This is a genomic window from uncultured Bifidobacterium sp. (assembly GCF_959020155.1).
In the GTDB taxonomy this organism is placed as follows: domain Bacteria; phylum Actinomycetota; class Actinomycetes; order Actinomycetales; family Bifidobacteriaceae; genus Bifidobacterium.
Window position 1 is genome coordinate 1 of sequence record NZ_CAUERC010000011.1, and the last position, 48,768, is coordinate 48,768.

The following is a 48,768-nucleotide window of genomic DNA, read 5'->3' on the forward strand; positions in this document are numbered from 1 at the left end:
GTGATCTTGGGATTGTGTGCCCTTATGAAAGCGCGCCGCCGACTCCTCTCGGAACAGGTGACGTGCTTCCGGACGACGATGTCCATTACGATCACGGCAGATCGATAGCCGACAATATCGTCACGCTGGTTCAGCTAGTTCGAATTGCAGGTGGCGGACGGTGCCCAAGACGAAAGATTCTCGTCCGTCGTTCGGCCGCCGTCGTTGGCCGTGATGATACTGGAGACCATGAAGCTCAGGCGGCGGCAGCCAAGGGCGAAGTCGAGAAAGAGGTGACGGCGTGACACTTGAACAGAGGTCAGATAGCGCGGCGGCGGAGCGGTGCCGAGCATGAGCGACGATCAACGGCCGCAGGCGATCGAAGTGCGCGGGGCGCGCGTGCATAACCTGAAGAACATCGACATCGACATTCCGCTGGGCGAACTGGTGGGCGTGGCCGGCGTCTCCGGTTCGGGAAAGAGCTCGCTGGCGCTCGGCGTGCTGTATGCGGAAGGTTCGCGGCGCTACTTGGAGGCGCTGTCCACGTACACGCGACGCCGCCTGACCCAGGCCAGTCGCGCCCAGGTGGACGAAGTGCTGCACGTGCCGGCCGCGCTGGCCCTGCACCAGCGGCCCACGGTGCCTGGCATCCGTTCGACGTTCGGCACGATGACCGAATTGCTCAACAGCCTGCGACTCCTGTTCTCCCGCGTCGCCTCGCACGTGTGCCCGCATTGCGGGGCGCGCAACGAGTCGACGCTGAACGTGGCGGCCGGACTGCCCATCACCTGTGCTGGCTGCGGCAAGGAATTCCACGCGCCCGGCGCCGAATCGCTCGCTTTCAACTCGGCCGGCGCCTGCCCGACCTGCTCCGGCACCGGCATCGTGCGCGAAGTAAACCGCGCGGCCCTGGTCCCGGACGAGTCGAAAAGCATCGACGACGGCGCGGTGCTGCCATGGGGTTCGCTCATGTGGGACCTCATGAAACAGGTGTGCGGCGCGATGGGCGTGCGCACCAACGTGCCGTTCAACGAACTCACACCCGAAGAACGCGACATCGTATTCAACGGGCCGGCCGTCAAAAAGCATATTCTTTACAAGCCGAAGAAAGGCGACGATTTCGCCGAACTCGATTTCACCTACTTCAACGCCGTATACACGGTGGAGAACGCGCTCGCCAAAGCCAAGGACGAGAAAGGTCTGAAGCGCGTGGCTCGATTTCTCAAGGAGGGACCATGCGCCGACTGTGGCGGCACACGGCTGAGCGCCGCAGCCCGGGCCCCGCATGTGCGCGGGCTGAACCTGGCCGAAGCCAGCGCGATGACCTTGGATGCGGCGGTGGATTGGGTGCGCGGCGTGCCGGAATCTCTGTCCGCCGACATGCGGCCGATGGCCACCAACATCTGCGAATCATTCCTGGACGTGGCCCGCCGACTGTTGGATCTGGGCCTCGGCTATCTGGCGCTTGACCGCGCCGGTGCCACGCTTTCAACCGGTGAACGCCAGCGTGTGCAGCTCGCCCGTGCCGTGCGCAACCGCACCACCGGCGTGCTGTATGTGCTCGACGAGCCGTCCATTGGCCTGCACCCCTCGAACGTGGATGGGCTGCTCGGCGTGATGCATGACTTGGTGGCGGACGGCAATTCCGTGGTGGTCGTGGACCATGACGTGCGTGTACTCAAAGCGTGTGACCATCTTATCGAAATGGGGCCGGTTGCCGGTGCCGAAGGAGGGCATGTGATCGCGCAAGGGACGGTCGGCGAGGTGGCGGCGAATCCAAGTAGTCGTATTGCGCCGTTCTTGGCCGATAATGTGAGCGCGCGCATCCGTGAGCGCGTGGCGGAACCGCAGGTGTTCGACCTTGGCCGCATCCGCATGACAACCAGCCAGTTGCATACGGTCAAGCCGCTGGACGTTGATATTCCGCGCGGCCGGCTCGTGGCGGTGACAGGCGTCTCCGGCTCCGGTAAAACCACGATGGTGCTCGAATCGCTGATTCCCGCGCTCAAAGCGCAGGCGGCGGGGGAGCGGTTGCCGGAACATGTGCGTGAACTTGAGGCCGAGGGCATCCATCGTGCGAATCTCATCGACGCCACGCCGATTGGCGCAAACGTACGCTCCACCGTGGCCACCTATGCCGATATTCACGACGAATTGCGCCGCGCCTTCGCCCGCACGGACGGCGCCAAGGCGGGCGGCTGGAAGGCTGGCGATTTCTCATACAACACCGGCCGACTGCGTTGCCCCACATGCGACGGCACCGGTTCAATCTCGCTCGATGTGCAGTTCCTGCCGGACGTGACCATCGAATGCCCGGATTGTGGAGGCTCCCGCTATGCGTCCGAAGCCGACGCGATTCGGCGTGCGGTTAAAGCGGCTAAGGGCAAAGCGGCGAAGATGAAGGTCCCGGATAAACGCAAAGCTGCCAAGGAAAAATTGAGTGAGGCGACGGATCAGGGTGGCGGCAACATTTCCCTGAGCCTGCCTCAACTCATGGCAATGAGCGTGGACCAGGCGCTGTCCGTGACCGGCGACCTCAAGAAGGTTCACGCACGTCTGACCACCCTGCACGACTTGGGCCTCGGCTACTTGACGCTCGGCGAACCGACGCCGGCGCTTTCGGGCGGCGAAGCCCAGCGGCTGAAACTCGCCAGTGAAATGGGCAAGGCCCAATCGGACGCGGTATTCGTGTTCGATGAGCCGACCATCGGTCTGCACCCGTTCGACGTGCGCGTGCTGCTGGGCGTGTTCGACCGGCTCGTGGCGAGCGGCGCAACAGTCGTGGTCATCGAACATGACCTTGACGTGATCGCCAATGCGGACTGGATCATCGACATGGGTCCGGGCGGTGGCGAAAGCGGCGGACGCATCGTCGCCACCGGAACGCCGGAACAAATCGCGGCCAATCCGAACAGCATCACCGGGCGGTATCTGCGCTGACTCGTATGGCGGTAACGCGCCTTTGCATAGGACCCTGCGCGAGTAGGATAGCCGTCCATGGTGCAGATTCATGGCATTAGACGCGCAAGCGCGGACGCGAAATATCGGCAGATGACCGGGCAGCCGGTCAAGCCGCTGATTCTCAAACTGTGTTTGCCGGCCGTCATCTCCAACTTGGTGACCACCGCCTACAATCTCACGGACACGTTCTTTATTGGTCAGCTCGGCACCGCGCAGTCCGGTGCCATCGGCATCGCGTTCTCCATCATGACCGTGATGCAGGCGCTCGGCTTCTTCTTTGGCAACGGCGCGGGCAACTCGATGAGCCGCGAACTCGGCAAACAGAACAATGAGCGCGCCTCCCGACTACTGGCCGTGGGCTTCGCGGGTGCGGTGCTCTCTGGTTTGGTGATTGCCACAATCGGATTGCTGACCCTGCGGCCGCTGGTCGTCATGCTGGGATCGACCTCGACAATCGCCCCATACGCCGTGCAATACCTGACGCCGTTGTTGGTCGCCGCACCCTGTGTATGCGGTTCGTTCGCACTCAACGGACTGCTGCGATACCAAGGGCAATCGACGTTCGGCATGATCGGGCTGGTTTCGGGCGCATTGCTGAATTTCCTGCTCGCGCCGTTGTTTATCTTCGTGCTGCACCTCGGAATTTTTGGTGCCGGCCTGGCCACCGCCATCTGCCAGACGGTGAGCTTCACGATTCTGACCACAATGAGCCGCAAATTCGGCGTGATGAAACTGTCCCTGCGCAATTGCAGGCCGGATGTGCTGCTCATGCGCGAAGTGGCCGGCGGTGGCCTGCCCTCGCTGATCCGCCAAGGCGCCGGTTCGATTTCCGTGACCTGCGTGAACATTGCCGCCAATCCGTTCGGCGATGCGGCCATCGCCGGCATGGCCATTGTGATGCGCATTATGTTGGGCGCCAACTCGGTGATCGTCGGCCTCGGCCAAGGTTTCCAACCGGTGTGCGGCTACAACTACGGTGCCGGCCTGTTCGCGCGCGTCAAAGAAGGGTACTGGTTCTGCGTGCGGCTCGCCACCTGCGTGCTCGTGGTGTTGGCGGTGTTGCTGTGGGTGTTCGCACCGCAACTGGTCGAGATCTTCCGCTCCGACCCGGCCGTGGTGGCGGTGGGCGTGGCCGCGCTGCACATCCAATGCTGCACGGTGATTCTCAACGGCTTCAACATGATGGGCAATATGATGACCCAGACCATGGGCCGCACCGGCATCGCCTCGTTCCTGGCCCTGTGCCGGCAAGGCCTGTTCCTGGCGCCAATCGTGCTGATTCTGCCGATGATGTTCGGCGTGCTCGGCGTGGAAATGGCGCAATCGGTGTCCGACGTGCTGACATTCCTAGTCACTATCCCGTTCATGCGGCGAATCCTGCATGAATTGCGGTGAATGGTAGATGGCAACTATGAATAATCGAAGTGCAAAGCGGGTGCCGGGCGTTCCTTCTCCCGCGTATATCGAATCGCTGTACCGCACCATGGCTGCCGCCCTTGGCCCGACCGGATGGTGGCCGGCTGAAACCACATTCGAGATTATGGTGGGCGCGGTGCTGACGCAGAATACGGCGTGGGGCAATGTGAATCGTTCGCTTGCGGCGTTGAACGCGGAGGGTGTGCTCGAACCCCATAAGCTGGCGATTATGGGGCCAGCGCATCTGCAGGAACTTATTCGCCCGTCCGGCTTTTATGTCAACAAATCCAAGACGGTACAGTCACTGAGCCGATGGTATGTGGAGCGTTGCGGAGCCTCGCCTGAGGGCGCGGCAGATATTCCCGACGCCGAATTGCGGACCGAATTGCTCGGATTATTCGGTATCGGGGGCGAAACGGCCGACGACCTGATGCTATATGTGTTTTCGCGCCGCACATTCGTGGCCGATACTTATGCTCGCCGACTATTCGCCTTCCTTGGATTTGATGCGCCAGCCGGCTATCTGGCATTCCACAAGGCCTATTCGCCCGTGGTGCTGGATGCGAGCCTCAGCGTCAAGGATTTGCAGGAATTCCATGGGCTCATTGACGAGTTCGGCAAGGCCTACCGCGATGACGCGGCCAAAAGCGAGTCCTTTTTGGGTGGATGGAGGGCTTGACTGCACGGCGAATCGTTCTCAATAAGAAAAGTGTGAGGCCCGCACGGTGCCAATCGCACATCTGAATCCTTGACTGGCTGCGCTCGATGCTGGGTGTCGAAAACGAGTCTGTGACAGAATAGTTCGACCGACGCAATCGCCAAAACGCCGAACAGGAGCCAATGATGACCGAAGACAAGCCGATCGCCAAGCCGATTATCGATGATGCGACGCGCGAGAAAATGGCGCTTATGTTCTCTGGCGAGGTCTACCTGCCGGATGATGTGGACGGCTTTTTTGATCTGCAGGCCGCCCAGCGTGATCTCCAGCTCGAACTCAACGCCACGCCGCTGACCAACCCGAAGCGCCGTACCGAACTCATGCAGGCGTTCTTCGGCGCGGCGGGGGAGGGTCTGTACCTCGAATGCCCGGTGTATGCGAACTGGGGCTGCAATACTTATTGGGGCGAGCGCTGTTACGCCAACTTCAACCTGACGCTGGTGGACGATGGTGAGATCTTCATCGGATCCCACACCATGATCGGCCCCAACGTCACGCTTGTAGCCACCGGCCATCCCGTGCGTCCGGACCTGCGCTATCAGGGTGCCCAGTATTCGTTGCCCGTCCACATCGGCGAGAACGTCTGGATCGGCGCGAATGTCACCGTGCTGCCCGGGGTCACCATCGGGGACAACGCGGTCATTGGCGCCAACTCGCTGGTCACCAAGGACATCCCCGCCAACACGGTCGCCTATGGCAGCCCGTGCAAGGTAATTCGCGAAATCAACGAACGCGACGACGTCTACTACTGGCGCGACCGCCAATTCAGTGAGCGTTTTAAGCTCAAAGAGCAGTAGCGCGAAAGCTCACTCCCACACGTCGAGCTTGCGATTTTTGTAGAAATACTCGCGGTCCTTGTCGCCGATTTCACGCACGACCTCGCAGGGCGCGCCGTAGGTGACGGAGTTGGCGGGGATGGAATGTGTCACGACCGAACCGGCGCCAATCACGCAATTGTCGCCGATGGTCACTCCCGGCAGAATCGACACGTTCGCGCCGACCCACACGTTGCGCCCGCTGATCACCGGAATGCAATACGTGTAATGGTGCTCGCGCAGCACCGGCAACACGGGGTGGCCGGCGGCGCATTAGCACGGGGAACGGTTGAACGAGAAGTGGATTGGCATGTGATGGTATCGAACATACTGATGCGTGTGCCGCCGAGCCTGTCCAGATGGCTGCCTATATGAACCAGTGACAGAAAAGCACGGGAACGCGAGCGAGAGGAGTGTGCATGGGGCAGTTCGGCGTCATGATTGGCCAGTTAGTCGGATTTCTGATCATGCTGATGGTCGGGTATGGATGTGTGAGGCTTCGATTCTACGGTCAGACGGCGTTGGACGGCATGTGCTCGTTGCTGCTCAACGTGCTCATCCCCGTGCTCGTGTTCTCGAACGCCGTCGACGGCGCGGACCGCGCGCAGCTTGCCTCTAACTGGGGCGTGATGCTGCTGACCGCCGTGATGTACGCGCTGCTCATCCTGGTGTTCTGGCTGGTCGCCGAACTGTTGCGGCTCAAAGGTTCGCGTAGCCATGTATTTCAGGCGTCGCTTATTTTCGGCAACGCCGGATTCATCGGCATTCCGTTGATTATGGCACTTTGGCCGCAGAACGGCGCGATTTACGTGGCGCTGATGTCGATCATCGACCAGACGCTGCTCTGGACGTACGGCGTATGGCTGTGCGAGCCGGTCGACGAAACGACTGGCGGCAACGCGATTGGCGCGCGAGGTGCGGTCGTGAACGGTTCGGTGAACGGCGCCGGTTCGGTGGGCAATGCTGGTTCGGCGAGCAATGCCGCAAACGGTGGTTCTCCGGCCATCGTCCGCCCCTCGCCAGGCACCCGCGTCCTCGGCCTGCTTAAACGATTCGTCAATCCCGCCTTCGTCGGCGTGATGCTCGCCCTGATTCTGATTCTGCTCGGCGTCAAGGTGCCGGACATCATCCTGAAGCCGCTGCACACCATCGGCAATATGGCCACGCCGATGTCGCTAATCTACTTAGGCGGCCTGTTCGCACTGACCAAGTGGTGGGGCGTCCTCAAACGCTACGAACTCTATGCTGGCCTAGCCGCCAAGATGATCGCATTCCCGCTCGCCTTCTACGCGCTACTGACCGCGCTGACCGGCGCATTGCCGCAACTGCCGATCACCCATGACATGGTGCTGATGATTACGGTCATCGCCGGACTGCCGACCATGACCACCATTGCCATGTTCACCGGTCGCAAGAACAACATGCCCGAGTATGCGGTCGGCTTCGTGCTCGTAAGCACGCTGTTCTCGCTGGCCTCCCTGACGATTGTGTCGGCAGTTGTGTTCTGAATTGTCCCCTTCGACGAAAAGAATGCCGGGGCCTCCGGCGCTTGGAATTTCATCGACGCCGCCAACGACTCCAATCCGAGGCGGCCGTGCCGTATTTCAAGGAGATATTCGATTACGCGCGCACGCTCGATCCGCAGCATCGCCCGCTGACCTACACCAATCTGCTGATGGCCGCCGGAGGCAAAGACAAGTGCCATCAGTTCGCGGATGTCATCTGCCTGAACCGGTATTACGGCTGGTATGTGCAAGATGGGTATCAGCTCATCGGAGCCAAGAAGGCCTTCATCAACGAGATGAACCAATGGATGAACACCGAACCCAACAAGCCGTTTCTGTTCACCGAATACGGTGCGGACACCGATGCCGGTGTGCACAAGCTGCCGAGCATGCAATGGAGTGAAGAGTACCAATGCGAGTACCTCACCATGCAGCACGAAGTGTTCGACATGTTCGAGGCAGTGGTGGGCGAGCAGGTATGGAACCTCTGCGACTTCCAAACCGGTGAAGGTATCATGCGCGTCGACGGCAACAAGAAGGACGTCTTCACTCGCGACCGTCAGCCCAAAGCCGCCGCCTATGTACTCAAGGAGCGTTGGGAGACTAAGTAGCGGCCCGCCCCTGGAATATTCCAGGAGCAACACACATCGCATAACACACAACGCAACATACAAAAAAGAACCTCGTGAAACGAATTTCACGAGGTTCTTTCTAGTTACGCTGAATGACTCCCATTAGACTCCCACGAGGGAAGAGCAATGGGAATTCCAACGTGGCTAAGCTCTCAAACTCAGATGTGGAAGTAGAGCTCGTACTCGAGCGGGGTCGGGGCCAGGCGAGCCTGGTCGATCTCGTCGCGCTTGAGGCCAATCCAGGTCTCGATCAGGTCGTCGGTGAACACGTCGCCGGCGGTGAGGAAGTCGTGGTCCTCTTCCAGGGCGTCCATAGCCTCGGCCAGGGAGCTTGGCACCTGCTTGATGCCAGCGTGCTCTTCCGGCGGCAGCTCGTAGAGATCCTTGTCGACCGGCTCCGGAGGCTCGATGTGGTTCAGGATGCCGTCCAGGCCAGCCATCAGCTGAGCGGAGAAGGCCAGGAACGGGTTGCAGGACGGATCCGGAGCGCGGAACTCGATGCGCTTGGCGGCCGGGGAGGTGCCGGCCAGCGGAATACGGATGGCGGCAGAACGGTTACGAGCGGAGTACACCAGGTTGACCGGAGCCTCGAAGCCCGGGACCAGACGGTGGTAGGAGTTCAGGGACGGGTTGGTGAAGGCCAGCACGGAGGAGGAGTGCTTGATCAGACCGCCGATGTACCAGCGAGCCAGATCGGACAGACCAGCGTAGCCCTTCTCGTCGTAGAACAGCGGCTTGCCGTCCTTCCACAGGGACTGGTGGCAGTGCATACCAGTGCCGTTGTCGTCGGCGATCGGCTTCGGCATGAAGGTCGCAGCCTTGCCGGCCAGAGCGGCGGTCTCGTGGACGACGTACTTGTACTTCATCAGGTCATCGCCTGCGTGCTGCAGGGTGTTGAAGCGGTAGTTGATCTCCTGCTGGCCAGCGCCGGCGACCTCGTGGTGGGAACGCTCGAGGATCAGGCCGACCTTCTGCAGGTTGGCGACCATATCGTCGCGCAGATCCTGGGTGTGGTCAATCGGCGGAACCGGGAAGTAGCCCTTCTTGACGCGATTCTTGAAACCGATGTTCGGGGTGCCGTCTTCCTCAACGTCAACGCCGGAGTTCCACGGAGCTTCGATGGAGTCGACCTCGTAGAAGGAGCGCTGCATGCTGTTCTCGAAGCGCACCTTGTCGAAGATGAAGAACTCGGCTTCCGGAGCGAAGGAAGCGGTGTCGGCGATGCCGGTGGACTTCAGGTAAGCCTCGGCCTTGCCGGCAACCTGACGCGGGTCGCGGGAGTACGGCTCGTCGGTCAGCGGGTCGACGATGGAGAAGGCCACGTCAAGGGTCTTGTGCTTGCGGAACGGGTCAATGAAAGCGGTCTCAACGTCCGGGACCAGCTTCATGTCGGACTCGTTGATGGCTTGGAAGCCCTGAACGGAGGAACCATCGAACGGCATGCCGTCGGTGAAAGCGTCCTTCAGGAATTCGCTAGCCGGCACGGTGAAGTGCTGCTGAACGCCGATAAGATCGGTGAAACGGACGGAGACATACTCGATGCCTTCCTTGTTGATAAGGGCCTCGGCGTCTTCCTTGGACTTGAGTTCGGTCACGGGACCGCTCCTTTCGTATGAAATATAACGGTATCCATCGTAAAATCGCGCGTTTCGCCGGCTCGAAACTTGGGTTACGAGAATGTTTCGTGACTGTGGCCGACAATCGCGCAGGCGCGTTATTTCAACGAAACATCATTACAGAATGGAAACGGAGGCTATCGGGGGAGTGGGTAGAGGTGTCCGCAACGTGGACAGTGGATATTGACAGGTGACGTAGGTGGATGTATGTGGACGCGATTATGAGACATATGACGAAGCCCCGGAACCGATTGAACGGATTCCGGGGCTTCTGTGCGATTTGGTGGTGTGCTGCCGATCAGCGACCGCGCATCGCGCGGCGGGAGATCTTCTGCGGGTGGTTCGGGTCCATGCCCTTGGGGATGGCATAACCCTTCTTGGCCTGCAGCGTGCGCAGACGATCGTTCAGCGTTTCCATCTCGGCCTTGGTCAGCAGGAAGCGACGACGCGGATGAATCTTGGCGATCAGTGCGTTCTTGTGGTTCGTGGGCTCATAGCTCTTGGACTTGGTCACCGTGCTACGCAGCTTGTCCAGTGGCACCTGCTTGGGGCCGTGGCCCACGGAGATGCGGTACACCGGAATGGAGGAGCCGGCGGTGACGCCCTTGATATCGTGTTCCTGACGATCCATCGCCTTCATGATGCGACCGTATTCGCCTTCGCCGATCAGGTAGATGCCGTTCATCGAAGTGCCGCGCCAGATGGCATCCTTGGTCTTCGGGTCGATCCACACCGGTTCCTGCGGGAAGTTAAAGCCGGCTTTCTGCATGTTGCTCAGCACGCCGATGGCGGCACCAGGCTTGCCGTCAATCTGCTTGTAGCCGACTGCATCCGCGCGGCGGGTGAGCATCATGGTGGCCAGTAGCATGCCGAGCATGATGGCGGTGATCATGGTGAAGATCCAGGTCAGCCAGGTCCACTTGGCAATCAGACCGATGATGATCATCACGACTACAGGCAGCAGGAAAGCACCGGCCTCAAGCCACGGCAGGGCCTTGTCTTCCTTAGCCGTGTACTTGTAGATCTGGATGATCTGCTTGATTGTGCTCTGCTTCTTCGGCTTCGCGTCCTTTTCCGCCATCACTTCTTCCTTTGTTGGGACGAAACACACTAGGCAACATCTTATCAGGTGCGCTGGTCCGAACTTGTTTGTGCTGGTTGGTCTCAGCGTGTGTGTAACGGCCGTCCGTCGGCCTTGAGCAGCGCCTCGCCGAGCGTTTCACTGAACGTGGGATGCGGGTGAACGAGGCGGGCTGCGTCGGCGAGCGGCATATGGTTGCCGACCAGCTGTTCGGCTTCGGCGATGATGTCGGAGGCCATCTGGGAGACCATGTGCACGCCGAGCACGCGCGGGGTGTCCGGGTTGGCCGCGTCGCAGCCGGAGACGATGGTCAGTGAACCGGCCGTGCCGCTCATCAGCATGCGCGCGTTCGCCAGCATCGGATAGTTGGTCTCCTTGATTTCAATGAGATCCTCTCTCGCCTGCGCCTGTTCGACGGTGAGCCCGACCGACGCCGCTTCGGGGAAGGAGAACACGATTTGCGGCACGGTGGCTTCGTCCACCGGCTTGGGATTGAGTCCGGCGATGGTCTCCGCGATGACGATGCCTTGCTCAAAAGCACGATGCGCCAGCGCGTGACCGGCCGTCACATCGCCCACCGCCCATACGCCCGGTTTGTCGGTGCGGCCGTACGCATCCGTGGCGACATGTCCGTGGTCGTCAATCGTCACGCCCCATGCTGGGTCGGTGATCGGGTCACGCCCGATGGCGACAAGGGCGATTTCGCCCCAGACGCTTTGTTCGCCGTCCTGGCCTTCGCACGTGTAGTGCACGGTGGCACCAAGGTTCGCGCCGGTGTCCACATGGGTGACGCTGGCGCGGGTGATGATGTTCACGCCATGACGTTTGAGCTCACGGGTCAGCGTGGTGCCGGCTCTCCGGTCCCAGGCTGAGAGCACACGGTCCTTGCGAATCAGCAAGGTCACCTTCGAACCGGCGGCGTTCCACATCGAGGCGAATTCAAGGGCGATGGCCCCGGCGCCGATAATCACCGCCGACGAGGGAAATTCGTTGACTTCCAGCGCCTGTGTGGAGTCGATGAGGGCGCCGGCGAACGGGTTGCCGGGCAATGGGCGTGGCTTGGCACCGGTGGCGATGACGATGTTCGTGGCCGTGAGGTCCATCGTGGGGCCGCTGGGCTCGGGGACATCGGCCTTGTGATAGGTGAGGATGTCGCTTTGGTCGGGGGAAGGGACGAGGTGGACGATGTGGTTGGAAGTTGCTGGAGCGGTCTCATCCGCATGGAACGCGGCATTGGCTCGGAACACGGTGATGCCGCGATGGGCAAGCAGTCCGGCCAGTCCTCCCACCATCGTCTTGACCACGCGCAGGCGATAGTCGCGCAGCGTGCCGAAGTCGATGCCATTCACCGAGGCGTTGACGCCGAGCTCGGCCGCACGGTGCACGGTGTCGATGGTGTGGGTGGCGGTGATGAGCGCCTTGGAGGGGATGCAGCCACGGTTGAGACAGGTGCCGCCCACGGTGGCGTCACGCTCGATGAGTGCCACTTTCATGCCGAGTTCGGCGGCGCGCAGGGCTGTGGAATAGCCGCCGGGGCCGGCCCCGATGATGACCAGATCAAACTGTTCGCTCATGATTGCCTCCTTGGTGCATATAAGTATGGCTCCCATGCTAGGGAGCCATATGTGGCTATCGCCGCCACTTCGCCTAAAAACAGTCCACTGGACTGTTTTCTTTACGGCTCAGCCCCTCAACGAGGGGAGCCAGAGTATATATGGACAATCAGTCCGCCGGCCAGTGACCGCGCTTCGGGTAACGCGGCTTGGGAAGCCTCCAACGACGCATCTGAATCGAACGGCTCCAAGCGTAGGAGAAGGAGCGGGAGCCCTTGGACACGGACTGTTCGCCGTACTTGGCGATGAGCTTGGCCTTGAGCTTGCGCCACATCAGCCATACGTCGATGATCACGGCAATCAGGTAACCGTACATAAGCGCCATCATGATGATGGAAGCCCACTGGTTCTGCATCAAAGAAGTGACGAACATGGAGACGATCAGAATCGCGAAGGCCACCGGGATGAACCATTCGCCAAGGTTGAAACGGGCATCCACATAATCACGGATGTAGATACGCCAAGGCAGGCGTTCCGCCTTGGGCATGTGGTTGATATCGCCCTTCTGCATCGCCTCGTACTCGGCGTTCTCCTTCTCACGCAGACGGGCTTTGGCGGCCTTGGCGCTGGCCTTGCGGTCCACCGGAACCAGCGGACGGATACCGGCGGCCTGAGCCTGCTTCATCTTCGGGGTAGGACGGCCTTTTTTCTCAGAAGGATCGGCGGTCTTCTTCGGGGCCTGCTCAACGGGAACTTGGGCCTCTTCTTTTTTCCTAAACGGATTCCATGTCATGCTTTGAGGTTACGGTGACGTTCAGACACTTGTATACTGGCGCAGCCATTGCAATGACGCCGCTTACACACATATAAAGGAGGACCATCATGGCAACGCTCACCGCTGACGAGATTCGTTCGCGCGTCGAAACCGATTGGAACCGCATCGTCAAGGTGCTGGCCGAAAAGGTTGCGCTGCAGTCGATTTCCGCCAAGGGCATCACCGCCGAACATATGAAGCGCTCCGCTGAATTCGTGGCAGACGAACTGCGCCTCGTGGGTGTGGATGCCAAGGTGGTCCAGGCTTCCAATGCCGACGGCACTCCGGGCGCATGGGAGGTCATCGGCTCGCATATCGTTTCTCCGGACGCCCCCACCGTGCTGCTCTACGCCCATCACGACGTGCAGCCTGTTCCGGACCCGGCCGAGTGGAACACCGACCCGTTCGTGGCCACCGAAATCGACGGCCGTCTTTACGGCCGTGGCTCCGCCGATGACGGCGGCGGCATCGCCATCCACTCCGGTGCGCTGAAGGCTTTGGGCGACGACCTCAACGTCAATATCAAAGTGTTCATCGAAGGCGAAGAGGAGATGGGCTCGCCAAGCTTCATTCCCTTCATCGAGGCTCACCGCGACGAATTCGCCGCCGACGTGATTATCGTGGCCGATTCCGGCAACTGGTCGGCGGACATTCCTTCTTTGACCACCTCGCTGCGCGGCAACACCTGCGTGGACGTGACCGTGCAGGGCCTTGAGCACCCGGTGCACTCCGGTCAGTACGGCGGCCCGATTCTCGACTCCAATACGTTGGCCGCCATGCTCATCGCTTCCATGTACGACGAGAACGGCGATCTGGCCGTGCCCGGCGTGGCCGCGGAAGAGCCAATCGGCGGTTTGCAACGCGACCTTGACGAAACCACCGTGCGCGAGGATTCTGGCGTGGTGGCCGGTTACGAGTTCGCCGGCACCGGTTCGCTGGCCTCACGCCTGTGGACCAAGCCGTCCGTGACCGTGATCGGCTTCGACGCCCACCCGGTCGAGGGATCCTTCAACGTGATCGCCCCGGAGACCCGCTTCCGTCTGTCGCTGCGCACCGCGCCCACCCAGCGCCCTGAAGAAGCGCAGGAAGCACTGGCTGCATTCCTCGAATCCCACGCGCCGTTCGGCGCCAAGGTCACTGTCGAACGCGGCGAAAACGGCATGGGCTGGGCCATGGACCCGACCGCCGTGGCCACCAAAGACGCGCTGGAAGCCATGACCGAGGCCTTCGGCGTTGAGCCCATCAACAAGGGCGAGGGCGGCTCCATTCCGTTCATCCCCGAACTGCAGCGCATTTTCCCCAACGCTCAGGTGCTGGTCACCGGCCCCGAAGACCCGAAGGCCAACGCCCACAGCCCCAATGAGTCCATCTCCCTGCCCGGCCTCAAGAACAACGTGATCACCGAGGCTTTGCTGCTGGACAAGCTCGGCAAGTAACCGAACCGCATCGGTAATGGTGGCGAGCTGCCGTCAGGTAGGTCACGGATGTGGCTATTGCCTTTGACGGCGGCTTGCTTTATAGTCGGGGAGTTGACACGGGAGCTGCCGTTAGGCGGCTGAGAGGAGATTCATAGTCTCGACCGATGGAACGTGACCGGATAATGCCGGCGCACGGAAATGTCGCTCTTACCCACCCGTGCCTGAACCAACCTGCGCGTGGCCACGAACATGTGCATCATGTGCGTACATATATCCATGTATGTTCGGCCTGCGTACGAGCAGAAGAAAGGCACATTCATGACTGAAGCTGTGGCCAAAGCCAATTACAAGTGGCGCGTCGTCGATATCGTCGTCGCCGCAATCATCGCCGTCGCATCCGGCGTCATTTTCTGGGGCTGGGACATTGTCTGCTCCGCCCCGCTGGCCCTGTTTGAAGGCGTGACCCCCGGTTTCGAGGGTCTGCTCAACGGATTCTGGCTGTTCGCCGGCCCGCTCGCTGCAATCATTGTGCGCAAGCCCGGTGCCGCACTGTTTGCCGAAACCCTCGCCGCCTTCCTTGAGCTTACGCTGGGCAACCAGTGGGGCGTCGGCGGCTCGCTGATCGTCGGCATCATCCAGGGTCTGGGTGCCGAAATTGCCTTCGCCGTCTTCGCTTGGAAGAAGTGGAACATCGGCACCACCATCCTGTCCGGTGCGCTCGCCGGCGTGGGCTGCTGGGCCTACTACTGGGCCACCAACCCGGGCTGGAACGGCCTGCGCGTCACTTGGTATCTGGTGGGCTCCATCATCTCCGGCGTCGTGATCGCCGGCGTGGTGGTCTGGTACTTGTCTCGTGCGCTCGCCGTCACCGGTGCTCTGGAGCGTTTTGAATCCGGCCGCAGCAAGGCGCGCGTCTGATGCAGATTAATCCGGCTGCGGTAGAGGCCAGCGGCTGGGGATGGCGGCACGCCACGCGTAAGGACTTCGCGTTGCGTGCCGTCGATTTCACCATCCGGCCAGGTGAACGTGTGTTGCTGCTCGGTGCTTCGGGCGCGGGCAAAAGCACGATGATGGCCGGTCTCGCAGGCGTACTTGGCGGCGATGAGGAAGGCGAGCAGGAGGGCTCGCTCACCATCGATGGCGTCGATGCGCGCGAGGCGCGAGGTCGCGTGGGACTGGTGCTTCAGGACCCGGACTCGCAGATCATTCTTGAACGACTGGGCGATGACGCGGCCTTCGGCTGCGAAAACCTCAACGTGCCGCGCGAGGAGATTTGGCAGCGAGTGCGCGAATCATTGGATATGGTGGGACTCGGCGGACTCGAACTGGATCGGTCCACCCGCCATCTGTCCGGCGGTCAGCGTCAACGTCTCGCGTTGGCCGGCGTGCTGGCTATGAAGCCCGGTCTGCTGTTGTTGGACGAACCGACCGCCAACCTCGATCCCGAAGGCGTGGTCGAAGTGCATGACGCGGTCAAAAAGGTCATCGAGGCCACCGGACAGACCATGGTTGTGGTCGAACATCATATCGATGTATGGCTCGATCTGGTCGATCGCGTGATTGTGCTCGGCCGACCCGATGCAAGTTCGCCCACGGGTGCGGTCATTGCCGACGGCAAGCCGGACGAGGTGTTCGCCGAGATGGGCGACGTGTTGGCCGCCGGTGGCGCGTGGGTGCCGGGCCGTGCGATTCCCGATTACTCACCGAAGCAGGAGTCTGCGCACGATGCGCCGGTGCTCAGCACCGAGAACTTAAGCTTTGGCCGTGGGGCCGCTCTTGGCGTTGGTATCAATCTGGATTTTTATCCCGGCGAAGTAACGGCTCTGATGGGTCCGAACGGCGCGGGCAAATCGACCTTGGCCTTGACCTTGGCCGGGCTACTCAAGCCTATCGCCGGCAAGGTGCTCATCGCCGACAACCTCAAGCCCGCGCATGCCGGGCGTGAGCCGATCGACTGGAAAAGCAAGGAACTGCTGGGCCGTATCGGCATGGTGTTCCAGGAGCCCGAACACCAGTTCGCTGCCAACTTTGTGCGTGACGAGGTATCCATCGGCCCCAAGTCGATGGGGCAGAGCCAAGACGAGGCTTATCAGACCGCCGACCGCATGCTTGAGCAGATGAATCTCACGCGCTTCGCCAAAGCCAACCCGTACACCTTGTCTGGCGGGGAGAAGCGGCGACTGTCCGTGGCCTCCATGCTGGCCGCCGCACCCAAAGTGTTGGTGATGGACGAGCCGACATTCGGACAGGATTTCAGTACGTGGAATGAAATGGTCAAGCTGATCGCCGCCATCCGCGACCAAGGCTCGTGCGTGATCATGGTGACGCACGATGAGGCGCTGGTGGATGCGCTGGGCGCACGACGCGTGATGTTCGAGGAGGCGAAGGCATGAGTGACGTGGTAACCGTCAGCCCGCAGGAAACGCGCGTGGAGCCGGTCAAAGCCTCATCGCCCTCATGGTTCATCGCGCGCATCAACGCGGTCAGTCGCATCATCGGTGCGTTGCTGCTGTGCATTCCGATGTTCATCAGTCTGGATGTGGTATCCGCATCCACGGCGCTCGGCATCGAATTCGTGCTGCTGTGGATTGGTGGCGTGGCTCCGTGGACCGTATGCCGTAAGACCTGGCCGGTATGGATCGCCGCCGCCGGCAGTTTTATCTCCGTGTTCCTCTACGGCCGCACCTCGGGCGAGATCCTGTGGCAGGGTGGCTGGATTGTGATCAGCGAGGGGTCCATCAATCTGGCCATCGCCACGGCTATCAGGGTGGCGGCCATTGCCGTACCCGGCGTGATTCTGGCCTTGGGCCTCGATCCCACTGATTTGGCGGACGGTCTGGTTGAGATTCTGCACTTCTCACCGCGATTCGTATACGGCGGATTGGCCGGATTGCGCATGTTTACGCTGCTGCAGGAAGATTGGCGCGCACTCGGCTTGTCCCAGCGTTCGCGCGGCCTTGGTGACGGTAACGCCATCGCCCGTGCTCTCTCCCAAGCGTTCGGACTGCTGGTGCTCTCCATCCGGCGTGCCACCAAACTTGCCACCGCCATGGAAGCGCGCGGCTTCGGCTCCGGCGCCCCACGTTCCCAAGCCCGCATCTCGCGTCTGAAGCCTATCGACTGGATCTTCTACGTCATCTGTCTGGCCGTCCCGCTGGCCTCCATAGGCGTAGCCGTCGGCACCGGGAATTGGCACTTCGCCTTTCAGGGTGTCTGAAAGGCGACAGGCTGGCACAGTGCCTTTCAGGGTGTCTGAAAGGCGACAGATTAGCACAGTGCCTTTCAAGGTGTCTGAACGCCTTATGATGCCCCCGCTGGCGGGGGGCTGTCGGCGTAGCCGACTGGGGTGGTTCCAGCCTCGACCACCCTCAGTCTCGCGACTGACGTAATGACCCGGCAGTAGGGTAGTGGCTATGCCCATCAACGCCCAGATTCTTGATAATCCGAAATCCGACCGCGTGCGCCGCATCGCCGATCTGACCCGCGCCAAAGGCCGCGAACGTTCGGGCCGTTTTCTTATCGAAGGCCCGCAATCCGTGCGCGAGGCCGTCACTTGGCGGCCGGACGTGGTGCAGGACCTGTATGTAGAGGTTTCGCAGGCGCTGGAACATCCGCGTATCATCTCCTCCACGTTGGAGAAGATCGTCGAAACCTCGCAGGATGCCACGATTTATGTGCACTACTGCACCGGCGACGTGATGCGCCGCATCAGTCCGGACGCCCAAGGCATCGCGGCCGTCGGCAATGCCGAGTCCATGCACGCCGGAGCCGATGACGTCGAACTTGGCAAGAACGGTCGGGCCCCGCAGATTGCCGCCTTCTGGCAGGTGCGCGACCCGGGCAACGCCGGCACCGTGATCCGTGCGGCCGATGCGGCCGGCTGCGACGCCGTAATCTTCGTGGACGACTGCGTGGACGTGCTGAACCCCAAGGTCATCCGCTCCACCGCAGGCTCCCTGTTCCATCTGCCGGTACTCGCCATGAGCACCGACGAATTCTTCACCTGGACAGGCGACCATAATATGGACGTCTGGGCCGCCGACGTATACGGCACCGAAGAACGCAAGCCGGAAAGCCTGCCCGCAGTACTGGCGGACAAGGCGGCGGTCGAGGCTCCGAAAGCCGTGCTGTTCGGCAATGAGGCGCGTGGCTTGGAACCGGACATCCTCACGCGCTGCGGCTGCATCGTCTCCATCCCGCTTTATGGCAAGGCCGAATCGCTGAACCTCGGCACCTCGGCCGCGGTGATGCTGATGTCGCTATCTATGTCGGGTCATGTTGAAAGAATGTGAAACCGGTAAAAACGCTGTGAAACGCTGAGAAAACATCAGACGAAAGGGTTCTCGTGGCAGAACAAATGGTGTTCGACGCCGACCAGGTGACCGCTGAGGTTGCCGAGGGCATCGAGAAAATCCAGAACGCCTCCAACCTGGAGGAGCTCAAGGCCATCAAGACAACGTACGCAGGTGCCGATTCGGCGATGACCAAGGCCAGCAAGGCCATTGGCTCCCTGCCCGCCGACCAGAAGAAGGAAGCCGGCAAGCTCATGGGCAAGCTGCGCGCCGACTTCGGCCGCGCCTATGGTCCCAAGGAGGTCGAGCTCAAGGAAGCCGCCGAGAAGGCCGCGCTTGCCGCCGAAACCGTGGATATGACGCTGCCGGTGAGCCGTAAGCCTCTGGGCGCCCGTCACCCGCTGCCTAAGCTGATGGAGGACGTCGAGGACTTCTTCATCTCCATGGGCTGGCAGATCTCCTCCGGCCCGGAAATCGAAGCCGAATGGTACAACTTCGACTCCCTGAATTTCGGCCCGGACCATCCGGCCCGCCAGATGCAGGACACCTTCTACGTCAAGGGCAATCAAGCCAAGGACGCCGCCGGTTTCGTCGGCTCCAACATGGTGGTGCGTACGCAGACCTCCTCCGATCAGGTCCGTGCCCTCCTGACCCGTGGAGTGCCGCTGTACATCGCGTCCCCGGGCCGCGTGTTCCGCACCGATGAGCTGGACGCCACCCATACTCCGGTGTTCCACCAGTGCGAAGCCCTCGCCGTCGACAAGCACCTGACCATGGCCGACCTGAAGGGCGTGCTGGACAAGCTCGCCGTCGCCATGTTCGGCCCTGAAGCCAAGACGCGCCTGCGCCCGAGCTACTTCCCGTTCACTGAGCCGAGCGCCGAACTCGACCTGTGGTTCCCCGACAAGAAGGGCGGCCCCGGCTGGCTCGAGTGGGGCGGCTGCGGCATGGTGAACCCGAACGTGTTGAAGTCCGCCGGCATCGACCCGGACGTCTACACCGGTTTCGCCTTCGGCGTCGGCATGGAGCGCACGCTCCTGCTGCGCAGCGACATCAACGACATGCACGACCTGGTCGAAGGTGACGTGCGTTTCGCCGAACAGTTTGTGATGGGGGAGTGATTCAGCCATGCCTATGATCGATATCGATTGGCTCAAGGACCATGTCGAGGTTCCCGAAGGCCTGACCTACGAACAGCTCGCCAAGGACCTTGTCAAGGTGGGTCTTGAGGAAGAGGAGATTCACTCCTCTCAGGTGACCGGCCCGATTGTGGTCGGCTACGTGGTCGACGCCACCCCCGAACCGCAGAAGAACGGCAAGACCATCAACTGGTGCCACGTGGACTGCGGCGACGAATGGAACGAGACCGACGAAGACGGCAACAAGGTGCCGCGCGGCATCATCTGCGGCGCGCCCAACATGAAGGCCGGCGAAAAGGTCGTCGTCACCCTGCCTGGTGCCGTGCTGCCCGGCGACTTCAAGATCGAACCGCGCAAGACCTACGGCCACATCTCCAACGGCATGTGTGCCTCCGAACGTGAGCTGGGTCTGGGCGACAACCACAATGGCATCATCCTGCTGCGTCAGTACGGCTTCTCCGAGGCTGAATACGAGGCTCTGAAGCCTGGTCAGGACGCCATGCATCTGCTGCACCTCGACCAGCCTCTGCTTGAGATCAACATCACCCCGGACCGTGGCTACACGCTGTCCTACCGTGGCGTGGCCCGCGAATACCACCACTCCACCGGTGCCGTCTACACCGATCCGGCCGTGGCACTCAACGAGAAGGCCCCGGAACCTGCTGACTACCAGCCCGGCACCCCGGTGGACATCGATGTTGAAATCGACGATAACAATCCGATTCACGGCGTGCCCGGTTGCGACCGCTACTACGCGCGCATCGTCAAGGACTTCAACCCCAACGCCCACACGCCCAACTGGATGCGTCGTCGCCTGATCCGCGCCGGTATGCGCTCCATCTCCTTGGCCGTGGACGTGACCAACTACGTGATGCTTGACCTCGGCCAGCCGATGCATGCCTACGACCTCGACAAGCTCGAAGGCCCGATTGTCGTGCGCCGCGCCAACGAGGGTGAGAAACTCACCACCCTGGACGGCAAGGAACATGACCTGAGCGTCGAAGATCTGCTTATCACCGATTCGCCGAACGGCGAACGCGGCTCGCGCATCCTCGGTCTTGCCGGTGTGATGGGCGGCCTGTATGGCGAAGTGACCGCCGACACCAAGAACATTCTTCTGGAGGCCGCGCACTTCGATCAGGTGACCATCGCCCGTTCGGCCCGTCGCCACAAGATTCCATCCGAGGCCTCCCGCCGCTTCGAACGTGGCGTCGACACCGCGCTGCAGCCCGCCGCCACCCAGATGGCCGCCGAGCTCATGGCCAAGTACGGCAACGGCGAGCCCAGCGAACACCCGAACGACGTGAACAACACACCGCGCGCCAAGGTCATCCACTTCAAGGCCTCCGAAGTGGCCCGCGTGGCCGGCCTCGACGTGGACATCAACCGCATCTCCGACATCCTGACCGACATTGGCTGCACGGTGGCCGGCGGCGGCAACGGCGAGTTCGCCGTAACCGCGCCGAGCTGGCGCCCGGACTTGAACGAGCCGTGCGACCTGGTCGAGGAGATTGCCCGACTGGTCGGCTACGACCAGATTCCGATCACCGTGCCGCCGGCACCGGTCGAGGGTCTGGTGGGCCTGACCCCGGACCAGCAGCGTCGCCGTCGCGTGGCGGACGAGCTCGCCGAGTTCGGCATGGTCGAATCGCTGAGCTACCCGTTCGTGGGCGACGACGATTACAAGGCCTTCGGCTTCGACCCGGAAGCCACCAAGAAGGTCAGCGTCGAGATCGCCAACCCACTCTACGGCGACCGTCCGTACCTGCGTCGCGAGATTCTGCCGACCCTGGCCACCACCGTGCAGCGCAACATCCGCCGCGGCATCGAAAACGTGTCCCTGTATGAGCTCGGCCACGTCTACCTGTGGGATCCGAACGCGCCCGCCATCCCGGCACTGCCCGGCGGCGTGCGCCCCACCGACGAACAGCTCGCCGCGCTTGACGCCGGTCTGCCCGAACAGCCCGACCATGTGGCCGGCATCCTGACCGGTCTGGCCGAGGACGATGGCTGGATGGGCGGCAAGCGCCCGGTCGACTGGTCCGACGCCGTCGAGGCCGTGCGCCGCATCGCCGGCCGTATCGGTGCCGCAATCGAACTCGACCAGCCCGCCGCCGACGATGTGCCAGTCCAATGGCACCCCGGCCGCGCCGCCCGCGTCATGGTGGGCGACGTCTTTACCGGCTGGGTTGGTGAACTGCACCCGCGCGTCAACGAGGCGCTCGGCTTCCCGGCCCATTCCGCGGCCTTCGAGCTGAACCTCACCGCGCTGTTCGCCACGCTGACCGGCAAGCCCGTCCAGGCCAAGCCGATCTCCACGTTCCCGCCGGTCAAGCAGGATTTGGCCTTCACCGTGGACGAGACCGTGACCGCAGGCCAGCTTGAGAACGTGATTCGCAAGGCCGTCGGCGCGAACCTCGAATCCATCGAACTGTTCGACGTGTTCACCGGCGAACAGGTGGGCGAGGGCAAGAAGTCCCTGGCCTATGCGGTGGTGTTCCGTTCGCCGAGCAAGACGCTGTCCGCCGAAGACAGCGACGCCATCCGCAAGGCCATCGTGGCTGAGGCCGCCGAAATCGGCGCCCAGCTGCGCGCCTGACCCAACCAATCATCCGAATCGAGGAGCGCCATGAGCCAAGCGGAGCAGGACAAGCCGAAATACGGGCAGTACCAGCAGCCTGAATATGGTGCTATGTCTGGCCAATACGGGCCGAATTACAACCCGTATATTTATGGCGCTCCCGAGCCGGATACCAAGAAGGATTCCGCCGCAGCCGCTGGCGATAACGGTGGCGCGGCACAATCTCAGCAGGCCGGCCAGCCGTATGGTCAGCAGCCGGCGTGGCCCGGCAATCAGCAGGCGGGCGGCTGGCCGTACGCTCAAGGCGGCCAACAGTCCGGTCCGGGCGCATATCCGGGCGGGTACCCGGGCATGCAGGGCCAGCCGTATGGTCAACAGCCGAACGGTCAGCCTCACCAGCCGCATTATTACCACGGCATCGACCTGAACGATCCAAAACAGAACCCACTCTACGGGCACTGGGATTCGTATGCGATCATCTCCTTTATCCTCGCCCTGTTCTTCCCGGTGCCAGTGCTCTCGGCACTGATGGGCGCGGTGGCAATGTGGCGCACGCGCACTTTCCATATGAAGGGCTTCGGTTTGGCCGTGGCCGCCGTGGTAATCAACGTGCTGTACACCATCGCCGTCATCTGGATGGCCTTCAATGGCTATGACGCCATGAGCCTTTACCAGGAAGCCCTCCAGCAACTCACCGGCGGCACCGGCTCCTCCTCCGACTCCATCTCCGCATAAGTAGCGTTCACATACCAACACACCCACTGCATAAATATGCAATAGTCTGCATAATCGCGTATACTCATCCGAAGACACATCAGTGAAAAGAGATGAGTATGGCGAAATATACAGTGGCCGTGGCCGGTGCCACGGGCTATGCCGGCGGTGAAGCGCTGCGCATTCTGGCCGCGCACCCCGACTTCGACATCACCTGCGTGGCAGGCCATTCCTCAGTGGGGGAGTCGATGGCCAAGCACATGCCGCATATTCCCCAACTGGCCAATCTGGTCGTTGAAGATACCACGCCCGAAGTGCTGAACGGGCATGACGTTATCATCCTCGCACTGCCGCACGGTGCTTCGGGCAAGCTCGCCTCGCAGCTCGATCCGAATGCCGTGGTTGTGGATTTGGGCGCCGACCATCGCCTCGAAGAACAGGCCGCTTGGGATGAGTTCTACGGCGGCGATTTCTATGAGCATTGGACCTACGGCATGCCCGAGCTCATCACCGGCAAAGCCGCGGACGGCTCCTACACCCGCCAGCGTGCGGCGCTTCCTGGCACCAAGCGCATCGCAGGTCCTGGCTGCAACGTCACCGCCACCACGCTGGCCCTCCAGCCCGGCATCGCCGAAGGACTGGTTGAATCGCAGGATATCGTGGCCGATCTGGTCGTCGGATACTCGGGTGCCGGCAAGAATCTCAAGCGCACCAACCTGCTTGCCGCCGAGGCCCTGCAATCCGCCCTGCCGTATTCGGTGGGCGGCAAGCACCGCCACATTCCCGAAATCCTGCAGAACTTCGCCCACGCGGCCGGCAAGAGCGCGGCCGAAGCCAGCGAATTCACGCTCGGCTTCACACCGATTCTCGCCCCCATGTCCCGAGGCATCCTCGCCACCGTGTCCGCCCGCATGACGGACAAGGCCAAGACACTGAGCGATGAGGAGATTCGCGCCGTATGGTCCAAGGCCTATGAAGGTCAGGACTTCATGGTGCTGCTGCCCGAGGGCACGCTGCCCGCCACCGGCAACATCATCGGATCCAACGCAGCCCACCTGCAGGTCGTCACCGACCGCAAGGCCGGCCGCATCTACGCTTTTGCCGCCATCGACAACCTCAACCGTGGTACCGCCGGACAAGCGGTCCAATCACTGAACATCGCACTAGGCCTGCCGGAAGACGCGGGCCTGACCAAGATCGGAGTAGCACCGTGAGCGTTACATTTGCACAAGGTTTCTCCGCCGCCGGCGTGGCGGCTGGTATTTCATCCGTCGAAGGCAAGAAGGACTTGGCCCTCGTGGTCAACAACGGCCCGCTCGACGCGGCTGCAGGCGTGTTCACCTCGAACCGTTTCTGTGCCGCCCCGGTGCAGTGGAGCCGTAAGGTCGTCGCCGACGGTCACGTCAAGGCCGTGATTCTGAACTCCGGCGGTGCCAACGCCTGCACCGGCGAGGCCGGTTACGCCCAGTCCGTCGCCACCGCGGAAACGGTCGCCGGGCTCATCGGCGCCGAACCGAATGATGTGGCTGTCTGCTCCACCGGTCTCATCGGTGAACTGCTGCCGTTGGACAACGTGCTGGCTGGTGCCAAGAGTGCCCATGAGGCTCTTGCCGCCACCGCCGAAGCCGGCACCGACGCCTCCCACGCCATCATGACCACCGACACCAAGCCGAAGACGGTCGAACTGACCGGCTCCAACGGCTGGAAGATCGGCGGCATGGTCAAGGGCTCGGGCATGATTGCCCCGCAGCTGGCCACCATGCTGTGCGTCATCACCACCGATGCGGTTGTCTCCGCCGGTCAGATGCAGGCCGCACTCGCTGTGGCTGCCGAACATTCGTTCAACCGCATCGACGTGGACGGCTGCATGTCCACCAACGACACGGTCCTGCTGCTCGCCTCCGGTGCCTCTGGCGTCGAACCGGACAAGGACGAATTCAACAAGCTGGTGCGTGAGGCCTGCGCATCCCTGTCCCGCCAGATCATCGGCGACGGCGAAGGTGCCTCCCACGACATCCGTATCATCGTCACCGGTGCCACCAGCGAAGACGCGGCACTTGCCTGTGGTCGTGCCGTCGCCGCCTCGAACCTGCTCAAGTGCGCCATCTCCGGCAACGATCCGAACTGGGGCCGCATCGTCAGCTCCCTGGGCACTGTGCCACCTGAAGTCGCGCCTTACGATTCGAACAAGGTGACCGTGGACGTCAACGGCGTGCGCATCTGCGAGAACGGCGGTGCCGGCCGCGACCGTAGCGAGGTCGACATGACCCCGCGCGAAGTCCACATTGACATCGACCTGAACACCGGCTCGGACGCCGAGGCCACCGTCTGGACCGACGATCTCACCCACGAATACGTCCACATCAACGCCGACTACGAAAGCTGACAAACAGCCCAGTGGGCTGTTTGTAGCAGCCGGCAGCGATAGCGTCGCCGGCGTCGCAGAAAAGAGAAAAATTGTCTACAGAATTGAAGGGACCTGGGTTCCATTTCGACGTGCACACCGATTTGCGCGCCGATCAGAAGGCAGAAGTGCTTATTGAAGCGCTGCCATGGCTGGAGGAGTTCGCCGGCCAGCGTATCGTCGTCAAATACGGCGGCAATGCCATGGTCGATGACCATCTGAAGCAGTGCTTCGCCGAAGACATGGTCTTTCTGCGTCAGGTGGGTCTGCACCCGATCGTCGTGCACGGCGGCGGCCCGCAGATTTCCCACATGCTCAAGGCCCTCGGCATCAAATCCGAATTCAAGGGCGGCCTGAGGGTCACCACCCCCGAGGCCATGGATGTGGTGCGCATGGTTCTGACCGGCAAGGTTTCACGCGAACTGGTAGGCCTGATCAACGCGCACGGCCCGCTGGCCGTAGGTCTGTCCGGTGAAGACGGCGGCCTGTTCTCGGCCATGCAGCGCAGGCCCATCATCGATGGCAAGTCCACCGATATCGGCCTGGTCGGCGACGTGGTTTCCGTCGATGCTTCGGCAGTCGAGGATCTGGTGGCCGCCGGTCGTATCCCGGTCGTCTCTTCCGTGGCTCCGAACGAAGAAGATGCCACTGAAGTGCTCAACGTGAACGCCGATTCCGCTGCCGCCGCTTTGGCTGCCGCTGTGGGCGCACACAAGCTCGTTATCTTGACCGATGTGGATGGTCTGTACGCCGATTGGCCGGACAAGAATTCTCTGATTGGCCGGATCGGTGTGGAAACCCTGCGCGATATGCTGCCGGACCTGGAATCCGGTATGCGACCCAAGATGGAGGCCTGTGTCAGGGCCATCGACGGTGGCGTGCCCCAAGCCCATATCATCGATGGGCGCAAGCCGCATTCGATTTTGAACGAGATATTCACCTCCGCAGGCATCGGTACCATGGTTATGCCCGATGAAGGACTGGAAATGAGGAGCTCTTATGGCTACTGAGCATGAGGAAAAACTAGGTACGGAAGACAGCAAGTGGCTGGGAGAGTACTCTCAGGTCCACATGAATGTGTTCGGTACGCCGCTGCGCGTCATGGATCACGGCCAAGGTGCCCACATCTGGGATGTTGACGGTAACGAATACCTCGATTTCCTGGCAGGCATCGCCGTCAATTCCCTCGGATATGCCCACCCCAAGTGGGTCAAGGCGGTTGCCGATCAGGCTGCCAAGGTGGCTCATATCAGCAACTATTTTGCGTCCGAGCCGCAAATTGAATTGGCATCAAAACTGGTCAAGCTGGCTGGTGCACCTGAAGGCTCCAAAGTCTACTTCGGCAACTCCGGTGCTGAAGGCAATGAAGCTGCCCTCAAGCTCGCCAAGCTGTATGGACGCACCTTGCCTGGTGCCCTGCCTTCCATCGGCGGCAAGCCCGCACGCATTCTCGCAATGACTCACGGCTTCCATGGCCGTACGATGGGTGCGCTGTCCGCCACGTGGAAACCCGGTATCCGCAAGCCGTATGATCCGCTGGTGCCGAACATCGAATTCGTGCGCGCCGGCGACAAGGTCGCCCTGCACGACGCTTTTGCACAGACCGGTCTCGGTCGCTATGGCAAGGGTCCGGTGGCTGCTGTGATTCTGGAACTTATCCAAGGCGAAGCCGGCGTGCAGCCGTTGGACGCCGATTACGTCAAGTTCGTGCGCGAACTGTGCGATATCAACCACGCGCTGCTTATCATCGATGAAGTACAGACCGGTATCGGACGTACCGGCAAGTGGTTCGCATTCCAGCGTGACGATCTGTCCGGCGGCGTGACGCCGGATATGGTGACTTTCGCCAAGGGTGTGGCAGGCGGATTCCCGATGGGCGGCATGATCGCTTTCGGCGAGAAACTTGCGGCTCTGTTCACTCCTGGTTCCCACGGCTCCACCTTTGCCGGCAATCCGCTGGGTGCGGCTGCGGGACTCGCCACTCTTGACGTGATTGAAGACGAGAATCTGGTGGCCAACGCCGAAGCTCGCGGCGAACAGCTGCGCGATGGCATTATGGCCACCGGTAATCCGCTGTTCGTTTCCGTACGCGGCCGTGGTTTGCTGGACGCCGTCGAGCTCAAGCATCCCTGCTCCCACGCGGTGATGAACTACTGCCTCGAACACGGGCTCATCGTCAACGCGGTGGCTCCCAATGCGCTGCGTTTCGCACCGCCGCTGATTGTAACCGCACAAGACGTGGATCAGGCACTTGCCATCCTCAAGGATGTGCCTACGGACCTGCCCGACGACTGATTTCTCTCTGTCACTGCCGACCCACCGATCCAAGGAGATCATCATGACCCCAGAACTTCGCCACATGCTGCGTGACGACGACCTCAACCATGAGGAACAGAAGCAGGTGCTCGAACTTGCCATCAAGTTCCACCACGACCGCTTCTACAAGCAGCCGTTCGCCGGTCCGCAGGCCGTCGCCGTACTGTTCGACAAGCCATCCACCCGCACCCGTTCCAGCTTCTCCATCGGCGTTGCCGAGCTTGGCGGCTACCCGCTGGTCATCGACAAGTCCGGCTCCCAGCTGGGCCGTGGCGAGCCCGTGGCCGATACCGCTCGTGTGCTCGACCGCATGGCTTACGGCGTGGTGTGGCGCACCTTCGGTCAGGACCGCGTCGAAGAAATGGCCAAGTACTCCACCCATCCGGTGGTCAACGCCCTGACCGATGACTTCCATCCCTGCCAGATTCTCGCCGACTTCCAGACCATCGCCGAGCACCGAGGCGGCGTCGACAACCTGAAGAACCAGACCATCGCCTACCTCGGCGACGCGGCCAACAACATGGCCAACTCCTACCTGCTCGGCGGTGCCGTGGCCGGCATGGACGTGCGCGTGGCCGGCCCCCACGGCTACCTGCCCCGCCCGGACATCGTGGCCGACGCCAAGCGCGTCGCGGCCGAGACCGGCGGCTCCATCCTGGTCACCACCGATGCCAAGGAAGCGGTGCAGGACGCCGACTGCGTGTTCACCGACACCTGGGTCTCCATGGGCGAGGAGGCCGAATACGCCATCCGTTCCAAGCCGTTCTGGGATTACCAGGTCAACACCGAACTTATGGCATTGGCCAAGCCGGATGCACTCTTCCAGCACTGCCTGCCCGCCTACCGCGGCAAGGAAGTCACCGCTGAAGTGATCGACGGCCCGCAGTCCGTGGTGTGGGACGAGGCCGAGAACCGTCTGCACGCACAGAAAGCGTTGCTGACTTGGTTGACCGGCAAGGCCCGTGGAGACGAAAGCCTGCTCGCATGAGTGAAACCGGTCCGTCCCTGCAGCGCCCTGCCACCAGGGCGGCGCGGCTGAGTGCCATAGAACAGGCGCTCGCCACGCATATCATCACCTCGCAATCACAGCTGTCCAAAATCCTTATCGACGAGGGCATTGCGGTGACTCAGGCGACCCTGAGCCGCGATCTTGACGAGATGCATGCGGTGAAGACCCGGCTGAAGGACGGCACGGTGGCCTACACAGTGGGTCGCAGCGTCGTTGCTTCAGAAGGTGAGGATGTAGGGGAGCGCGGTGAGGCACAGATGTCCCGCGTGCTGAACGGACTGGTCACCTCGGTGGCCGCCGCCGGAAATCTGGTTGTGGTGCACACGCCTTCCGGTGCCGCACAATACGTGGCCTCGGTGATTGACAAGCAGCCGATCGAAGGCGTGCTGGGCACCATCGCCGGAGACGACACCGTCATGGTGATTTGCACCAATGACGACACCGCCGTCTCCCGCTCCGACTGGCTGCTAAGCCTCGCCTCCAAATAACCAACACGCCGTGCATAAATATACAGTCCTCTGTATATACTTGCATCAGTTTGTTTTTGAACTTGTAACGAAAGGGAACCAATGGCAGATAACAAGCGCATTGTTCTGGCCTACTCCGGCGGTCTTGACACCTCCGTCGCCATCTCGTACCTGAAGGAGCGCACCGGCAAGGACGTCGTGGCCGTGTCCCTCGACGTCGGTCAGGGCGGCGAAAGCCTCGAGACCATCAAGCAGCGCGCCCTCGCCTGCGGTGCCGTTGAATCCTACGTGGTCGACGCCCGTGACGAGTTCGCCAACGAATATTGCATGAAGGCCCTCAAGGCCAACGCCATGTACGAAGGCGTCTACCCGCTGGTCTCCGCCATCTCCCGTCCGCTGATCTCCAAGCACCTCGTGCGCGCCGCCCACCAGTTCGGTGCCGACACCATCTCCCACGGCTGCACCGGCAAGGGCAACGACCAGGTTCGTTTCGAGGTCTCCATCGCCTCCATCGACCCGACGCTGAAGGCCATCAGCCCGATTCGCGACCTGTCCCTGACCCGCGACGTCGAGATCGCGTTCGCCAAGGAGCACAAGCTGCCGATCACTCAGACCGAGAAGTCCCCGTACTCCATCGACCAGAACGTGTGGGGCCGCGCCATCGAGACCGGCTTCCTTGAGGATCCGTGGAACGGCCCGACCAAGGACTGCTACTCCTACACCGACGACCCGGCCTTCCCGCCGGTCGAAGATGAAGTCGTCGTCGAGTTCAAGGAAGGCGTGCCGGTCAAGATCGACGGACGTGACGTCACTCCGCTGCAGGCCATCGAAGAGATGAACCGCCGCGCCGGAGCCCAGGGCATCGGCCGTATCGACCTTATCGAAGATCGTCTGGTCGGCATCAAGTCCCGCGAGCTATACGAGGCCCCGGGTGCCGTGGCCCTGATCACCGCTCACCAGGAACTCGAGAACTGCTGCCTCGAACGCGAACAGCACCGCATCAAGCGCGACATCGACAAGCGCTGGGGTGAGCTGGTTTACGATGCGCAGTGGTTCTCCCCGGCAACCCAGTCGCTCAATGCCTTCATCGAGGACACCCAGAAGTACGTGTCCGGTGAGATTCGCATGGTCCTGCACGGCGGCCGCGCGGTCGTGACCGGCCGTCGCTCGGATTCGTCGCTGTATGACTACAAGCTGGCCACTTACGACTCCGGCGATACCTTCGACCAGAAGTCCTCCAACGGCTTCATCGACATCTACGGCCTGCCGTCCCGCGTGGCCGCAGCGCGCGACGTCAAGTTCGGCAACGGCATCGAGGTTCCGAAGAACACCGTCGAGTAATTCTTACTCAGTCGCCCCCGCTGCGAGGCTGTCGGCATAGCTGACTGGGAGTGGTCTTTGAAAGGACTGTCCTCAGTCACACTCCATGTGACAGCCCTCGCCAGCGGGGGCAACTGTATGTTTGAACACATTGCTACGCTTAAACACAGCTATTTTCACTTTTCAAGGAGTCTTCATGACTGAGAACAACGAACATCTGGCCCTGTGGGGTGGTCGCTTTACGTCTGGTCCGTCGCCGGAATTGGCCCGACTGTCCAAGTCCACGCAGTTCGACTGGCGCTTGGCCGACGACGACATCGCCGGTTCCCGCGCCCACGCCCGTGCTCTCGGCCGTGCGGGACTCCTGACCGCCGACGAGCTGCAGCGCATGGAGGATGCGCTCGACACGCTCCAGCGCCACGTTGACGATGGCTCCTTCGCCCCCATCGAAGACGATGAGGACGAGGCCACCGCCCTCGAACGCGGTCTGATCGACATTGCCGGCGACGAACTCGGCGGCAAGCTCAGGGCCGGCCGTTCCCGCAACGACCAGATCGCCTGCCTGATTCGCATGTGGTTGCGCCGTCACTCCCGCGTAATCGCCGGACTCCTGCTTGACCTCGTCAACGCCCTGATCGAGCAGAGCGAAAAGGCCGGCCGCACCGTGATGCCGGGCCGCACCCACATGCAGCACGCCCAGCCCGTGCTGCTCGCGCACCAGCTCATGGCCCACGCTTGGCCGCTGATTCGCGACGTGCAGCGACTGATCGACTGGGACAAGCGCATCAACGCCTCTCCGTACGGCTCCGGCGCACTGGCCGGCAACACGCTCGGCCTCGACCCGGAGGCCGTGGCGCGTGAGCTCGGCTTCTCCCGCGTGACCGACAACTCCATCGATGGCACCGCCGCACGTGATCTCGTGGCCGAATTCGCGTTCGTGGCCGCCATGACCGGCGTGGACATCTCCCGCCTGTCCGAGGAGATCATCATCTGGAACACCCAGGAGTTCGCCTTCGTCAAGCTCGACGACGGCTATTCCACCGGCTCCTCCATCATGCCGCAGAAGAAGAACCCGGATATCGCCGAGCTCGCCCGCGGCAAGTCCGGCCGACTCATCGGCGATCTGACCGGCCTACTGGCCGCCCTGAAGGGCCTGCCCACCGCCTACGCTCGCGATCTGCAGGAAGACAAGGAGGCCGTGTTCGACCAGGTCGATACGCTCGAAGTGCTGCTGCCAGCCTTCACCGGCATGGTCAGGACCATGCACTTCGACGGCGACCGCCTGGAAGAGGAAGCTCCGACCGGCTTCGCGCTGGCCACCGACATCGCCGAATGGCTCGTCAAGAACGGTGTGCCGTTCCGCCACGCGCACGAGCTCTCTGGTGCCTGCGTCAAGCTCGCCGAAGGCCGCGGCCAGGAACTGTGGGATCTGACCGACGATGACTTCATCGAGACCTTCGCCGCGTTCCTGCCGGCCGACAAGGCTCCGGGAGTACGCGAAGTGCTCTCCAGCCACGGTTCGGTCGACTCCCGCAACGGCAAGGGCGGCACCGCTTACGGTCGCGTGCGCGAGCAGATCGCCGACGCCAAGGCCGAGGTCGAAGAACTCAAGCTCTTCCCCGCATCCACGTCGGATGGTTCCGCCTACAAAGCCCCCGGCACGTTCTAGTCCCAATGAAGCTCCCTCTGATGAGGGAGCTTCATTTTGCTGTTGTCACTGCAACGGCATACACTGAGAAACCGTAACGAACGGGAGCCGTGAGGCTGAGAGGAAGTCGCCAGACTTCGACCGGGGAACTTGACGCGGGTCATGCCGCCGTAAGGAATCGTTGTCGCAGATTTGCCGGGTTCTCCGATACAGCTTTCATTCCGTTTGCATAATTCAGCCGTGAGACGGTCGTGATGGAGCCAATACATCACAGCGGTCGAACGGTCGCATGATTGGGTTCATGAATGGGCGCACCACATAAGGTACGGTTCGTTTCGTGCACCCTTTTTTACTATCTGAAAGGATATTATGCAGGTCAACGGAGAGCAGGTCACGCTCGAGACGCCGGTCAGCGTCGCCGATTATCTCGAAGCGCACGGATTCCGCGCCGAGCGTGTGGCCATCGAACTCAATGGTGAGATTATCCCGCGCGATAAGCGTGCCGACGCCATGCTCGACGACCAGTGCGTCATGGAAATTGTGCAGTTTGTACAGGGTGGATGAAAGGAAAAGCTATGAGCAATATTAATCCGGTTACTGAAGCATCTGTTGAGGCGACTCCGCTGCCGCCGCAGCCCGCCGTCACCAATCCGGTCGGCACCGCCGCGCCGATTCTCCCGGTGGAAGACAAGCCGCTGAACCTGGGCGGTCACGAGTTCCAGTCGCGATTCATTCTGGGCTCCGGCCGCTACGACCTGAACCTCATCAAGGCCACGGTCGAACATGCAGGCACGCAAATCGTCACCATGGCACTGCGCCGCGCGCAGACCACCGAGAACAGCGTGCTCGACTACATTCCCGAAGGCATTACGCTGCTGCCCAACACCTCCGGTGCGCGCAACGCCGAGGAAGCCGTGCGTATCGCCCGACTGGCACGCGAAGTGTGCCACACCGACTTCGTCAAGGTCGAAATCGAACACGAGACCAAGTACCTCTTGCCGGACAACGCCGAAACCATCCGAGCCACCGAAATGCTGGCCAAGGAAGGCTTCGTGGTCATGCCCTACATGTTCCCGGACCCGATTGCGGCCCGTCAGCTGGAGGAGGCCGGTGCCGCTGCCGTTATGCCGCTCGGTTCGTTGATCGGCTCCAATATGGGCCTGCGCATGCGTGACTTCATCGAAATCATCATCGCCAACGCGCATGTGCCGGTCATCATCGACGCTGGTATCGGCCGTCCGAGCCAGGCCTGCGATGCGATGGAGATGGGTGCGGATGCGGTGATGGCGTACACGGCCGTTGCCTCTGCTGGCAATATCCCGCTGATGGCTGAGGCGTTCAAGCACGCCATCGATGCTGGTCGTGCGGCGTATTTGTCTGGCCTTGGCAAGGTGACCGAGGGACAGGCTGTGCCGTCCAGCCCGACTACAGGGTATTTGCACTGACACTTTTATTAGCTCCCCTCTCTGAGGGGAGCTGGCCGCGTAGCGGACTGAGGGGAGCTGGAAACATGGAGAAAACATGGCATTGACTGATGAACAGGTGGAGCGGTACGCGCGCCATCTGATTTTGAAGGGTGTGGGCGTCAAAGGGCAAAAGCGGTTGCTGGCCTCCAGCGTGCTCATCATCGGAGCGGGCGGTCTTGGTTCTCCGGCCGCCCTGTATCTGGCGGCGGCCGGCGTCGGCCATATCGGACTGGTGGACGGCGATGTGGTGGATATGAGCAATCTGCAACGCCAAATCATCCATACCACCGCACGTGTCGGAGCGCCCAAAGTGGAATCCGCGGCCACAGCCATCCGCGCGCTCAACCCAGATGTGACGGTTGATACCTACTACGAGCTCGTCGACGCGAGCAACATCGCCGGCCTCATCGAACCGTACGATCTGGTGATCGATGCCACCGACAACTTCGCCGCAAAATTCCTCATCAATGACGCCTGCGTGCTGGCCGGCAAGCCGTACATCCATGCCGGCGTGGTCGGATTCGCCGGTCAGGTGATGACCGTCATTCCCGGCGAAGGCCCCTGCTACCGCTGCATCTTCCGCGACATGCCCGCCGCCGGTGAGAATCCGACCTGCAAGGAGGCCGGCGTGCTGGGCGCGGTGGTCGGCGTGTTCGGCAGTCTGGAGGCGACTGAGGCCGTCAAGCTGATTGCCGGCGTGGGGGAGCCGCTCGTGGCTCGTATGCTCACTGTGGATGCCCTGACCATGAACATCCGCCGTGTGCCGTTGCCGAACCATGTGCCCGACTGCCCGGTGTGCGGTGAGCAGCCGACCATTACTGCTATTGATCCGGCCAACTATATTCAGCCGGCCTGCGCGATTTAGAGCTATGTGGCTCCCCTCCTTGAGGGGAGCCAAGATCAGAACGAGAGGGGAAGAACATGCCTATTGCCTTGCATAATGCGGTCGTTGACGATGAGAGCAGTGAATCATCGTACCGCCGCATCACGCCGGCGGAATTTGCCAAGCTCGACCCGAATACGGTCACGCTGCTCGACTTGAGGGAACCAGCCGACTTCGCCGCCCACCCGGTCGAAGGTGCCATCAATGCACCACTCGACCCTCTGGCCCATGTGCTCAAAACCGTGCCCACAGATCGAACTGTCGTAGTCTATTGTGCTCAAGGATGGTGGAGCGAGGAAGTAGCTGAAATCCTTGCCGATCGCGGTTACGATGTAGCAAGCCTAGATGGCGGTTTTCAGGGTTATCTCGACTATCTTGAAACCCACCATGATTAACGGTTCCCGTTGTCGTTCTTTTGGATGAGTGTGCACGGACATACGTGTGCCCTACAATCGGTCACGGTATTACTCGATGGATTCTTGAATATCGTCGGGCAATCGTGATTCACAACAAGGGATTGCACTGAACCAACCCGAACGGAGGGTCGAAACCGTGGGACATCTGCTCACTCGGACGCAGATTCAACGCCTGGTCGCCAAGTACGGCCGTGAGGTCATCGAACACCAGCACATGCAGATCGAACGCTGCTGCTACCAGCACGGCAGTGTCACCACGTTCGAACATTCCGTGCGTGTCGCCTGCCTGGCTGTGTGGATGGCCGACCGCGCACACCTGTGGTACCGCGTCGACCTCAAATCCCTGATTCGCGCGGCCCTCCTGCACGATTACTTCCTGTACGACTGGCACGACTGGGATAACGGCGAACACCAGTGGCATGGCTTCACCCATGGCCACGCCGCCCTGGTCAATGCCCTGAAGGACTTCAAGCTCAACGATATCGAACGCAACAGCATCGAGAACCACATGTTCCCGATGACCCCGGTGCCGCCGCGCTATATCGAAGGCTATCTGGTCACCTTGGCGGACAAATGCTCCGCCACCGCCGAGACCTTCTCGTTCGACCGGTTCAACAAGCGCGCGTTGCCCGCCGCGAAGCCCTACGCCGAGATCGAAGCCCGTCGATGATCACCACACTCGAACATTATTTCCTCTGGTTTCTGTTCTACAGTTTCGTCGGCTGGATGTACGAGTCCATCCTCGTCTCCTGCCAACAGCACCGCTTGGTCAACCGAGGGTTCCTCAACGGCCCGCTGTGCCCGATCTACGGCACCGGCGCGATACTCGGCGTCGCCATTCTCGGCAACGTACGTAACCCGATCATCATCTTCCTGATTTCGATGGTGGGCGCCACGATACTCGAATACACAACCTCATGGGTCATGGAGCAGCTGTTCCACGCCCGCTGGTGGGATTACTCGAACTTCCGCTTCAACCTCCAAGGCCGCGTCTGCCTGCTGGGCGCGTTGATTTTCGGCCTCGGCGGCGTGGGCGTGGTACTTGGTTCGCAGCCATATGTCGAGCGGGTCACGGATATGATTCCGCTACCGATGCTGCATACGCTGGTCACGGTACTGGCCCTGATCACCATCATCGACTTGGCGGTCACGGTTACGGGCATGCTCGAATTCGAGCAGGTGCTCGATTCCGTCTCTCAGGTGGTGCAGGATGTGGCGGCACGCGCCGGTGGCACGTGGCAGTGGGGCTCCAGTGCGGTATCCGACAGGATGCGTGAGCTTTCGCAGGATACGGTTGAGCGTCTGCGCTGGGCCGTCAATGGCGTCATCAACGCACAGCAGAAGCGTATGCTCAAGTCCTTCCCGAAGTTCCAGGTGCCGGATCGTCAGGACATCATCGACTCTTTGCGCGAACTTATGGGCCCGCGCCGCTAGAATAAGGCGTTTTACTGAATCGCGCGGCTCGGCTGGTGTTCGGCACTGTCGCCATGTTCTGCGAAACTTGACTGTGCCCAATTGGGCAGTCTTATTCACAATTCGATAGGGAGAAGCGACAAGCTATGGCTCACGTCACCGACTTCAAGGAAGCGGGTTTCAACACCCTGCTTGAGGAACTGGAATGGCGCGGGTTGATTTCCCAGTCCACGGACCGGGATCGACTCGCAGAAGCACTGAACGGCGAGCCCATCACCTATTATTGTGGCTTCGATCCCACCGCTGCATCGTTGCATATCGGCAACCTCGTGCAGCTCATCAACATGCGTCACCTGCAGCTTGCGGGCCATCATCCGATCGCTTTGGTCGGTGGCGCCACCGGACTCATCGGCGACCCGCGCCAGTCCGGCGAACGTACGCTTAACCCGAAGGACGTGGTGGCCGGCTGGGCCGATCGCCTGAAGAATCAGATCGGCGGCATTCTGGACACCGAAGGCGCGAACGCCGTACGTTTCGTGTCCAATTACGATTGGACCGCCTCGATGACCGTCATCGACTTCCTGCGTGACGTCGGCAAGAACTTCCGTCTGGGCACCATGCTCGCCAAGGACACGGTCGCCCGCCGCCTGAACTCTGAGGAAGGCATCTCCTTCACCGAGTTCAGCTACCAGGTGCTGCAGGGCAACGACTTCCTCCACCTGTTTGACGAATACCATTGCACGCTGGAACTCGGCGGCTCCGACCAGTGGGGCAACCTCACCTCCGGCCTGGACCTGATCCACAAGGTGCGCGGTGTGGACGTCAATGTGTTCACCAGCCCGATCATCACCGATGCTTCCGGCAAGAAGTTCGGCAAGTCCGAGGGCAACGCCGTCTGGCTCGACGCCACGATGCTCAGCCCGTACAAGTTCTACCAGTTCTGGATCAACCGCCCGGACGTGGAGATGGAAAGCCTGCTGAAGGCGTTCACCTTCCTGCCCAAGGCCGAAATCGAACGACTGGTCGAGGAATCCAAGACCAACCCCGGCAAGCGCGAGGCCCAGAAGACCCTTGCCTGGGAGGTCACCAGCTTCGTGCATGGCGAGGCCGCTACCCAGGCTGCCATCGATGCTTCCGGTGCGCTGTTCGGCCGCGGTGGCAACCTCGAAGACATCGACGAGGAAACGCTGGAATCCGTGCTCGACGGTTTCAAGGTGGTCGACGAGAACGGCGAGCACGTCTTCCCCGTCTCCAAGCCCGGCGATCGCGTAATCGACGCCGCCCAGGCTGCCGGACTGTTCAAGTCCGCTTCCGAGGCACGCCGCGCCATCAAGTCCGGTGGCGTGTATCTCAACAACAACCGTATCGAGGATGAGGAGCAGGTGCTGGCCGAAGCCGACTTCCTGGCAGGCCGCTTCGCGCTTATCCGTCGTGGCAAGAAGGCGCTCGGCGCCGTGGAAAACCGTTAATCAACAACGAATTAAGGAAAACAAGTAATGGCAGAAGGTAACGAGCGTTCCGGCAAGTCTTACGGCGGCGGCCATAAGGGGTATGGCGATCGCCGACCGGGCAACCGCGGCGGCAAGGGTTTCAAGCCGCGCGGCAAGGGCGGTTTCAAGCCGCGTCATGATGGTGAGGGTTTCAAGCCGCGTCGCCGTGAGGATGGCGAGGGCTACGCGCCGCGCCGTGACGGTGATGGCGAGGGCCACGGCGGCTACCGCAAGTCGTACGGCAAGTCCGGCGGCTTCCACAAGGGCGGCCGCTCCGGCTTCGGCGGCAAGGGCGGTTACCGCGGCAATGGTCCGCGCCGTGACGGCGAAGGCTTCAAGCCGCGCCGCGAAGGCGGCTACCGTTCCCACGAAGGCGAGAACGGCGAGAATCCGCGCTACCAGCACCGTGATAACGATCGTCGTGATTTCCGCCGCGATGGTGAGCGTCGCAGCTTCCGCCGCAACGACGACCGCCGAGATTTCCGTAGGGACGACCGTCGCGATGGGGACCGTCGTGACTTCCGTCGTGACAATGACCGTCGTGACTTCCGTCGCGATGACCGCAGGGATAACGATCGTCGTGATTTCCGCCGCGATGGTGAGCGTCGCAACTTCCGTCGCGACGACGATCGCCGTGATGGCGACCGCCGCAACTTCCGCAGGGACGACCGCCGCGATGATCGTCGTGACTTCCGCCGTGACGATCGCCGCGACAACAACCGTCGTGACGGCGAATTCCGCGAGTTTTCGCAGGAAGAGAAGCGCCAGTACCGTGAGGAGAAGCGCTCTGAATACATGAGGCGCCCGCGCCGTAACTCCGACGGCACGATGAGCTTCCCCTCGCAGAACCCGTACACCGACCGTCGTCCCGACGAGCCCAAGATGCCCAAGGGCATGGAATGGTCGATGCTGTCCAAGGATGAGCGCGAACGTCTGCGCGGCCTGTCCAAGGAGCACGCGGAGAACATTGGTCTGCACATCCTCGCCGCTTTCGCGCTGGAGGAGAGCGACCCCGAACTTGCCTTGGAGCACGCCAAGTGGGTGGCCCGTCAGGCCTCCCGCATCGACTTCGCCCGCGAGACGCTTGCGTTCGTGGCCTACCGTCAGGGCGACTACAAGCTGGCCCTGCGTGAGTTCCGCACCGCCTACCGTATGAACGGCTTCCTCGACTACCTGCCGTTCATCGCTGACTGCGAGCGTGGCGTCGGAGAGCCGAAGAAGGCCGTGGAACTGGCGCTGTCCGATGAGGGCAAGCAGCTGCATGGCGCTCCCAAGGTCGAGATGTTCCTGGTGTACGCCGGTGCCCTTGGCGATTTGGAGATGTGGGACAAGGCCATTGAAGTGGTTCACACCGTCGGCCGTTCCCAGGGGCTGCCGGGTGAGTACCGCATGCGTGCCGTGCAGGCCGAGCAGTACTTCCTTGAAGAGGCCGGCCGCAGCAAGGAAGCCGAGCAGCTCAACGACCTGCTGGACCGTCTTGAGGACCAGTATGCCGACGAGGAGATTGACGAAAACAGCGACGACGTGGTGATCGATCACGATCTCGAAGACATCACCGACGACTCCGACGTGCTCGAAAAGCTCGGCATCGATCCGGATGAGGCGCAGTACGCCCCGGATCCGGAGCAGGAATACGGCGATGAGGATGACGAGGCTGAAGACGGTGATGCCGAGTCTGATGAGGCCGACGAGACCGAGACCGATTCCGCCAATGACGCCGAGGCTGACGATTCCGCCGAATCCGCCGACTCCGACTCCACCGAACCCGAAACCGAAACCGAAACCGAGGAGTGAACGGCGTAATGACCCGTTTCCTCAAAGGCACCGATCGCCCGCTCGCCGAGGCCTATCAGCTTGCGCTGCTGGACCTCGACGGCGTGGTGTATCGCGGCAAGAATCCGGTCGAATACGCGGCCGATTCCATTCGTGCGGCCGAAGCCGCCGGCATGACCATCGAATACACCACGAACAACTCCTCGCGCTTCCAGCACGTGGTGGCCGACCAGCTCAAGGGCTTCGGCTTGGACGTGGAGCCGTGGCAGGTCATCACCTCTTCGGTGGTGGCCGCCCGTATGGTGGCCAAGGCGTTGCCCGCCGGCGCGCGCGTACAGGTATTGGGCGCCGAGCATTTGCGCGATGAGGTCACCCGCAACGGCCTGACCATCGTGGACGGTCCTCAGGACCGCCCGCAGGCCGTCATTCAGGGCTGGTATCCGGATATGACTTGGCAGATGATGGCCGATGCTGCGTTCGCGGTCGAGGCCGGAGCCACGTATTTCGTGACCAACCGCGACCTAACGATTCCTCGTGAACTGGGCATCGCCCCCGGTTGCGGATCGATGATTCGCGCCGTGATCACGGCCACCGGCGTCGAACCGGTCGCCTCCGCTGGCAAGCCGGAAGCGTACATGTACGATGAGGCCCGCGAACTGAACGCCGCCGAAGGCCACGATTTGGTGCCCAAGGAGGCGTCCATCGCCATTGGCGACCGCCTCGACACCGATATCGAGGCCGGTAACCGCGGCGACTACGATTCGCTGGCGGTGCTGACCGGTGTCACCAACCCGACCGAACTGATGCTGGCTCCGTCACACCTGAGGCCCACATTCATCGCCCCTGATCTGCGTGAACTCGGCGAAGCCCAACCGGAGCCGGTCCGCGATGAGAGCGGTACTTGGGAATGCCGCAAGGCTAGCGCTTGGTTTGAAAACGGCCAGGTACACGTCAGCGACCCCACCAGTATGGACGGCCTGCGCGCCGCCGTATGCGCCGCATGGGAAGCCGCCGACCAAGGCGCACAGCTTAGCGAGGCCACGGTACCGGTGTTCGCCATCGAGGCATAGTCCTATGCCTACGGATAGCGAACATGCGCCGGTCACCGAGCGATACCCCGAACTTGCGGATATCGATGAACAAGACAACGACCGCAAGCTTGAGACCTATCGCAACGTGCTGGAATCCTTACAACACGAGCTTGATAACAGCCGCAGCTAGCAGAGGTGATTCATTCTCCCGCCAGCGGAAGATGACGTGAAGTGCTGGATGGTGGCTCCATGCCGAGCCACCCCGTTGGTGGATGGTGGGCCGAAAGGAAGATATATGACCGAGCAGCATATCGATCCCGCGACTCCACTTGACCGACTTGACATGATGCTCGTGGCTTCGGGACTGGTCGAATCGCGGGCCAAAGCGCAGCGACTCATCAAGGCCGGGCATGTGCGCGTGGACGGCGAGACCATCACCAAGCCATCGTTCATGGTCAAAGCCGGGCACAGCGAACTCGCCGTGGATAAGGGCGACGACTACGTCTCCCGAGGCGCTTACAAACTCTTGGGCGCGTTCGAAACCTTTGCCGGCAATGGCCTTACCGGGCCGGAAGGCTTGGAATGTCTGGATATCGGTGCCTCCACCGGTGGCTTCACCGACGTACTGTTGCGCGGGGGAGCGGCCAAAGTCGTAGCGCTCGACGTTGGGCACGGCCAGCTCGACCCGCGCATCGCCAATGACGAGCACGTCATCGAAATGAGCGGCGTCAACATTCGCGAAGTAGAGGCCGACGACCTGCCTTACCGGCCGGCGATGATCGTTTCCGACGTCTCCTTTATTTCCCTGACCTATGTGATCCCGGTAATCGCGCGCATCGCGGCTCCCGGTGCGCAGATTGTGTTACTGGTCAAACCGCAGTTCGAGGTCGGCCGGGCAGGACTCGGCAAAAACGGCATCGTTGAAGATCCGGCATTGCGGGAGCGGGCATTACACGACGTGGTCGCCTGTGCTGAACAGCACGGACTTGACGTGGTGGCCACTGCCGATAGTCCCATCATCGGCACCCACGGTAATGAGGAATACCTGCTTTACGCTGTTTTGAGATGAATGCGTTGGCAGTCTCCGTTCACCAGCAGCACGCTGGAGGTACGGTCGATGCCTAGTGCGGTGGCACACGTGGCGCTTTCCACCGCACTGCCGTTGCGTAGCATGGCGGAGTCCGCCGTCAAAGTCCGGCATTGCAGATGGTTGGCTTCAACCGTGACGGCTGTGATATGGCGAACCGTGCTGCCATCCTCATACCCATCCATATCAAAACGGGAAAACATCGTACTGCGGAGTGGATGAACTTCCAGAGCCCTGCTGTTGACGTCATGACCCTTCAACACGCCGTTCAAGCGGACTGTCTGACCGCTAATATGACGGGTGCCTAGGGAGCCATTGACGGACAGATTTCCGGAACAAACGATATCGCCGTTGCATCGTAGTTTGCCGGTAAAGGTTATTTCATCGCAAATAATGTCGCCGCCGACTTCGATGTCGCCGCTGCCGCTGATGCTGGATACGCGAATATCACCATCACACCGCACAATGCCACTTTTGATGACCAGTTTGTCCCCTTCTATAACTGAGGCCTCGAGGGTGCTGGTCACAATCATGGTGTGAAAATGCGCGCCATCGGCAAGACGGGAACGTTGGTCCACTCCTATGGTGCCGTAGACTCCTTTGCCTATCAGCGTGCAATTCTGCGTATGCTTGCCCATGATGATAAAACTCCCCTTATTAATATGGACGTACAGCTTTATGGCTTATTGCCACAATAATGAGCGCATCCATGTTGAGGGGGTTATATCGGTCACGATGTGAGCAGATAGGGGGTATAGCGAGCGCAGTTAGGGGGTTAGCCTTGGATGAAGTGGTCGATCTGATCCTGCTTGCCCATGAGGATGAGTTCGTCGTTGCGATGCATGACCAGTTCCTTGGAGCCGTACTGGAACTCCTTGCCTGGGGCCTTGAGGCCCACCACGGTCACGCCGTACTTGTCATGTACTTGTACGTCCTCGATGCTGCGGCCTACCGCGTACAGGGGCGTGTGGACCTTGACGACGGTGTACGGCCCGTCGATTTCGATGTAATCCAGATAATTGCCGGCCACCAGATGGCCCACGCGCTTGCCGGCATCGGTCTCCGCGTTGATGATGTGGCGGGCGCCGATGCGCTGCAGAATGCGCGCATGCTCCTGGGACACGGACTTGGCCCACAGGTCGGAAACGCCGGCGTCCAGCAGGTTGCCGGTGATGATCACCGAAGCCTCGATGCTGTCGCCGATGGCCACGACGGCCGTGTCGAACTGGGAGGCGTCGATCTGCTCGATGGCCAGCACATCGGTCATATCGGCCTGAATGGTGGGCAGATGCGCGGACCAACGGGCCACAAGCTCCGGGTTCTTGTCCACTGCGAGCACATCCTGACCCATCTGGTCGAGGGTGGCGGCCACGGACCCGCCGAAACGGCCCAGTCCGATGACCAGCACGCTTTTGTTGCCGCTCGGTTTTGCTGCCATGATGATGGTCCTCTCTATGTCAGATTGCTGGGCGCCGATTGAATGGCCGATCAGCCAACGATAATGTTTTCCTGCGGATAACGAATAGGTTCGGGAGCCATCGGTCGGCTGATGGAGTAGGCGATGGTCAACGGGCCAAGTCGTCCGACAATCATCTCGGCGGACAGAATAAACAGGCTGGCCGGATTGCCGGCGCTTGCCACGCCCACCGAATAACCACCCAACGAGAAGGCCGAGCAGGCTTCGAACACGGCGTCCACGAACGCGCAGCCGGTGGTGAACATCAGCATCATCGCACCGACCATAACCAACGCAAAGCAGGCCGTGGTCACGGACACGGCGGTCATCTGAATACGGCGGGGGATACGGCGGCGGAACACGGTGACATCGCGATGGCCGGTGAATGCGGCGCGGCAAATCAAGAGAATCACCGCGAACGTGGTGACACGGATGCCGCCAGCGGTGGATGAGGAACCTGCGCCGATGAACATGAGTATGCTCATGAACACCTTGGTCTCATTCGTGACTTCGGGCACCCAGGAAATATCGAAACCGGCGGAGCGGGGCATGACGGCGGCGCTCATCGCACGGCGCATCTTCATGCCGGGGTCATCTGCGGGGAACAGGCCGGTATTGCTCCACTCGACCAGCAGGAACCAAGCCAGTGAGGTGGCCACCAGCACAGCGGTGGTCACCAAAGTGAGTTTGGTGTGCAATGTCCAACGTTTCGGGCTGAGCCGCCGGCGTGCGCACTGCACCAGATTCAGCACCACGGGGAAGCCGAGCGTTCCGATGAATGCACTGATGAGAATCGGCAGCCCCACGCCCCAACGGTTCACATGCAGACCAGTGGCATCCGGCGTGAAACCGGTGTTGTTATAGGCCGACACCGCGTAGAACAGCGCCTGCCACAAGGTACGCCCCATATTGCCATGGTTCACGCGGAACAGGTCGGGCAGCAGCAGCACGAAGGTCAGCACCTCGGCGATGATGGAGGTGCCCAGCACCACGGTGAGCACGCCTTTGACCTCGGAAAGCTTCGTGGTGCCCAGCTCGTTCGCGGTGAGCATACGCTGGGAGACCTTGAGTCTGCGGGAAACGCCAAGAGCCACCATCGAGGCGAAGGTCATGACTCCCAGACCGCCGAACTGGATGGAGAACAGGACGACGACCTGGCCGAACATCGACCAGTATTCGCCGGTGTTCACCACCGGAATGCCGCAGGTGGACAGGGCCGAGACGGCGGTGAAGAACGCGATCGGGAAATTGGTGAAGATGATGTCCGATGTGGAGATCGGCAGCAGCAGCAAACCGGTGACGATGATGATCAGTGCGCCGAAATACACCATGGACAGACGGCCCGGGTGCCTGAGCAGACGGTCGGTGATGCTGATACGTCGAATGCGCTTGGCGGTTTTATCGCTTTTGTCTCGGCTCAGTACATCGGCTGAATACCACCATGACAGTCCCTTCGAGGCCTCCTCATTGGCGGAGGATTCGTCGAAGTCATTGGCCATGGGTCCTCAAGCTCCTCAACTGATACTGCTGTACGGTCATACGGCATGCCATCGCGCTGCGCACGGCACGCGTACGGTGATTGCGCGGCTGTACGCCATTGTATGCCGAAGCCTTACGATAATCGACTCTGTGGAACGTTGCCGGCGACGCGCCACGAAGCAGCATTTTTCGAACACCTGTACGACTGATGACGGTGTCTGCGGTTAGAATAATGAGCAGTGCGACCGAATCGACAGGAGGATGCCATGGCCAAGCGCAACGCGGTGGTGGTGACGCATACCAGGCTCAGGCAGACCGGAACCGTAGTGGCCGAGGCGGTGAGCCAGCTGCGAGTGGCCGGTTTCGAAGTCGCCATCATCGACAACACCGAGGCCCCCGATTTCGGCGTGCAGCCGCCGTGCGTGTCGGACGACACCGAAATCGTCGTGGTCCTGGGCGGCGACGGCACGATACTGCGCGCCGCCGAACTCGTCCACTGCACCCAAGTGCCGATTCTCGGCGTGAACATGGGGCATGTCGGCTTCTTGGCCGAATTCGAAAGCTTCCAGATCGACGAGGCGATCCGCCGGGTCTCCACCCACGACTATTCGATCGACGAACGCATGATCGCCCATGTGGACGTCTGGCTGCCCGGCGCCACCAAGCCCATTGAGGATTGGGCGCTGAACGACATCACACTGGAACGCGCCGACCGGGGCAAGATGGTCGAACTGTCCATCCGCGTGGACGATGTGGAGATGAACTCGTTCGGCGCGGACGGCGTCATCGTCTCCACGCCCACCGGTTCCACCGCCTACGCCTTCTCCGCGGGCGGTCCGGTCATGTGGCCGAACGTCAAGGCCCTGCAGTTGATTCCGTTGGCCGCGCACGCCCTGTTCGCCAGGCCGCTGATCATCGGCTCCGGCTCGACCTTCACCATCGACATTCTGGACGATTCCATGTCCGAAGGCTGGATTTGCTGCGATGGACGCCGTCAGCGCGCCCTGCCGCAGGGTACGCGCGTCATGGTGCGCGAATCGCGCGATACCTTGCGCCTCGCCCGACTCTCCGGCGTGCCGTTCACCAACCGTCTGGTCTCCAAGTTCGATCTGCCCGTGGTCGGTTGGCGCGAGCACGCGCGCAACGAGGCCTCGAGCCAGTCGCTGCATCACGGGCACACGTTCCCGGCGGCCGCGTATGCGGCTGGCGTTGCCGTTGCCGGTGACGCTGGCGTCGCTGGTACCGAGCCCGACAAGCCGGGCGAACGTGACGGCAAGGCAGGATCCTGATGCTCGAAGAACTCGATATCCGCAATCTGGGGCCGATTCGAGAAGCCACCATTGCGCCGGCCGCAGGCATGACCGCCATCACCGGTGAGACCGGTGCCGGCAAATCCATGCTGCTCTCCGCGATCCGACTGGTCTCCGGCGGGGCCGCCGAATCCTCGCGCGTCTCGGCCGGGGCGGACGAGGCTTGGGCCCAGGCGATTTTCGCGCTCTCGGATGATGCCGTCGCATCTGAACATTCCGGCGACACCAACGATGCCGGTTCTGGCGATGCCGACAGTGGGTTCACCGGTGCTGCCGCGGCCGTGGCCAAGGCCCATGACGCGGGCGTCGACCCCGAAGACGGCGAACTGTTCCTTTCCCGCACCGTACGCGCTTCCGGACGTTCGCGGGCTGTGCTCGGCGGCAAGTCCGTACCGCGTTCGGTGCTGGGGGCCATCGCCGGCGAACTGGTTACCATTCATGGCCAGACCGATCAGCTGAAAATCGCGGCCTCCTCACGGCAACGCGAGTTTCTGGACCGGGTGGCCGGAGACGAAGCCGAACTGGCCGCCTACCGCAAGGCGTGGGATGCGCTGGCCGCCATGGATGAGCGGCTGGAACGCCTGCGCTCGCAGGAATCCTCTGCCCGCCAACAGGCCGACTACCTGCGCGAATCCATCGACCGCATCAACCGAATCGACCCGCAGCCGGGGGAGGATGAGGAGCTGAAGGCGCGCCGCGAACGCATCGAAAACGCGGCCGACATCGCTCAAGGCGTGGGTTCGGCGCTGGGCGCGCTGGATGCCTCGCAGGTGGATGTGGACGCCGCCGACGGCGCTTCGGCCGTGGAACTCATCAATCATGCGGTGACCTCGTTGCGCGCGATTCGCGTCGGCGGCACGTTCTCCGAGCAGGCCGATCGGCTTGAATCCATCAATGCCGATTTGGGCGACGTGGTGTTCGCCCTGAGCCAGGAGCTGGGCGACGAAGGCAGCGTGGAGGATCTGGACCAGATCAACGGCCGTATCCACGAGCTTGGCGACCTCGCCCGTCGGTGGGGCCCCACCTTGGCCGACGTGCTCGCTTGGCGGGACAAGGCGGCGTTCGATCTGGAGGATCTGGATGCCTCGCCGGAAAAGGTCGCCGAACTCGAATCCGAACGGCAGACGCTGTACGATGCGGCCCTCGCCGCCGCCGACGTGCTGAGCGCCGCGCGCGTGGCTGCCGCTGCCGACTTGGGTGCGCGCGTCACTGAAGAACTCGGCTCGCTCGCCATGCTGGGCGCCTCCTTGGAAGTGCGCGTCACGCCGCGAGACAAGGCCGATGATCCGCTCGGCCCGTATGGTCGCGACGATATCGCGTTCCTGTTTACGCCGTTCGAGGGGTCGCCGCAGTTGCCGATGGGCAAAAGCGCTTCGGGCGGTGAACTGAGCCGACTGATGCTGGCCTTGGAGCTGGTGGCCGCCGACACGCGCGGCGGTGCCGACCAGACCTTCATCTTCGACGAGGTTGACGCCGGCGTGGGTGGCAAGGCCGCGGTCGAACTGGGCAAACGTCTGGCACGGCTGGCCCGCAGCGCGCAGGTCATCGTCGTCACCCACTTGGCGCAGGTCGCCTCGTGGGCGGACGCGCAGTTCGTGGTCACCAAGGAGCCGTCGGATGCCGATGACGACGATTTGGGCGTGGTCACCACCATCGCCGAAGTCAACGGCGAAACCCGCGTCCACGAAATCGCCCGCATGCTCTCCGGCAGCGAATCCGAAGCCTCCCTGGACCACGCCCGAGAACTCCTATCCGATTCTCGGCTTACGCTCCCGCTGGCGGGAGCTGGCGCCGCAGGCGACTGAGGGTGGTTGAAGAAGATGGAGATTAGCAAATGACCAAGGCCGCCATATTCGACCTCGATGGCACCCTCCTAGACTCCATGGGAGTCTGGGACCAAGTCGACATCGACTTCCTGAACAAGCGCGGAATCGAAGTGCCGCCCGACTACATGACCAAAGTTTCCGCCATGCAATTCCGCCAGATCGCCGAATACACCATCGCACGCTTCGGCCTTACAGACACGCCCGAAGAGCTCATGCAGGAATGGGACGACATGGCCAGCGTCGCCTATTCCACCACGGTCGAAGCCAAACCCGGCGCGCTTGACTATCTGCGCGATCTGAAAGACTCCGGTGTCAAACTGGGTGTCGCCACCTCGCTGCCCCCGCGTCTGCGTGAGCCGGCGCTACGCCACGTCGGCATGTTCGATTTGTTCAACGATATCGTCTCCGTCGATGACGCGAACGACGTCGGCAAGGACCAGCCCGACGTCTACCTGCTCGCCGCCAAGCGCCTGGGTGCTGCACCGGCCGACTGCACAGTGTTCGAAGACCTGCTGGTCGGCATGAAGTCGGCCAAATCAGTCGGCATGAAGGTCTGGGCCATGCACGACGACTCCTCCGCCTCCGACTGGCCCGAAATCTGCCACCTGGCCGACGGTGTCCTCTTCGACTTCCACGACGCCCCGCGCGTGCTGTGATAAAAAAGTTACGCCCCCGCTGGCGGGGCTGTGAACTGCGCCCCGGAAGTTGGACGTGGTTTATTAAGGGTACCTGATTAGGCT

45 protein-coding genes and 2 riboswitches are annotated in these 48,768 nt (G+C 61.8%); of the genes, 37 read left to right on the plus strand and 8 right to left on the minus strand.

Features of this window, described 5'->3' with window-relative positions:
* From Q5H31_RS04365 to Q5H31_RS04385, 5 genes are all read left to right on the plus strand, one after another.
* Window positions 1-284, plus strand: a 284-nt coding sequence (locus Q5H31_RS04365) for a hypothetical protein (protein ID WP_217740750.1), incomplete at its 5' end; no start/stop codon positions are given.
* Window positions 285-330: 46 nt separating this feature from the next.
* Window positions 331-2,919, plus strand: a complete 2,589-nt coding sequence (locus Q5H31_RS04370) for an excinuclease ABC subunit UvrA (protein WP_302457537.1) — start codon at window positions 331-333, stop codon at window positions 2,917-2,919.
* A gap of 57 nt (window positions 2,920-2,976) precedes the next feature.
* On the plus strand, window positions 2,977-4,335 hold the full coding sequence (locus Q5H31_RS04375; protein WP_007051187.1) for an MATE family efflux transporter: 1,359 nt from the start codon (window positions 2,977-2,979) through the stop codon (window positions 4,333-4,335).
* A gap of 16 nt (window positions 4,336-4,351) precedes the next feature.
* Window positions 4,352-5,035, plus strand: coding sequence for an endonuclease III domain-containing protein (locus Q5H31_RS04380; RefSeq protein WP_179106238.1), 684 nt, complete (start codon window positions 4,352-4,354; stop codon window positions 5,033-5,035).
* Window positions 5,036-5,196: 161 nt separating this feature from the next.
* Window positions 5,197-5,871 (plus strand): sugar O-acetyltransferase, encoded by a 675-nt coding sequence (locus tag Q5H31_RS04385; protein ID WP_007053629.1) that lies wholly within the window; start codon window positions 5,197-5,199, stop codon window positions 5,869-5,871.
* 9 nt (window positions 5,872-5,880) lie between these two features.
* Here the strand turns inward: Q5H31_RS04385 and Q5H31_RS04390 are convergent, their stop codons facing one another.
* Window positions 5,881-6,144 carry a DapH/DapD/GlmU-related protein gene (locus tag Q5H31_RS04390; RefSeq protein WP_007051184.1) on the minus strand — a complete coding sequence of 88 codons (264 nt, stop codon included), beginning with the start codon at window positions 6,142-6,144 and terminating at the stop codon, window positions 5,881-5,883.
* Between the two features lie 164 nt (window positions 6,145-6,308).
* Here Q5H31_RS04390 and Q5H31_RS04395 point away from each other — a divergent pair, with 164 nt between their 5' ends.
* Window positions 6,309-7,397 (plus strand): AEC family transporter, encoded by a 1,089-nt coding sequence (locus Q5H31_RS04395; RefSeq protein WP_302457538.1) that lies wholly within the window; start codon window positions 6,309-6,311, stop codon window positions 7,395-7,397.
* An 86-nt stretch (window positions 7,398-7,483) separates the two neighbouring features.
* Window positions 7,484-8,005 (plus strand): glycoside hydrolase family 2 TIM barrel-domain containing protein, encoded by a 522-nt coding sequence (locus Q5H31_RS04400; RefSeq protein ID WP_010080811.1) that lies wholly within the window; start codon window positions 7,484-7,486, stop codon window positions 8,003-8,005.
* A gap of 179 nt (window positions 8,006-8,184) precedes the next feature.
* Here Q5H31_RS04400 and glnA read toward each other — a convergent pair whose 3' ends face one another.
* From glnA to Q5H31_RS04420, 4 genes are all read right to left on the minus strand, one after another.
* The gene (glnA, locus tag Q5H31_RS04405; RefSeq protein WP_101011082.1) at window positions 8,185-9,621 is read right to left on the minus strand and encodes a type I glutamate--ammonia ligase; all 1,437 of its coding nucleotides are present in this window, start codon (window positions 9,619-9,621) and stop codon (window positions 8,185-8,187) included.
* 319 nt (window positions 9,622-9,940) lie between these two features.
* On the minus strand, window positions 9,941-10,723 hold the full coding sequence (locus tag Q5H31_RS04410; protein WP_007053625.1) for a DUF4191 domain-containing protein: 783 nt from the start codon (window positions 10,721-10,723) through the stop codon (window positions 9,941-9,943).
* 83 nt (window positions 10,724-10,806) lie between these two features.
* Window positions 10,807-12,297 carry an NAD(P)/FAD-dependent oxidoreductase gene (locus Q5H31_RS04415; protein ID WP_302457539.1) on the minus strand — a complete coding sequence of 497 codons (1,491 nt, stop codon included), beginning with the start codon at window positions 12,295-12,297 and terminating at the stop codon, window positions 10,807-10,809.
* A gap of 148 nt (window positions 12,298-12,445) precedes the next feature.
* Window positions 12,446-13,069, minus strand: coding sequence for a DUF3043 domain-containing protein (locus Q5H31_RS04420; protein ID WP_007056325.1), 624 nt, complete (start codon window positions 13,067-13,069; stop codon window positions 12,446-12,448).
* Window positions 13,070-13,158: 89 nt separating this feature from the next.
* Between Q5H31_RS04420 and Q5H31_RS04425 the strand changes: the two genes are divergently transcribed.
* The 27 genes from Q5H31_RS04425 to Q5H31_RS04555 all read left to right on the plus strand — a co-directional run bounded on the left by Q5H31_RS04425 (window position 13,159) and on the right by Q5H31_RS04555 (window position 41,939).
* Window positions 13,159-14,526 carry a dipeptidase gene (locus tag Q5H31_RS04425; protein ID WP_007051177.1) on the plus strand — a complete coding sequence of 456 codons (1,368 nt, stop codon included), beginning with the start codon at window positions 13,159-13,161 and terminating at the stop codon, window positions 14,524-14,526.
* A gap of 91 nt (window positions 14,527-14,617) precedes the next feature.
* Window positions 14,618-14,722, plus strand: a riboswitch (TPP riboswitch).
* A 104-nt stretch (window positions 14,723-14,826) separates the two neighbouring features.
* Window positions 14,827-15,426, plus strand: a complete 600-nt coding sequence (locus tag Q5H31_RS04430) for an ECF transporter S component (protein WP_008782764.1) — start codon at window positions 14,827-14,829, stop codon at window positions 15,424-15,426.
* On the plus strand, window positions 15,426-16,901 hold the full coding sequence (locus Q5H31_RS04435) for an ABC transporter ATP-binding protein (RefSeq protein WP_007053620.1): 1,476 nt from the start codon (window positions 15,426-15,428) through the stop codon (window positions 16,899-16,901). The genes Q5H31_RS04430 and Q5H31_RS04435 overlap by 1 nt, the downstream gene beginning before the upstream one ends.
* A complete protein-coding gene (locus Q5H31_RS04440; protein ID WP_007056880.1) occupies window positions 16,898-17,725 on the plus strand; it encodes an energy-coupling factor transporter transmembrane protein EcfT in 828 nt (275 codons plus the stop codon). The genes Q5H31_RS04435 and Q5H31_RS04440 overlap by 4 nt, the downstream gene beginning before the upstream one ends.
* A 196-nt stretch (window positions 17,726-17,921) precedes the next feature.
* Entirely contained in the window at window positions 17,922-18,800 is an 879-nt protein-coding gene (locus Q5H31_RS04445; protein ID WP_302457540.1) for an RNA methyltransferase, read from the plus strand.
* 65 nt (window positions 18,801-18,865) lie between these two features.
* Window positions 18,866-19,921, plus strand: a complete 1,056-nt coding sequence (gene pheS / locus Q5H31_RS04450) for a phenylalanine--tRNA ligase subunit alpha (RefSeq protein ID WP_007053617.1) — start codon at window positions 18,866-18,868, stop codon at window positions 19,919-19,921.
* Window positions 19,922-19,928: 7 nt separating this feature from the next.
* The gene (pheT, locus tag Q5H31_RS04455; protein ID WP_302457541.1) at window positions 19,929-22,538 is read left to right on the plus strand and encodes a phenylalanine--tRNA ligase subunit beta; all 2,610 of its coding nucleotides are present in this window, start codon (window positions 19,929-19,931) and stop codon (window positions 22,536-22,538) included.
* A gap of 30 nt (window positions 22,539-22,568) precedes the next feature.
* On the plus strand, window positions 22,569-23,255 hold the full coding sequence (locus Q5H31_RS04460; protein ID WP_131226526.1) for a hypothetical protein: 687 nt from the start codon (window positions 22,569-22,571) through the stop codon (window positions 23,253-23,255).
* Window positions 23,256-23,353: 98 nt separating this feature from the next.
* Window positions 23,354-24,448 carry an N-acetyl-gamma-glutamyl-phosphate reductase gene (argC, locus tag Q5H31_RS04465; RefSeq protein ID WP_012471942.1) on the plus strand — a complete coding sequence of 365 codons (1,095 nt, stop codon included), beginning with the start codon at window positions 23,354-23,356 and terminating at the stop codon, window positions 24,446-24,448.
* The gene (gene argJ, locus Q5H31_RS04470; RefSeq protein WP_127053085.1) at window positions 24,445-25,620 is read left to right on the plus strand and encodes a bifunctional glutamate N-acetyltransferase/amino-acid acetyltransferase ArgJ; all 1,176 of its coding nucleotides are present in this window, start codon (window positions 24,445-24,447) and stop codon (window positions 25,618-25,620) included. The genes argC and argJ overlap by 4 nt, the downstream gene beginning before the upstream one ends.
* A 71-nt stretch (window positions 25,621-25,691) precedes the next feature.
* The gene (argB, locus tag Q5H31_RS04475) at window positions 25,692-26,648 is read left to right on the plus strand and encodes an acetylglutamate kinase (protein WP_032684570.1); all 957 of its coding nucleotides are present in this window, start codon (window positions 25,692-25,694) and stop codon (window positions 26,646-26,648) included.
* Window positions 26,638-27,933: an acetylornithine transaminase gene (locus tag Q5H31_RS04480; protein ID WP_131211513.1), complete on the plus strand. Its 1,296-nt coding sequence runs from the start codon at window positions 26,638-26,640 to the stop codon at window positions 27,931-27,933. The genes argB and Q5H31_RS04480 overlap by 11 nt, the downstream gene beginning before the upstream one ends.
* A 43-nt stretch (window positions 27,934-27,976) precedes the next feature.
* Window positions 27,977-28,942 (plus strand): ornithine carbamoyltransferase, encoded by a 966-nt coding sequence (gene argF, locus Q5H31_RS04485; protein WP_032682442.1) that lies wholly within the window; start codon window positions 27,977-27,979, stop codon window positions 28,940-28,942.
* Complete coding sequence (locus Q5H31_RS04490) at window positions 28,939-29,451, plus strand: arginine repressor (RefSeq protein WP_013411018.1); 513 nt, start codon at window positions 28,939-28,941, stop codon at window positions 29,449-29,451. Before argF ends, Q5H31_RS04490 begins: the two co-directional genes overlap by 4 nt.
* Before the next feature lie 81 nt (window positions 29,452-29,532).
* On the plus strand, window positions 29,533-30,771 hold the full coding sequence (locus tag Q5H31_RS04495) for an argininosuccinate synthase (RefSeq protein ID WP_065443749.1): 1,239 nt from the start codon (window positions 29,533-29,535) through the stop codon (window positions 30,769-30,771).
* Window positions 30,772-30,946: 175 nt separating this feature from the next.
* Window positions 30,947-32,419, plus strand: coding sequence for an argininosuccinate lyase (argH, locus tag Q5H31_RS04500; protein WP_302457542.1), 1,473 nt, complete (start codon window positions 30,947-30,949; stop codon window positions 32,417-32,419).
* A 70-nt stretch (window positions 32,420-32,489) separates the two neighbouring features.
* Window positions 32,490-32,593, plus strand: a riboswitch (TPP riboswitch).
* A gap of 174 nt (window positions 32,594-32,767) precedes the next feature.
* Entirely contained in the window at window positions 32,768-32,962 is a 195-nt protein-coding gene (gene thiS / locus Q5H31_RS04505; protein ID WP_007051161.1) for a sulfur carrier protein ThiS, read from the plus strand.
* Between the two features lie 11 nt (window positions 32,963-32,973).
* Window positions 32,974-33,843 (plus strand): thiazole synthase, encoded by an 870-nt coding sequence (locus Q5H31_RS04510; protein WP_003828815.1) that lies wholly within the window; start codon window positions 32,974-32,976, stop codon window positions 33,841-33,843.
* A 76-nt stretch (window positions 33,844-33,919) separates the two neighbouring features.
* Window positions 33,920-34,729 (plus strand): thiazole biosynthesis adenylyltransferase ThiF, encoded by an 810-nt coding sequence (thiF, locus tag Q5H31_RS04515; protein ID WP_302457543.1) that lies wholly within the window; start codon window positions 33,920-33,922, stop codon window positions 34,727-34,729.
* Between the two features lie 56 nt (window positions 34,730-34,785).
* A complete protein-coding gene (locus Q5H31_RS04520; RefSeq protein ID WP_032744402.1) occupies window positions 34,786-35,142 on the plus strand; it encodes a rhodanese-like domain-containing protein in 357 nt (118 codons plus the stop codon).
* Window positions 35,143-35,299: 157 nt separating this feature from the next.
* Entirely contained in the window at window positions 35,300-35,833 is a 534-nt protein-coding gene (locus Q5H31_RS04525) for an HD domain-containing protein (protein WP_081292559.1), read from the plus strand.
* Window positions 35,830-36,597 carry a putative ABC transporter permease gene (locus Q5H31_RS04530; RefSeq protein WP_302457544.1) on the plus strand — a complete coding sequence of 256 codons (768 nt, stop codon included), beginning with the start codon at window positions 35,830-35,832 and terminating at the stop codon, window positions 36,595-36,597. Before Q5H31_RS04525 ends, Q5H31_RS04530 begins: the two co-directional genes overlap by 4 nt.
* A gap of 125 nt (window positions 36,598-36,722) precedes the next feature.
* Window positions 36,723-38,045, plus strand: coding sequence for a tyrosine--tRNA ligase (tyrS, locus tag Q5H31_RS04535; protein ID WP_007051155.1), 1,323 nt, complete (start codon window positions 36,723-36,725; stop codon window positions 38,043-38,045).
* Between the two features lie 27 nt (window positions 38,046-38,072).
* Window positions 38,073-39,860 (plus strand): lipopolysaccharide assembly protein LapB, encoded by a 1,788-nt coding sequence (locus Q5H31_RS04540; protein WP_011068271.1) that lies wholly within the window; start codon window positions 38,073-38,075, stop codon window positions 39,858-39,860.
* An 8-nt stretch (window positions 39,861-39,868) separates the two neighbouring features.
* A complete protein-coding gene (locus Q5H31_RS04545) occupies window positions 39,869-40,909 on the plus strand; it encodes an HAD-IIA family hydrolase (RefSeq protein ID WP_007053603.1) in 1,041 nt (346 codons plus the stop codon).
* Between the two features lie 4 nt (window positions 40,910-40,913).
* On the plus strand, window positions 40,914-41,060 hold the full coding sequence (locus Q5H31_RS04550; RefSeq protein WP_007051152.1) for a hypothetical protein: 147 nt from the start codon (window positions 40,914-40,916) through the stop codon (window positions 41,058-41,060).
* Window positions 41,061-41,165: 105 nt separating this feature from the next.
* Window positions 41,166-41,939 carry a TlyA family RNA methyltransferase gene (locus Q5H31_RS04555; RefSeq protein ID WP_007051151.1) on the plus strand — a complete coding sequence of 258 codons (774 nt, stop codon included), beginning with the start codon at window positions 41,166-41,168 and terminating at the stop codon, window positions 41,937-41,939.
* Here Q5H31_RS04555 and Q5H31_RS04560 read toward each other — a convergent pair.
* The 3 genes from Q5H31_RS04560 to Q5H31_RS04570 all read right to left on the minus strand — a co-directional run bounded on the left by Q5H31_RS04560 (window position 41,921) and on the right by Q5H31_RS04570 (window position 44,912).
* Window positions 41,921-42,595 (minus strand): hypothetical protein, encoded by a 675-nt coding sequence (locus tag Q5H31_RS04560; protein ID WP_007053602.1) that lies wholly within the window; start codon window positions 42,593-42,595, stop codon window positions 41,921-41,923. The genes Q5H31_RS04555 and Q5H31_RS04560 overlap by 19 nt on opposite strands.
* A gap of 137 nt (window positions 42,596-42,732) precedes the next feature.
* Entirely contained in the window at window positions 42,733-43,395 is a 663-nt protein-coding gene (locus tag Q5H31_RS04565) for a TrkA family potassium uptake protein (RefSeq protein WP_007051149.1), read from the minus strand.
* A 50-nt stretch (window positions 43,396-43,445) separates the two neighbouring features.
* Complete coding sequence (locus tag Q5H31_RS04570; RefSeq protein ID WP_007051148.1) at window positions 43,446-44,912, minus strand: TrkH family potassium uptake protein; 1,467 nt, start codon at window positions 44,910-44,912, stop codon at window positions 43,446-43,448.
* A 246-nt stretch (window positions 44,913-45,158) separates the two neighbouring features.
* On the opposite strand from Q5H31_RS04570, the gene Q5H31_RS04575 reads away from it, so the two are divergent.
* From Q5H31_RS04575 to Q5H31_RS04585, 3 genes are read left to right on the plus strand one after another with little or no spacing between them, the layout of a single operon-like run.
* Window positions 45,159-46,181, plus strand: a complete 1,023-nt coding sequence (locus Q5H31_RS04575) for an NAD kinase (RefSeq protein WP_007051147.1) — start codon at window positions 45,159-45,161, stop codon at window positions 46,179-46,181.
* A complete protein-coding gene (gene recN, locus Q5H31_RS04580; RefSeq protein WP_007051146.1) occupies window positions 46,181-48,007 on the plus strand; it encodes a DNA repair protein RecN in 1,827 nt (608 codons plus the stop codon). Before Q5H31_RS04575 ends, recN begins: the two co-directional genes overlap by 1 nt.
* A gap of 29 nt (window positions 48,008-48,036) precedes the next feature.
* Window positions 48,037-48,684, plus strand: a complete 648-nt coding sequence (locus Q5H31_RS04585; RefSeq protein WP_007051145.1) for an HAD family phosphatase — start codon at window positions 48,037-48,039, stop codon at window positions 48,682-48,684.
* The last annotated feature ends 84 nt before the right edge of the window (window positions 48,685-48,768 follow it).

Excerpts from the sequence above, each read along its gene's own strand:
- Q5H31_RS04370 (WP_302457537.1), top strand. The coding sequence starts at position 331 with ATGAGCGACGATCAACGGCCGCAGGCGATCGAAGTGCGCGGGGCGCGC.
- Q5H31_RS04375 (WP_007051187.1), top strand. The coding sequence starts at position 2,977 with ATGGTGCAGATTCATGGCATTAGACGCGCAAGCGCGGACGCGAAATAT.
- Q5H31_RS04380 (WP_179106238.1), top strand. The coding sequence starts at position 4,352 with ATGAATAATCGAAGTGCAAAGCGGGTGCCGGGCGTTCCTTCTCCCGCG.
- Q5H31_RS04385 (WP_007053629.1), top strand. The coding sequence starts at position 5,197 with ATGATGACCGAAGACAAGCCGATCGCCAAGCCGATTATCGATGATGCG.
- Q5H31_RS04395 (WP_302457538.1), top strand. The coding sequence starts at position 6,309 with ATGGGGCAGTTCGGCGTCATGATTGGCCAGTTAGTCGGATTTCTGATC.
- Q5H31_RS04410 (WP_007053625.1), bottom strand. The coding sequence starts at position 10,723 with ATGGCGGAAAAGGACGCGAAGCCGAAGAAGCAGAGCACAATCAAGCAG.
- Q5H31_RS04415 (WP_302457539.1), bottom strand. The coding sequence starts at position 12,297 with ATGAGCGAACAGTTTGATCTGGTCATCATCGGGGCCGGCCCCGGCGGC.
- Q5H31_RS04420 (WP_007056325.1), bottom strand. The coding sequence starts at position 13,069 with ATGACATGGAATCCGTTTAGGAAAAAAGAAGAGGCCCAAGTTCCCGTT.
- Q5H31_RS04425 (WP_007051177.1), top strand. The coding sequence starts at position 13,159 with ATGGCAACGCTCACCGCTGACGAGATTCGTTCGCGCGTCGAAACCGAT.
- Q5H31_RS04430 (WP_008782764.1), top strand. The coding sequence starts at position 14,827 with ATGACTGAAGCTGTGGCCAAAGCCAATTACAAGTGGCGCGTCGTCGAT.
- Q5H31_RS04435 (WP_007053620.1), top strand. The coding sequence starts at position 15,426 with ATGCAGATTAATCCGGCTGCGGTAGAGGCCAGCGGCTGGGGATGGCGG.
- Q5H31_RS04440 (WP_007056880.1), top strand. The coding sequence starts at position 16,898 with ATGAGTGACGTGGTAACCGTCAGCCCGCAGGAAACGCGCGTGGAGCCG.
- Q5H31_RS04445 (WP_302457540.1), top strand. The coding sequence starts at position 17,922 with ATGCCCATCAACGCCCAGATTCTTGATAATCCGAAATCCGACCGCGTG.
- pheS (WP_007053617.1), top strand. The coding sequence starts at position 18,866 with ATGGTGTTCGACGCCGACCAGGTGACCGCTGAGGTTGCCGAGGGCATC.
- pheT (WP_302457541.1), top strand. The coding sequence starts at position 19,929 with ATGCCTATGATCGATATCGATTGGCTCAAGGACCATGTCGAGGTTCCC.
- Q5H31_RS04460 (WP_131226526.1), top strand. The coding sequence starts at position 22,569 with ATGAGCCAAGCGGAGCAGGACAAGCCGAAATACGGGCAGTACCAGCAG.
- argC (WP_012471942.1), top strand. The coding sequence starts at position 23,354 with ATGGCGAAATATACAGTGGCCGTGGCCGGTGCCACGGGCTATGCCGGC.
- Q5H31_RS04480 (WP_131211513.1), top strand. The coding sequence starts at position 26,638 with ATGGCTACTGAGCATGAGGAAAAACTAGGTACGGAAGACAGCAAGTGG.
- argF (WP_032682442.1), top strand. The coding sequence starts at position 27,977 with ATGACCCCAGAACTTCGCCACATGCTGCGTGACGACGACCTCAACCAT.
- Q5H31_RS04490 (WP_013411018.1), top strand. The coding sequence starts at position 28,939 with ATGAGTGAAACCGGTCCGTCCCTGCAGCGCCCTGCCACCAGGGCGGCG.
- Q5H31_RS04495 (WP_065443749.1), top strand. The coding sequence starts at position 29,533 with ATGGCAGATAACAAGCGCATTGTTCTGGCCTACTCCGGCGGTCTTGAC.
- argH (WP_302457542.1), top strand. The coding sequence starts at position 30,947 with ATGACTGAGAACAACGAACATCTGGCCCTGTGGGGTGGTCGCTTTACG.
- thiS (WP_007051161.1), top strand. The coding sequence starts at position 32,768 with ATGCAGGTCAACGGAGAGCAGGTCACGCTCGAGACGCCGGTCAGCGTC.
- Q5H31_RS04510 (WP_003828815.1), top strand. The coding sequence starts at position 32,974 with ATGAGCAATATTAATCCGGTTACTGAAGCATCTGTTGAGGCGACTCCG.
- thiF (WP_302457543.1), top strand. The coding sequence starts at position 33,920 with ATGGCATTGACTGATGAACAGGTGGAGCGGTACGCGCGCCATCTGATT.
- Q5H31_RS04520 (WP_032744402.1), top strand. The coding sequence starts at position 34,786 with ATGCCTATTGCCTTGCATAATGCGGTCGTTGACGATGAGAGCAGTGAA.
- Q5H31_RS04530 (WP_302457544.1), top strand. The coding sequence starts at position 35,830 with ATGATCACCACACTCGAACATTATTTCCTCTGGTTTCTGTTCTACAGT.
- tyrS (WP_007051155.1), top strand. The coding sequence starts at position 36,723 with ATGGCTCACGTCACCGACTTCAAGGAAGCGGGTTTCAACACCCTGCTT.
- Q5H31_RS04540 (WP_011068271.1), top strand. The coding sequence starts at position 38,073 with ATGGCAGAAGGTAACGAGCGTTCCGGCAAGTCTTACGGCGGCGGCCAT.
- Q5H31_RS04545 (WP_007053603.1), top strand. The coding sequence starts at position 39,869 with ATGACCCGTTTCCTCAAAGGCACCGATCGCCCGCTCGCCGAGGCCTAT.
- Q5H31_RS04550 (WP_007051152.1), top strand. The coding sequence starts at position 40,914 with ATGCCTACGGATAGCGAACATGCGCCGGTCACCGAGCGATACCCCGAA.
- Q5H31_RS04555 (WP_007051151.1), top strand. The coding sequence starts at position 41,166 with ATGACCGAGCAGCATATCGATCCCGCGACTCCACTTGACCGACTTGAC.
- Q5H31_RS04560 (WP_007053602.1), bottom strand. The coding sequence starts at position 42,595 with ATGGGCAAGCATACGCAGAATTGCACGCTGATAGGCAAAGGAGTCTAC.
- Q5H31_RS04565 (WP_007051149.1), bottom strand. The coding sequence starts at position 43,395 with ATGGCAGCAAAACCGAGCGGCAACAAAAGCGTGCTGGTCATCGGACTG.
- Q5H31_RS04570 (WP_007051148.1), bottom strand. The coding sequence starts at position 44,912 with ATGGCCAATGACTTCGACGAATCCTCCGCCAATGAGGAGGCCTCGAAG.
- Q5H31_RS04575 (WP_007051147.1), top strand. The coding sequence starts at position 45,159 with ATGGCCAAGCGCAACGCGGTGGTGGTGACGCATACCAGGCTCAGGCAG.
- recN (WP_007051146.1), top strand. The coding sequence starts at position 46,181 with ATGCTCGAAGAACTCGATATCCGCAATCTGGGGCCGATTCGAGAAGCC.
- Q5H31_RS04585 (WP_007051145.1), top strand. The coding sequence starts at position 48,037 with ATGACCAAGGCCGCCATATTCGACCTCGATGGCACCCTCCTAGACTCC.